The sequence below is a fragment of the Streptomyces sp. NPDC001401 genome, from assembly GCF_042895385.1.
Taxonomy (GTDB): Bacteria; Actinomycetota; Actinomycetes; order Streptomycetales; family Streptomycetaceae; genus Streptomyces.
The window spans coordinates 547,514-604,303 of the sequence record NZ_JBIAWI010000002.1 but is presented as its reverse complement, the minus strand read 5'-3'; the positions used below and the strand labels follow the sequence as shown (position 1 = coordinate 604,303).

Here is a 56,790-nt window from a genome sequence, read left to right as displayed (position 1 = left end):
CGCTGCCGCTGACGGAGAAGATCCAGGCGGAGAAGTTCGACGCGGTCTTCGGCGGCGGACGCCGGGACGAGGAGAAGGCACGGGCCAAGGAGCGGGTGTTCTCCCTGCGGGACGAGTTCTCGCAGTGGGACCCGCGCAGGCAGCGGCCCGAGCTGTGGAACCTGTACAACGGGCGGCACGCGCCCGGCGAGCACGTCCGCGTCTTCCCGCTGTCCAACTGGACCGAGCTGGATGTCTGGCAGTACATCGCCCGCGAGGGCATCGAACTGCCGGAGATCTACTTCGCGCACGAGCGTGAGGTGTTCCGGCGGGCCGGGATGTGGCTGACCGCCGGCGAGTGGGGCGGGCCGAAGGACACGGAGACCGTCGAGAAGCGGCTCATCCGGTACCGGACCGTCGGTGACATGTCCTGCACGGGCGCCGTGGATTCGGAAGCTGTGACGTTGGAGCAGGTCATCGCCGAGATCGCCGCCTCCCGGCTGACCGAGCGCGGTGCGACGCGCGCCGACGACAAGATGTCCGAGGCCGCGATGGAAGACCGTAAGCGCGAGGGGTACTTCTAAGCATGACCACGACCACGACCGAGGTCCTCTCGGACACGACCCTCCTGCGGTTCGCCACCGCCGGCTCCGTCGACGACGGCAAGTCCACCCTCGTCGGGCGGCTGCTGCACGACTCCAAGTCGGTCCTCACCGACCAGCTGGAGGCCGTCGAGCACGCCTCTCGCAACCGCGGCCAGGAGGCGCCCGACCTCGCGCTGCTCACGGACGGTCTGCGCGCCGAGCGCGAGCAGGGCATCACGATCGACGTGGCGTACCGCTACTTCGCCACGCCCAAGCGCCGGTTCATCCTCGCCGACACGCCCGGGCACGTGCAGTACACCCGCAACATGGTGACGGGTGCCTCCACGGCCGAGCTGACGGTGATCCTGGTCGACGCGCGCAACGGCGTCGTCGAGCAGACCCGCCGCCACGCGGCGATCGCGGCCCTGCTCCGGGTCCCGCACGTGGTCCTCGCGGTCAACAAGATGGACCTGGTCGACTACCAGGAGTCCGTCTTCGCCGCGATCGCCGAGGAGTTCACGGCGTACGCGCTCGAACTGGGCGTCCCGGAGATCACCGCGATCCCGATCTCCGCGCTGGCCGGCGACAACGTGGTGGACCCCTCCGCGAACATGGACTGGTACGGCGGCCCGACCTTCCTGGAGCACCTGGAGACGGTCCCGGTCACCCACGACCTGAGCCACTGCCACGCCCGCCTTCCCGTGCAGTACGTGATCCGGCCGCAGACCGCCGAGCACCCGGACTACCGGGGTTACGCGGGCCAGATCGCGGCCGGTTCGTTCCGGGTCGGCGAGGCGGTGACCGTGCTGCCCTCGGGCCGTGCCTCCCGTATCTCCGGCATCGACCTGCTCGGCGAGCCGGTCGACGTCGCCTGGACCACCCAGTCGGTGACGATCCTCCTGGAGGACGACATCGACATCTCGCGCGGCGACCTGATCGTGCCCAGCAAGGACGCCCCGGCGACCACGCAGGACATCGAGGCGACCGTCTGCCATGTCGCCGACGCGCCGCTCACCGTCGGCCACCGGGTGCTGCTCAAGCACGGCACCCGCACGGTCAAGGCGATCGTCAAGGACATCCCGTCCCGTCTCACACTCGACGACCTGTCCCTGCACCCGCACCCGGGACAGCTCGTCGCCAACGACATCGGCCGCGTGAAGATCCGTACTGCGGAGCCGCTGCCGGTGGACTCCTACGCCGACTCCCGGCGTACGGGCTCGTTCATCCTGATCGACCCCAGCGACGGCACCACGCTCACCGCGGGCATGGTCGGCGAGTCGTTCGCGTCCCCGGAGCCCGTCAAGGACGAGTCCGAAGACGACGGGTGGGACTTCTGACATGAACTCCCCCGACTACTACTCCACGTTCGCGAAGGAGGGCGGCCGCATCGGCAGCGGCGACCTCGGCAGCGGGCAGGGCGGAGTGGCGCGATGTGTGCGTTGACGTACGCGCACTGCCTGCGCGCCCTCACCCCCCACCGCCGTAGACGAAAACCTGCCGACCTCCCGGCCACGACCTGAGAGACCGTGACCGCCGGGCCTCCGAGAGGAACACCTCCCGTGCCTGTCAACCGCTCAACGCTCCTTCGCCGCGGCATCGCCGTGGTGGCCGCACTTCCGCTCCTCACGCTCGCCGCTTGCGGCTACGGGTCCAAGTCCACGAGCGACAACTCCAAGGAGAAGGTCGCCGCGGGGTCGTCGAAGATCGACGGTCTCGGCTCCGTCAAGATCGGCTACTTCGGCAACCTGACCCACGCGACCGCACTGGTCGGCCGTGAGCAGGGCCTCTTCCAGAAGGAGCTCGGCGCCACCAAGGCCGACTACGCCACCTTCAATGCGGGCCCGTCCGAGATCGAGGCGCTCAACTCGGGCTCCATCGACATCGGGTGGATCGGCCCCTCCCCGTCGATCAACGGCTACGTCAAGTCCAACGGCAAGAGCCTGAAGATCATCGGCGGTTCGGCGTCCGGCGGCGTCAAGCTGGTCGTCAACCCGAAGAAGATCAAGTCCCTGAAGGACGTCAAGGGCAAGAAGATCGCCACCCCGCAGCTCGGCAACACGCAGGACGTGGCGTTCCTCAACTGGGCCGCCGACCAGGGCTGGAAGGTCGACGCGGAGAGCGGCAAGGGTGACGTCACGGTCGTCCGTACGGACAACAAGATCACCCCGGACGCCTACAAGTCCGGTTCCATCGACGGCGCCTGGGTGCCGGAGCCGACCGCGTCCAAGCTGGTCGCCGAGGGCGGCAAGGTGCTGCTCGACGAGGCGTCGCTGTGGCCGGACAAGAAGTTCGTGATCACGAACATCATCGTGCGGGCCGGCTTCCTCAAGGACCACCCGAAGGCCGTCGAAGCCGTGCTGAAGGCCTCCGTCGAGGCCAACAAGTGGATCAACGCCAACCCGACCGAGGCCAAGGCGGCGGCGAACAAGCAGTTGGAGGCCGACTCCGGCAAGGCGCTCAAGGCGAACGTCCTGGACCCGGCCTGGAAGTCGATCCAGTTCACCAACGACCCGTTGGCCGCCACCCTCAACACCGAGGCGGAGCACGCGGTCAAGGCCGGCCTGCTTCAGAAGCCGAACCTGAAGGGCATCTACGACCTCACGATCCTCAACAAGGTCCTCAAGGCCGAGGGCGAGAGCACGGTCGACGACGCCGGTCTCGGCGCCAGCTGACGTAGATCCCGACGAGTTCCCAGGAGGTGACGACCATGGCCACGACCACGACGCTAGCCAAGGCCGACGAGTCGGTCGAATACGCGGCACGCCTTGAGCACGTCTCGAAGTCCTTCGCGGGACCGGGCGGGCAGCAGCTCGTCCTGGACGACATCAGCATCGATGTCGCGCCGGGCGAGTTCGTCACCCTCCTGGGGGCCTCGGGCTGCGGCAAGTCCACGCTGCTGAACCTGGTGGCGGGGCTCGACCAGCCCACCGCGGGTTCCATCACGACGGACGGGCGCCCAGCCCTGATGTTCCAGGAGCACGCCCTGTTCCCGTGGCTGACCGCGGGCAAGAACATCGAACTCGCCCTGAAACTCAGGGGAGTTCCCAAGCCCGAGCGGCGCGAAAAGGCTGAGCAGCTGCTCGAGCTGGTCCGGCTGAAGGGCGCGTACGGCAAGCGCGTCCACGAACTGTCCGGCGGTATGCGCCAGCGCGCGGCGCTGGCCCGCGCGCTCGCCCAGGAGAGCAACCTCCTGCTGATGGACGAGCCGTTCTCGGCGCTCGACGCCATCACCCGGGACGTGCTGCACGACGAGCTGACCCGCATCTGGGAGGAGACCGGGCTCTCCGTCCTGTTCGTCACCCACAACGTGCGCGAGGCGGTGCGGCTCGCCCAGCGGGTGATCCTGCTGTCCTCGCGTCCGGGCCGGATCGCTCGCGAGTGGGCGGTCGACATTCCGCAGCCACGCCGTATCGAGGACGCCCCCGTGGCCGAACTGTCCCTTGAGATCACCGATGTACTGCGTGGGGAGATCCGCCGTCATGGCCAGCACTGAGACGACACCGGTCCAGGACTCCGGGAGCGTCGAGGCGGGCCTGGACGCACTGGAGACCACGGCCACCGGCCGTCCGACCCTCCGGCAGACCTTCGTCAACAAGATCCTGCCGCCGATCATCGCGATCGCGGTGGTCATCGTGGTCTGGTACATCCTCTACCCGATCGTCGACGACCCGACCAAGCTGCCCGCCCCGGGCGCCGTGGGTGGCGCGTTCAAGGATGCCTGGCTGAAGGGCGATCTGCTCGGTTACATCTGGACCAGCGTCTCGCGTGGTCTGCTCGGCTTCGCCTTCGCGCTGCTCATCGGCACCCCGCTGGGTCTACTGGTGGCGCGGGTGAAGTTCGTGCGCGCGGCCATCGGCCCGATCCTGTCCGGCCTGCAGTCGCTGCCGTCGGTGGCGTGGGTGCCTCCGGCCGTGATCTGGCTGGGTCTGAACAACTCGATGATGTACGCGGTGATCCTGCTCGGCGCGGTCCCGTCCATCGCCAACGGCCTGGTGTCCGGCGTCGACCAGGTGCCGCCACTGTTCCTGCGCGCAGGCCGCACGATGGGGGCGACGGGTCTGAAGGGCATCTGGCACGTCACCCTGCCGGCCGCCCTGCCCGGCTATGTGGCCGGCATGAAGCAGGGCTGGGCGTTCTCGTGGCGCTCGCTGATGGCCGCGGAGATCATCGCCCAGTTCCCCGACCTGGGCGTGGGCCTCGGCCAGCTGCTGGAGAACGGGCGCACGGCCGGCGACATGGCCATGGTGTTCGAGGCCATCCTGCTCATCCTGTTCGTCGGCATAGCCATCGACCTGCTGATCTTCAGCCCCTTGGAGCGCTGGGTGCTGCGCAGCCGCGGTCTGCTGGTGAAGAGCTGAGTCCCATGCACAAGAAGCCCGTCCTCCTCGTCATCGCCCACGGCAGCCGCGACCCGCGGCACGCCGCGACGGTGCACGCCCTCGTACGCCGGGTGCGCTCGATGCGCCCGGGCGTACGGGTGGAGACCGGCTTTTTGGACTTCAACATCCCGTCCGTACACGGGGTGCTGGAGTCCCTGGCGGCGGAGGGCGTCCGTGACGTCGTGGCGCTGCCGTTGTTGTTGACCCGCGCGTTCCACGCCAAGGCGGACATCCCCGCCGTCCTGCGGGACGCGCCGCCGCAGCTGCGCATCCACCAGGCCGAGGTGCTCGGCCCGTCGCCGCTGCTCCTGTCCGCCCTCGAACGGCGTTTGTACGAGGCCGGGCTGACGCCCGGCGACAAGTCCTCGACCGGGGTCGTACTGGCCTCGGCGGGGTCCACCGACCCGGAGGCGATCGCAGTGATCGCAGCAATCGCGCGGGAGTGGCGGCACACCGGTTGGTGCGCCGTGCGGCCTGCGTTCGCCTCCGCTGCTCTCCCCCGCACCGAGGACGCGGTACGCGAACTCCGGGCACTGGGCTGCAAACGCGTCGCCGTCGCCCCGTACGTCCTGGCCCCCGGCTTCCTGCCGGACCGCATCACGCAGGGCGCGGCCGAGGCGGACGTACTCGCCGACGTGCTCGGCCCGGCGCCGGAGGTGGCGCGGCTGCTGCTGGAGCGGTACGACGCGGCACGGACACCGGTGCCGGCGGCTGTCGGCGCCTAGTCCGCCGTTTCGAGAAGCGCCAGCACGTATTCCTCCAGGCGCCGTGTGAGCAGCGCCGGTGTCAGATCGGTTCGCCCGAGCTCCCGCCAGGGGACGGCGACCTTCTCGGCGTCCGGTGCGAAGGCCAGGGCGTCCAGGAGACGCCAGTACAGGTGGGCGTCCGGATCGTCGATGAGGGTTCCGCCGGCCGCGCGGTAGTGGTCGGTGAACCGCAGTCCGACCGGCACCCCGTGCAGCAGGGCGAGCGCTGTCGAGCAGTGGGCCACGTCCAGGTCGGCCGGTCCCCAGGACGTCTCCACCCAGTCCACGACACCTGTGACGGCCAGATCGGGGCCCTCTCCCGTGAAGAGGACGTTGCCGGGGTGGAAGTCACGGTGCAGGAAGACGGGCCGGTGGGCAGGGGGCGGTTGCCGGATCACGTCCACGGCCCGCCGCCACAGCTCGGGCCGCTCGGTGTCCTGCGGGATCCGCACCCGCTCGGGACTGGTCCACGCCTGGTATGTGCGCGGCCGGTCCGCCTCGGCCACGCGCAGCCCGTGAATGGCGGCCAACTGCCGGGCGAGCAGCTCAGCTCTCCGTTCCACGTCCGTCTCGTCCACCCGCACGCTCCCCGGCAGCAGCGACATCACCAGCGACGGATGGTCGCAGTGCTCTGCCGCCGCGTCGACGGCGTGCAGCCGGGGGGCCGGCACGTCCGTCCGCGCGAGCAGGCGGAGGATGTCGGCCTCTCGCGTGAGCAGTCCCGACGCGGCCTTCAGGTAGAAGGGGCGGACGAAGGACCGCAGCACGAGCGTGTACGACCCCCCGGTGCCCTCGATGTCGAGGCGCCGCATCCGCGAGGTCCAGCCGCCCCGCAGGGCGCTGACCGCCCGGATGCGATCGTCGGGACGCAGGCTCTTCTCCACCCACAGGCGGGTGTTGGACCAGTCCTCGCTCATACGAGGAAGCCTACTGATCCACTGATCACGGCATCTGCCCCTCCCGTGGGATGTCCGATCAGTCGAAGCGGAGCGTCCCCGTGCGGGTCCGCTTCAGCTCGAAGAAGTCCGGGTACGTCGCCAAGACCCGGAAGCTGTCGAAGAGTTCGGCCGCCCGGGCGCCCCGCGGAATCGCCCGCAGTACCGGCCCGAACCACACCGTTCCGTCGACGTGGATCGTGGGCGTGCCCACGTAGCCCCCCGATTCCGGCTCGACACCCGCCTCGTGGCTGCGGCGTACGGCCTCGTCGTACGCCGGGTCGTGCGCTGCGGCGGCGAGGTCGGGCGCCAGGCCCAGTTCGGCGAGGGAGTCGGCGATCACCGCATCGAAGTCGTCCGCCTTGCGCTCGTGGATGCGGGTGCCGAACGCCGTGTACAGGTCGCGCAGCACCTTCTCCCCGTGCCGCTCGGCGGCGGCCACCGCGACCCGCACCGGGCCGATCGACTTGTCGACCAACTCCCGGTACCAGTCGGGGAGTTCATTGCCGAGGTTGTGAAGGTAGAGGCTCATCGCGTGGAAGCGGAGGTCGAGCGGGCGCTCGCGCTCGACCTCCAGGAGCCAACGGGAGGTGATCCAGGCGAAGGGGCAGGCGGGGTCGAACCAGAAGTCGACTCGGGTGGGTGCGCTGTTCGTCATGCCATCGACGTTAGCCGCTAATTGGTGCAGTTTCCTGACCCAATTCTGCAGTACTTTCCTGGCCCAATCATGTCTGGGCGAGCTGTGGGTCCCGTCCGCTGGCGGCCAGGGCCCGGTCGAACACGGGCGCGTCCTCCCGCACCGGCACCGGGTCGGCGAAGCCGTCGTACTGGCGGTAGAGCTCGCCGTGCTCGTCGACCACATGGAGGACGAAGCGGGCCGCGTCGTCCGAGATGCGGAACTGCTGGCCGGTGGCAGCGGCGACGTCCCAGCCGTGTACGGCCGTCTCCTTGATGACCATCGAGGCGATCTGGACGGCGGGCATCTTCGCCGTGCCGAGGTCGATCTCACCGTCCCACACCGCGGGGTCGGCCCAGGCAGCGACGGCGCGGTCCAGCTGGGCGGCGTAGGCCGCGGGCCAGTCGGGGTCGGTGGTGAAGTCGCGGGCGGTCAGCTCCTCGGGGAGCTGTTTGCGCAGGGCGCGGTGCTCCAGGCCGTGGGAGGTGTAGAGGACCCAGTGGTTGACCAGGGCGCGGACGTCCCAGTCGGGGCAGTGGGTGGCGTCGCCGAGCCGGTCCGCCGGGACGCCGCGCGCAACGCGCGCCGCCTCGGCGGCACACTCGGTCATGTAGGTGTGCAGGAGCTTCGGGTCGTCGTACGTCATGCACCCCACGCTAGGAAGGGCCGGCTCAGGTCTCTTGAACAAACGCGACAGCCTCGTCGGCGAGGCGGATCAGCTCCTCGATCGGCATCGAGCCCGGCGCCCGGTGTTCGCGGGCGAAGGTGTTCGAGAGGTGCTGCAGCAGGTCGTTGAGCGGGGTCGGCACGCCGTGCAGGCGGCCGAGCAGCGCGATCTCGCCGTTGAGGTAGTCGGCCTCGATGGTGCCGGTGGCGCGGGTGAGGGACTGCCAGGAGGAGCCGCCGCCGCGCGGGGCGCCGTCGAGGGGCACCAGGTCGACCTTGTGGCCGCGCAGCGCCTGCTGCTCCTCGAGGCTCGCGTACGGGATCCCGGCGGCGTCGAGCACGGCCTCGCCCTCGGCCCGCACGCGTGCGCGCAGCGCGGCCCGGCCTTCCTGTCCCTCGTCCTGCCCGGCCAGTGACTGGAGGGCGTTGGTGAGGTTGGTCAGCAGCTTGGCGTACTGCCAGCGCGCCACGTCCTCGACGACCGGCGCCTCGAAGAACCTCGTCTTCTCCAGGTCGGCGGCGACCAGCCGCGCGGTCTCGTCGATGCCGTGCGGGTACCGGCCCACGTGCAGGATGCCGGTGAGCGGGGCGCCGCCGGCGGAGACCTCACCCGGCTGGAGGTGGGTCGCCGGAAGCCAGACGCAGACTCCGTACACGTGCCGGAAGACGCGCAGGGCCAGGCGCTGGCCCTCCACCCCGTTCTGGGCGCAGAACAGGGGCAGCCGCTCGGCCGCCGTGCCGCCGCCCGCGACCGGCGCCGGGCCCCAGGCCTGCAGCGCGCCCACGGTGTCCTGCGTCTTCACGGCGAGGACGAGCACGTCGTCGGCCCTCAACTCGCCCAGCCCGTCTGGTCCTTCGACCGTCGGCAGCCGGTACGTGAACGCGCCGTCCGGCACCTTCAGCCGAAGCCCGCCGTCCCGCAGCGCCGCTTGGTGCGCGCCCCGCGCGACCAGAACCACCTCGTGCCCCGAACCCGCGAGACGCCCGCCGATCGAACCGCCGACGGCTCCCGCTCCGATGATGATGTAGCGCATGGGACGAGCCTCGCACAGCCCCTGCCCCGGCCCCGTCCCGGGCCTCCGGTCGGTCACTCCGCCGTGAGCTCCACCAGTTTCACGACGGTGTTCCAGTTGCGGGTCGTGGCGATCAGGCCTTTGTTGATACGGGGTTTGGCGAGGTGGACGGCGAGCTGGGAGCGGCCGAGGCCGTCCGGCGCGTACAGGTACAGCGCGCGGTCGCCGAGCCGGAACTCCTCCGGGAGATAGGCCTCCCGGTCGATCTCCGCGAACCGCTCCGCGTCGACCGGGGCGGAGAAGTAGGTGACGTGGAGCTGCTTGGCCTCCAGCTCGGCGGCCGGGAAGGGGCAGGCGTCGGCGACCGCCTCGAGGTAGGCGTGGTCGCGCACGATCACGTCGACGGCGAAGCCGAAGTGCTTCTGGATCGCCTGCGCGAGTTCGGCGGCCAGGGACTCCTCGTCGCCGTGGCCGGATGCGAAGACGGCCTGGCCGCTCTGCAGATGGGTGCGTACGCCGTCGTAGCCGAGGCCGTCCATCAGCTGCCGGAGTTCGGCCATCGGGAGCTTCTTCTTGCCGCCCACGTTGATCCCGCGCAGCAGTGCCGCATACGTCGTCGTCATGGCGCACACCATAAAGCGGCCGTCGTGCCCCGTGGGGGTGGGCACGACGGCCGCCGCGTCCGCGTGGGCGGACTGCCCGAAACTCTGTCCGAATCGCGGGCCCGGATCAACAGATACACGCACCTGTGACTTGTTCAACAAGCTTTCGTAATAACAAAGAGGAGCGATGCCGACGGACCGGACACCCCGATCTTCATCCCCGAGAAGTCCCGATAGATGTAAGGGGCCGTCGTCCTCCCCAGCGGTGAGGCGCCGGGGTCCGAGGGGAGGACCCGCGCCCGCCGCACTTCACCGGGCAGCACGACGAGATGGCCTTATCCCGGCCATACCTTCGAAGCGAAAGGTGGCGGCAGGGGGCTGTCACCGGACTCAAGGGGGCAAGCCCGTCATGGGGAACGGAGATTCACGGGTGCGGGGCATAGCCGCCCGGGCCGGCGGCTGGAGCGCCCGGCACCGATGGGCTGCCGTCGGCATCTGGGTGCTGTTCGTCGTCCTGGCGATGGGGATCGGTTCGGCCGCGGGCCGGGTCGACCTCAAGGACAGCGACCAGCTCAAGGGCGAGACGCACACCGCCGCCAAGATCATCGATGACGCGGGGATCAAGGAGCCGGCGAGCGAGACGGTCCTGATCCAGGCGAAGGACGGTCAACTCAAGGCCACGGACGCCGAGTTCAAGGCTGCGGTAGGGGCGGTCGTCAAGGCGGTCGACGGGACCGGCAAGGTCACGGACGTGAAGTCGCCGTACACCACGGACACGATTTCCAAGGACGGGCGCAGCGCGCTGGTGCAGTTCGACATGCGCGGCGATGCGGAGACCGCGGGCGACCGCGTGGAGCCCGTGCTGAAGGCCGTCGACGAGGTGCAGAAGGACCACGGGACGCTGCGGATCGAGGAGATCGGCAGCGCCAGCATGCAGAAGACGTTCGACGACGCGTTCGGTGACGACTTCAAGAAGGCCGAGCTCTCCGCGGTGCCGGTGGCCCTCGGCATTCTGCTCATCGCCTTCGGTGCGCTGGTGGCCGCGCTGCTGCCGGTCGCGCTGGCGATCACCGCGATCATGGCGACGATGGGCCTGATCGGCATCGTCAGCCACGTCCAGCCGATGACCGACACCGCCAACTCCGTGATGCTGCTGGTCGGTCTGGCCGTGGGCGTCGACTACTGCCTGTTCTATCTGCGCCGTGAGCGCGAGGAGCGGGCCGCGGGCCGGGATGCCCAGACAGCGCTGCGGGTCGCCGCCGCCACCAGTGGCCGGGCGATCATCGTCTCGGGCATCACGGTGTGCGTGGCGATGGCAGGCATGCTGTTCACCGGGCTCGCCACGTTCGAGGGGATGGGCCTGGCCTCGCTGATGGTCGTCGCCGTCGCGATGGTCGGCTCGGTGACCGTGCTGCCCGCACTCCTTTCGCTGCTGGGCGAGCGGGTCGAGAAGGGGCGGATTCCGTTCCTGGCAAAGGCCATGGAGCGCCGCGCCGCCCGCACGGGCGGGGAGAGCCGGTTCTGGACGGCCGTGCTGCGCGGGGTGCTCGCCAAGCCGCTGGTCTCCGTCCTGGTGGCGGCCGGTGCGCTGCTCGCGATCGCGGCTCCCGCGGTCGGCATGAAGACCCAGAACCTCACGCTGGACCAGGAGTTCGGGAACTCGCTGCCGATCGTGCAGACGTACAACCGGGTCAACGACGCCTTCCCGGGCGGCTCCGAGCCGGCCGAGGTCGTCGTCAAGGCGAAGGACATCAACGCCCCGGAGGTGAAGAGCGCCCTCGCCGCCTTCAAGGAGCAGGCGATCAGTTCGGGCGCCTCGCGCGGCCCGGTCCAGATCACGCTCCACGACGCGCAGAACATCGCCTACGTGTACGTCCCGCTGGTCGGCGGCTCCGACCTGGACAAGGCGGGCGCCAGCCTGGAGAAGCTGCGGGACGAGGTGCGGCCCGCCACGCTCGGCAAGGTGGACGGCGTCCAGGCGCCGATCACCGGACAGGTCGCCGGCTCGCACGACTTCAACGCCCAGCTCGGCGGCGCGGTCGTCCCGGTCTTCGCGTTCGTCGTGGTCTTCGCCTTCGTGCTGATGCTGCTGTCGTTCCGCTCGCTGACGGTCGCGATCACGTCGATCCTGCTCAACCTGCTGTCGGTGGGCGCGGCCTACGGCATTCTCGTCGCCGTCTTCCAGCACGGCTGGGGCGCCTCGCTGGTGGGCGCGGAGGGCGTCGGCGCGATCATCACCTGGCTGCCGCTGTTCCTGTTCGTGATCCTGTTCGGGCTGAGCATGGACTACCACGTGTTCGTGGTCTCGCGGATCCGCGAGGCACGGATGCGGGGCCGCACGACCAGGGACGCGATCCAGCACGGCGTGGTCACCACGGCCGGTGTCGTCACCAGCGCCGCGGTCATCATGGTCGCCGTGTTCGCGATCTTCGGCACGCTGTCCATGCAGTCCATGAAGCAGATGGGCGTCGGCCTCGCGGCCGCCGTGCTCATCGACGCGACGATCATCCGGGGCGTCCTGCTCCCGGCGGTGATGGCGCTGCTGGGCGAGCGCAACTGGTATCTGCCGAAGTGGCTGAACCGGCTGCCGGACCTGACGCACGACGAGTCTGCGGAGGTCATCACGCACTCGGTGCGGCGCGACGAGGGTGAACGACTGGGCGTCTGAAGGGGGTGACCCCTCACCTACCGAGGGCCCGCCGGCCACAGGGGAGCCGGCGGGCCCTCGTCATGTCCGGAACTACCGTGATCCTGCGGGAAGTTCGGCCTCGATCAGATCGGCCGCCCGCCGAGTGCCTCCCTCCTTCGCCATGCCGGCCCGAATCTCCTCAAGGCGGCGGGCGACCTCGGGGTCGTCGACGAGGGCGAGGGCGGTCCTGCGCAGGGTCTCGGCGGTGGCCTCCGCCGTGGGGACGTGGCGGGCGACGCCGAGGGCCTGGAGCATGTCCGCGTTGCCGAACTGGTCGACGGCCTGCGGTACGGCGATCATCGGCGTGGCGGTGGCCAGACCCTCCTGGCTGCCACCCGCCCCGGCGTGCGTGACGAACAGGTCTGCCTGCCGGAGCACCGCCAACTGCGGGACCCAGGACCGCACTTCCACATGCGCCGGTACGTCCCCGAGCGCCGCCGGGTCCACGTGCTTGCCGATCTGCAGGACGAGGTGCCAGCCGGGCAGGTCGCCGAACGCCTCGACACACTCCCGGTAGAAGCCGGGCTGGTTGGTGAACGCCGAGCCCAACGACACCAGCACCACTTTCTCGGCTCCGGCCGGCCGTCGCCACTCGCCCTGCGCGGCGCGGTCGCCCTGGCAGGCGCCGACGAACGTGTACACGGTCTCGTCGACCCGATCGGCGTTGGGCTGAAGCGCCTTGGGGATCAGGACGAGCGAGCGGTCGGGGCGGCCCGCGAAGGGGTCCGGGTGCTGCGTGATCCCGTTCTCCTCCAGCCAGGCCTGGAAGCGCGCGTAGTACGCCCGGCCGCGCTCGGTCCGCTTCGGCTCCGCCCACATCGGCTCGGCCACCTCCTCCTCGTACCCCTCCCAGGCGACGAGGTTCGGCGAGAGCGAGAGCGCGGGAACACCCCAGCGGTGGGCGAGGACGCGGGCCGGGTACGCCGTGATGTCGTGCAGGACGAGGTCCGGTACGTCCCCCTCGTAGGCCTCGGCGAGTTGTGGCAGCGCCTGGATCGCGTCGGCCAGGAACAGTTCGACGTGGTCGAGGAGGACGGACCCCCACGCCGACGGGTCCGCGTCGGGCCCCGGCAGCGTGGAGTTCCACAGTTTCGGCTCGGCGCCCGTCTCGGCGACCTTCTCCGCGAACGCCGGCGGGATCGCATACGTCACCCGATGGCCACGCGCCACCAGCTCACGGATGACCTCGAGACTGGGGTTCACATGGCCGTGGGCGGCGATGGAGAACATGGCGATGTGGGCAGGGGCGGTACGAGAGCGACTGGTCATGCGAGCGAACGTAGACGAGACGAGACGTCTCGTGCAATGTGTTTACGACAGCACCGCATGCAGCCGCAGCCACCTCCCCGGCGGCACCTCGCCCACCAGGGCGTGCGGGTCCAACCCCGCCGCCCGGAACGCCGCGTCCACACGCCGCCTCGGGTGGACCCGCCGCAGCGAGGCGTGCAGCGAGCCGCCGACCCCCGAGAAGCCGAGCTCGACCAGGTGACGCCAGCTGTCCTGGGCGGCGGGTGCGAGCAGCGGGGTGCGGCGGCGCTCGATGCGGATGACCCCGGCGTCCACGCCCGGTACCGGCCGGAAACGGGTCCGGGCGACCCGCCCGACCAGCCGCCAGTCGTAGCGGGGCCAGCTGAGGACCGTGAGCAGGGTCCAACTGCCGTAGTCCCCGGTGCGTTTGCGGGCGTACTCGAGCTGGGTGAGGAGCGTGGCGTCGGTGAGGGCGGGGGCCCGCAGACACCAGTCGACGATGGCGGCGGTGCGGGAGAAGGGCACGTTCCCGGCGACGGAGAAGGGGGTGCGCGGGGGCTTTGCGGCGAGGAAGTCGCCGCCGATGACGGTGACTTGGGGTGCGGCGGAGAAGCGGTCGCGCAGTACGGGTACGAGGCGGCGGTCGATCTCGTACGCGCGCAGCTCCCGGCAGAGGGGAGCGAGCCGCTCGGTCAACGCGCCTTTTCCTGCCCCTACTTCGAGCAGAAGGGGCGGCTGATCGCCGTGTAGGACGGCGAGGCGGGCGAGGTGTTCGGCCGTGGCGCGGTCGGCGAGGAAGTTCTGCGAGAGCGCGCGGGAGTTTCGGGTGGGGCGGGCCATGGCCTGCGGTCCTTGTCTTCCGGAAGGAGGGAGAAGGGCAGCCGAAGGCCCTGACCGGAAGACATGGAGAGAGAAGGGTGGCGCAGCGCTCTATGGGCGCGGCTCAGCGGATGCGACTCCCCGGACCGGTCAGGGCACCGGGGCCACGACGCATCCGGATGGAGTGCGTGACGCCCCGGCCGAGACCGGAGTCGATGATCGCGTTGAAAGCTGCCACGGACGGCACGCTAGGCGGACGGCCGCCCGCCGGGCAACGGAATTTCAGCGCTGGGCAAGGGACTTTCAGCGCTGGTAACGGGCGAGGACCAGGTTGCCGTCCCTCTCCAGGCGGTGGCGCAGTTCGTCGAGGCCGATGGCCCCGCTGTAGTACTCCTGGAATGCGGGGGTGGCGACCTTGTCCTTCCACTCGGGGTAGCCGCGGACGGACTGCGCGGGTGCCGAGCGCAGATCGGCGGCGAGGGCGGTGCCGGTCGCCCAGCCGTTCTTGGCCGTGTGCAGGGCCGGGTTCTCAAGGGCCTGGGTGCCGGTGGGCAGCATCCAGTCGCCGAGCGCCAGCCGCACCATGTTCCTGGGCCGCAGCAGGAAGTCGATGAACTCGGCGGCCTCCTTCTTGTGCTTGCTGCCCTGGGCGATGGAGAGCGTCTGCGGGCTGACGCCCTGGGTCGGTCCGTCGGCGCCGGCGGGCGCGGGCAGCACCTGCCAGTCGAAGCCCTTCGGGGACTGCTGCACGATCTGCTGACGGTAGGAGAAGCCGAGCGGCACCATCGCGTACTTGCCGCCGAAGAAGCCGGGCAGGGTGTCCGAGCCGCCGCTGCCGAGGGTGGTGGGCGAGGCGCTGTGGTCGGTGTTCGCCTGGTCGTGGATGGTACGGGGCACCACCTGGTCGGCCGCCTCGAAGCGGACCTTCACCTTGCCGTCGGCGCCGCGGTGGAAGAGTTCGCCGCCGGTGGAGAGGGAGAGGTTGAGGGTCGCGGAGACGGGTTCCTTGAGGGGCCAGGCGACGCCGTACTTGCCGTTGCCGCTGAGCTGCTCGGTGATCTTCCTGAACTCGGGCCAGCTCCAAGGGCGTTGGGCCGTCGGGATGCGTACCCCGGCCCGCTTCAGCCAGGTCGCGTTGGCGATGAGGACGCGTGGCTCCTGGAGGAAGGGCACGCCGTAGACGCCGTCGCCGAAGGTCGTCGTATCCCAACTGTGCTGCGGGACGTCGGACTTGAGGCGGGCGGGCAGCAGGTCGCGCAGGTCGGCGAGGTAGCCGCCGTAGGCGAAGTCCGCGAGGTCGTCGGAGGCGTCGTGGATGATGTCGGGGGCCTCACCGCCCTCGAAGGAGGTGAGGAGCTGGTCGTGGACGCTGTCCCAACTGCCCTGTATGTACTGGACGTTGACGTTCGGATGACTGGCGTTCCACTCCTTCACCAGCTCCTTGTTGGCCTGGACGGACTCCTCCTGCCAGGCCAGGGACTGGAAACGGAGGGTGATCCGGCCGTCTCTCGCGGAGCCACCGCTCGTGCAGCCGGCGAGCAGCAGGGTCAGGACGAGGAGGCCGATCAGTCTGCCGCGCATCAGTTCTTCACCGCCCCGGTGAGCATGCCGCCGGTGATCCGCCGCTGGACGATCGCGAAGACGACGAGTGAGGGCAGGGTCGCGAGGAAGGCCGCCGCCGCAAGCGGGCCGAGGTCGGCGACGCCCTCCGCGCCGATGAAGTGGGTGAGGACCACGGGCAGGGTCTGTTTCTCGGGGGTCTTCAGCAGGACGAGCGCGAAGAAGAACTCGTTCCACGCGGTGACGAACGCGAACAGCCCTGTCGCCACGATCCCCGGCGCGAGCAGTGGCGCCACGACCGAGACGAGCGTCCGCACCCGCCCGGCCCCGTCGACGGCCGCCGCCTCCTCGACTTCGGTCGGCACCGCGCGTACGTAACCGGCGAGCATCCACAGCGCGAACGGCAGCGCCCAGACGACGTACACAAGTGTCAGCCCCGCAAGGGAGTTGATCAGCCGCAGGTTCTTCAGCACCAGGAACAGCGGGATGATCACCAGAACCAGCGGGAACGCCTGGCTGACGATCACCCAGCCGGTGGCGGCCCGGGTCAGCGCGGTGCGGCGGCGGGCCATGACGTAGGCGAGCGGGGTCGCGACGAGCACGGCGACGATCGCCGCCCCGGCCGCCGCGAGCAGGGAGTTGAGGGCCGCGTGCAGCAGGGGCTGTTCGTCGAAGGCCTGGCGGAAGTTGTCGAGGGTGGGGTGCCGGGGTATCCAGGTGGGGTGCAGACTGCCCAGCTCGCGGGGGGACTTGAAGGCGGTGGAGAGCAGCCAGAGGAACGGGAAGGCGATGAAGACGAGATACGCGAGCAGGGCCGCGTACTGGCCGATCCGGGTGGTCGTCCGGGTCCTCATGCGTCGTCGCCTCCCCTGAGCCGTCCCACCAGGAACAGGGCCAGGAGCACCGAGATCACGGCGACCATCACACAGCCCATCGCCGCCGCGTACCCGAACTGGCCGTAGCGGAAGGCCTCTTCGTAGGCGAAGAGCATGGGCAGCCGGGTACGCCCGCCGGGGCCGCCGTTGGTCAACACGTAGACCAGGGCGAAGGAGTTGAAGTTCCAGATGAGGTTGAGGGCGGTGATGGCGAGGGCGACGGGGCGCAGGGCGGGCCAGGTCACCGTGCGGAAGCGGCTCCAGGCTCCGGCGCCGTCCACCGCGGCGGCCTCGTGGAGTTCGCGCGGGGTGCTCTGCAGCCCGGCGAGCAGGGCGACCGTGGTCTGGGGCATGCCGGCCCAGACGCCTACGACGACCACGGCGGGCAGAGCGGTGCCGAGACCGCTGAGCCAGTCGTGGCCGCTGCCGAGACCGAGATCGTGCAGGGTCTCGTTGAGGACGCCCGCGTCCGGGTTGTAGACCAGCCGCCACATGATGCCCACGACGACCTCGGGCATCGCCCACGGAATGATCGCGAGGGCACGGGCCAGCCAGCGCAGGCGCAGCTCCTGGTTCAGCAGGAGGGCAAGGCCGAGGGCGAGCAGGAACTGCGGCACGGTGACGCCGACCGCCCACACCAGGCCGATCCGGAACGACTCCCAGAACAGTGTGTCGTGCAGCAGATCCTGGAAGTTGAGGCCGCCGATCCACTGGGTGGGCTGGGTGCGGCCCGACTGGGAGTCGGTGAAGGCCAGCAGGATGCCGTAGAGGAGGGGGCCGACGCTCAGGACGAGGATCGGAATCAGGGCGGGCAGGACCAGGAACCAGGCCCCGCGGTCGGGAAGCGCGGGGTCCCGGGCGCCGGTGGTGCGTGGCGAGCGTTGCGTCGACCGTCCTGTCGCGCTCACCAGTGCCACGTCATCGGCTCCTTCGCGCGGGTCGGGACGGTGCCGGGCCGGTGCCGGGTCGGTGCCGGGTCGGTCGGCCTCCGTCATGGTCGTGAAGGAGGTATGCACCGTCAAGGCAGCGCGCACACGGTCCGACCTGTGCGAATGCGAGACTGGCCGAGGAGTGGCGCGAACTCGACGCCGTTCACCGGGGCAACCGAGGCACACACGGACAGCGGACATGGGAGGCGGACGATGGACGAGGCACGGGCGCGGGACGTACTGGCCGCGGCGGGGGTGCTGCCGGGGTCTGCCTGGGACGCGTCGCTCCTCGCCCTCGGCGAGAACGCGGTGTTCGCCGCCGGTGACCTGGTCGTCAAGGTGGGCCGTGATGCCGAGCTGCTGGATCGAGCACGGCGGGAGCTGACCATCGCCGTGTGGCTCGCGGAGGAGGGCGTGCCGGCGGTGCGGGCGGCCGAGGCGAAGCCGTTGCTGGTCGAGGGGCATCCGGTGACGGTGTGGCTCCGCATGCCGGAGGCCGTGCGGCAGGCCGAGCCGCGGGATTTGGCCGAACTGTTGCGGGTCGTGCACGCGTTGCCCGCGCCTGACTTCGCCTTGCCGCCGCGGGAGTTGCTGGGTGGGGTGGAGCGGTGGTTGCGGCTGGCGGGGGATGCGATCGATCCCGCCGACGCGGCGTATCTGCGGGAGCGGCGGGACGGTTTCGCGGAGGCCGCGGCTGCGCTGAAGCCGCGTCTCGCTCCGGGACCGATCCATGGGGACGCCCTTCCCCGGAATGTGCACGTCGGTCCTGACGGGCCGGTGCTGGTGGATCTGGAGACCTTTTCCTCGGATCTGCGGGAGCACGATCTGGTGGTCATGGCGCTGTCCCACGACCGGTATGGGATGCCCGATGACGCCTACGACTCGTTTACCGAGGTGTACGGCTGGGATGTGCGCGAGTGGGAGGGGTGCTCGGTGTTGCGGGGTGCCCGGGAGACGGCGAGTTGTGCGTGGGTGGCTCAGCATGCGCCGAGTAATCCGAAGGCGTTGGTTGAATTCGAGCGGCGGGTGGCGTCTCTGCGGAGCGGGGACGAGACGGTGCGGTGGTATCCGTTCTGAGCGCCCAAGGGGTGGGGACTTGTTGTCTGTGGGCGGCCGCGGGTTCGTTGTGGCTGGTCGCGCAGTTCCCCGCGCCCCTAAAAGCGGTTCTCCTCGCCCTCTTGGACAGAGCTTGCCGCCCGCCTCAATTCGGTGAGAACCGTGCGGACCGCCCGCCGAGCCGTGCGCTCCGGGCGGTACAGGGCGTCGATGTGGCGTCTTGCCTGGACTCCGCTGAGGGGTCTCAAGGCCAGTGCGGGGTGGGGGCGCATCGTCCAGCGGGGCATCAGGGCGAGGCCGCCGCCTGCTGCTACGAGTTCTGCCACCACCGCGAACTCGTTGACGCGGTGGGCCAGGTGGAGGTGGTGGCCCGCTGCGGCGGCGATGGCCTCGATGGTGGCCATGACCGGGTAGCCGTCGTGGACGGTGATCCAGGGTTCGTCGGCGACGTCTCTCGGGGTCACGCGGCGCTTGGCGGCGAGGGGGTGGGTCGCCGGCATGGCCACGTCGAGCGGTTCGCGTAGGAGCGTCGTCGCCGTGACCGTGGTCGGCCAGGGCGGGGCGTGGTCCAGGCGGTGGGCCAGGACCAGGTCGTACTCGCGGGTCAGGCGGGGGAAATCGTCCTGGGCCACGTCCTCGTCGGCGAGGGCGAGGGTGGGGGCGTCCGGTGCGGCGAGCGCCCTGAGGAGGGGTGGGAAGAAGGTCGCGGCCGCGCTGTGGAACGCCGCCACCGACACCTCGCCGTCGCGGCGGTCCAGGAACTCCCCCACCGTGTACCGGGCCCGCTCCAGCGCCGTCTCGACCTCGATGGCCGCGCCCGCCAGTGCCTGCCCTGCGTCCGTGAGCACCAGCCGTCGACCGACACGCTCCGTGAGCGGTACGGGGATCGAGCGCTGCAGCAGCCTCAGCTGCTGGGAGATCGCCGACGGCGTCACCAGCAGCGCCTCGGCGACCGCCGTGACACTGCCCAGTTCGCCGAGTTCCCGCAGGATGCGCAGCTGTCGTTCGTCCATGCCCTCAGTGTAGGAGCGCTAAAGGGTTGGTTAAGAAGTTGGTTCTGGGCTTCAAGGTAGTGGTCGGTGCACCGTAGGTCCATGTCCGAACTGCGCCGTACCGATCTGATACTCCTCCTTGTCGCCGTCGTCTGGGGTTCGAGCTATCTGTCCGCCCAGACTGCCACCTCCGCCCTGCCTGTGCTGCTGGTGCTCTTCGCGCGGTACGCACTCTCCGCGCTCGCCTGTCTCGGGCTCGTCGCCGTCGGGCGTGGGCCGCGTCGGTGGACCCGGGACGAGCTGCGAGTCGGTGTGCCGCTGGGGGTGACCCAGGCGGCCGTTCTCGTCGTGGAGACGTACGGCGTCGCCCACACCAGCGCCGCCAACGCGGGGCTGATCATCAGCCTCACCATCGTGCTCACCCCGCTCCTCGACCGAGGCGGCAGGCGTGCCGGGCAGGGCGGGCTGCCTCCCGTGTTCTTCGCGGCCGCCGGCGTTTGCGTCCTGGCCGTGGGCCTGCTGATGTCCGGCAACGGCTTTCACGCCCCGCGCCTCGGTGACCTGCTGATGCTCGGCGCCGCTCTGGTGCGGGCGGTGCATGTCGTGCTCGTCGGACGGCTCACGGAGCGACGGGCCGTCCGGCCACTGCATCTGACGACCGTGCAGACCCTCGTCGGTACGGTCCTGTTCCTGCCGGCCGGTGCGCTCGGCCTGCCGACGCTCGCCCGCGCCGACGGCGGGACCTGGACGCAGCTGCTCTATCTCGCCCTGTTCTGCAGTGTGTTCGCCTTTCTCGTCCAGACGTGGGCCGTGCAGCGGACCTCCGCCAGCCGGGCCAGCCTGCTGCTGGGCACGGAGCCGGTCTGGGCCGTCGCCGTCGGCATCGCCCTCGGCGGCGAGCACCTCACCCCGCTCACCGGACTCGGCGCGGCTCTGATGGTCGCCGGCACGTACTGGGGGCAGGCCGTGGAACGGGCCCACCGTGCGGGAGCGCGGCACGAGACCGGCCTGGAGGGCGAATCGGATGTCCGAGGTCGGGCCACGGCATCCACCGGCGTTTGAAGGAACTCGTCACCGCGCCGGAGCCGTACTTGAAACGCGGCCCACCCCGATTGTCCGCCGGCGTGGCCACCGGCCGTCCCCCTCAGACCGGCTCGTCCGTCAACTCCCGTAGTGGCCAGGTGCCGTCCACCACGGCGGTCGCGTCTCCCTTGCGGCGCAGGAAGCTCTGGAAGTCCGCCGCCCATTCCGCGTACCACTCGATCTGGCGGCGGTGCAGTTCCGCCGGGCCGAGGGCCGCGATCTTGGGGTGGCGGGCGGCTATCGCGCAGGCCAGGCCGGCCGCGGCCAGGGCGTCGGCGGAGGCGTTGTGGGCGGCGTCGAGTGTGACGCCGTATTCGGTGCAGACCGCTTCGAGGTTGCGCTTGCCGCGGCGGTAGCGGTCGACCCAGCGGTCGATGGTGTACGGGTCGATGACCGGGGCGGGGTCGATGCCGCCCAGGCGCTCGCGCAGGGATGGCAGCCCGTACCTGCGCAGTTCCGCGGAGAGCAGGCTCAGGTCGAAGGCCGCGTTGTAGGCGACGACCGGGACGCCCGTCTTCCAGTACGTCGCGAGGACGTCCGCGATGGCGTCCGCCACCTCGTCGGCGGGGCGGCCCTCCGCAGCCGCGCGTTCGTTGCTGATCCCGTGCACCGCCACGGCGTCCGCCGGGATCTCCACGCCCGGATCCGCCAGCCACTCCCGGCGCCCTATGGGCTGCCCGCCCCTGACCTCGATCACGGCTCCCGTGACGATGCGCGCCTCTCGCGGATCGGTCCCGGTCGTCTCCAGGTCGAAGCCGATCAGCAGCTCCCGGTGCCAGCCCATGGGCGGCCCCCCTTCTTGGTGGTGCTTTCCCCCAGTGGTCTCCACCTTCCCATGTGCCACTGACAATCCGAGGACCGCATTCCGCTTCGCCCCGGCGACAGTTCAGGACACAGGGCGCGAATCCGCCCAGGACGTTTCGAACTCCTCGCGGTATGTCGGGAAGAGCCCGCTCTCGACACCCTTGTCCATGTCATCCGGTTTCACCACCCGGCTTCCGTGACGCAGGACCAGCACCGGAGCCTCCATGCCGCGCGAGCGCCGCAGATAGGACTGCACGACGGCGACGCCGTCCGAGCCGTCGCCGTCGACGAGGTAGGCCGTGAAGCGCGGCGTCTCGTCGTAGACCTGGATCTCGAAGGCGCCCTGGTCGCGCAGCCTGGACCGGACGCGGCGCATGTGCAGGATGTTCATCTCGACGGCGCGGCTCAACTCCCCGCGCTTCATGCCGAGTTCACGCTCACGCCGCTTGACGGCACTGGAGGCCGGGTTGAGGAACAGCAGCCGGACGCGGCAGCCCGCCTCGGCCAGGCGCACCAGCCGGCGTCCGGAGAAGTTCTGCACGAGCAGGTTGAGGCCGATGCCGACGGCGTCGAGGCGGCGGGCACCGCCGAAAATGTCCTCGGCCGGGAAGTGGCGCAGCAGCCGCACCCGGTCGGGGTGCACGGCGACCACGTCCGCGTACCGGTCGCCGACCAGTTCCTCCATCGCGTCCACGGGCAGCCGGCGGGCCGACGGCACGTCCCCGGCGGCGCCGAGAATGTCCAGCAGCTTCGCCGAGGCCCGCTCGGCCTGGCTCAGGACGGCCTCGGACAGGGCCCGGTTGCGGGAGACGACGTTGCGGGTGACCTCGAGCTCGTCCAGGGCGAGTTCAACGTCGCGGCGGTCGTCGACGTACGGCTCGAAGCACGGCCAGTGCTGCACCATGAGCTCGCGCAGCTGGGGCAGGGTGAGGAAGCTGAGGACGTTGTCGTCGGCCGGGTCGAGCAAGTAGCCCTTGCGGCGGCTGACTTCGCGTACGGCGACCGCGCGCTGCACCCATTCCTGACCGGCCGGTCCGGCCGCGGCGACCACCCAGTCGTCGCCGTGGACGGGTTCGTAGATGGGCCGCAGAACAGCGGCCACGACCGCGCGCAGCCGCTGTTCGACGAGGTTCAGCCAGATGTAGGCCCGGCCGGCTCGCTGGGCGCGCGTACGCACCTCGCGCCAGGCGTCGGCATCCCAGTCCAGCTCCGGCCCGATGGAACTCGTCGTCATCGGCCGGGCCAGGGACACCGTGCCGGGCGGGACGTCTGCGGAGTTCCCCTCGTGACCCTCGTCACCAGGGGGCAACTCCAGCCCTCCCGACCCCACCCGCGCACCGCCTTCCGCTCCCCCGAGCTTCCCCGTGTCAACGATCAAGGAAGGGTACTCCGGGAGCAGTCAGCGGTGCAGCCGGATGGACAGGTCGATTCTCAACTGCCCTAGTGCCAGTGCCCGTTCTGACCGGCCAGGGCGGCCGGAGTGAGCGGATTCATAGCCGTGACGTCACGCGGGGCGATGGAGAAGCCCTGCCAGTGGACCGGCATCGGCTGCTGGTCCTCGTCCCGGGCTATGTGGTGGAAGCCCACGTTCACCCAGACAATGGGGTGGCTGAGGGTCTGCCCGTTGACCCACGTGTCGACGGACTTGCCGTGGCCGGCACCGCAGTTGAGCGGATTGCCGCTGGCGTACTGCTCGCACTTGTTGTACTCGGTGAAGTACACGTCGTGCTTGGTGAAGCTGCGGCCCAGGTACTTCGCGGTGGGGCCCTGGACGATCTCGTACGAGCGCGGGTGGTCGTCCTTGTTCTTGCCGGCCGTGCTGACCACGCGCCACCAGCGCATGTCCTTGGCGTCGCCCGCGAGTTCCTTGGTGACCTTGGTGAGGGTCGTCTTGTTGGTCGGCGCCTGCTGGCCGGGGGCCGGAGCGCTGACGGTCGAGTCGTACTGCTCGACGTTGGTCTTGGAGGAACCGTCGAGGCCGAAGTCGAGCCGCCAGAAGACGTTGTGGCTGTGGCTGGTGGCATAGGCCTTGGCGCCCTTGCCGATGGGCCAGCCGCGGCCGTCGCCCGCGTCGTAGTCGTCGGGCGAGAGGCTGCCGGTCGCGCCGGCGTTCATGCTCATCGTGCCGTCGTCCTGGAATCGCCACTCGGTGATGTACTCGTACCAGCCGACCTTGTTGACCGTGTAGAGGAGCAGGTCCTTGCCCTGCGCCTGGTAGGTCTTGTTCGCGTCGGACAGCATGTGGTACGCGTGGCCGCGGGAACGGGTCGTGGCGCACAGGCCCTTGACGTTCTGCGAGTCCGAGTAGAACGGTTCGGCGACCTTCACCGACTTGATGGTGCCGCCCGGGCACTCGGCGGGCGTCAGGTTCAGCAGGCCGTTGCCGAAGTTGTAGTCCGTCACGTCGTTGTACTCGACGCTGCCGTCGTCGTACGGCACGTCGATCTGGGCGAGTTTGGCGCTGTTGAGGACCTTGATCGGCTGGGACTCGCCGGGCGGCTGGTAGGAGATGTCGTCCAGGATGACCCCGGACCTGCTCTCGAAGCGCCAGCACATCCGCCAGGTGGTGCCGGAGGAGAGCTTCTGCTCGATCTGGTAGGCCGCGCTGCACTGGGGGGCCGCGGCGGCGGCCGCCTCCTTGTGGTCGGCGAAGGCCGGTGCCGCTGCCGTGCCGCTGAGGGCGAGCCCGACCGCGAGCGGGCCCACCAGGGTCCGCCGGCGCAGTGCTCTGCCGCGGGCACGGCTGTCTCTGTTGACGCGCATGACGAAGTGGCTCCCTTACAGGAGATACGAGTACAAGAGATGCGAGTTTGAAAAGTGAATGGAGCCCGGTTCAGCCGAGCTTGACGACCTTGCGGGCGCTCAGGTCGATCACGAACTCCCGGGTGTCGATCCAGGCGCCGTTCTTGACCTTCGGGAACAGCCGGGTGCAGCGGTGCTCGCCGCACTTGCCGAGTGCGGCCGGCTGCACGCCCGGGGTGGCCCGGAACACCATGCTGGTGAGCGTCAGCTGGTCCGGGGAGGTGAGCTCCTTGCCCGTGGCGTCCTTGTAGTCCGCCTTCAGGCCCGCGCCCAGCGGGTCGGCGATCAGCAGCCGTGCCGCCTCGGTCTGCTCGGCGATGCTGAGCGGCGGCTGGACGTCGTGCTGGGTGCTCGTCTCCTCGACCTTGCCGGTGTCCAGGTTGACGGTCTTGGTGACGACGCTGTCGTTCCGGTAGTCGTAGAACGTCACGTCCGCGCGCCGGGGCGCGTTCGAATTGTCCGGCTTGCCGGTATCCGGCTCGGCCAGCTCCACGGTGAGGCGCTGCGGGCCGCGGGCGCCCTTGACGTTCTCACCGGAGTCGAGCAGCTGCCGGTTCAGCGCGATCCGCTCGACCTGCTTCGTCTCGTCGTCGGTCAGCGGATCGAGGCCCTTGCCCTTATCGCCCTCGGCCGGGGCCTGCTCGACGACACCCGGAGCGGGCGTGCCGTTCGCCTGGGCCGCCTGCTGGGCCGTCTGCCCTCCCCCGGTCCCTGCCGAATCGTCGGCCCCCGCCGTCCCCGGCAGCGTGATCCCGACCATCACCGCAGTTCCGGCCACCGCGATGGCCGCACCTGCCACCACCTTCCCCAGGTGGCGGTGCACTATCTTGCGCACATTTACCCCCCACTCCCCCTTCATCCCCGGGAGTACGTTTCTGCCCCACTGATTGGCATACCGCGTATGCACTGGTCGATCGGTAAGAGGGACGTAAGTCATAGGTGGTTCCATCACTTTCGGGGACACTCGACGCCAAGGCGCCCCCCGGGGCGCGCTCCACCTGAAAGAGTCGTGTCCATGCAGGTCTGGCCTGGCGAGGCGTATCCGCTCGGTGCCACGTACGACGGCGCCGGCACCAATTTCGCGGTCTTCACGGAGGCCGCGGACCGAGTAGAGCTGTGTCTGCTGCACGACGACGGCTCGGAGACGGCGGTGGAACTGCGCGAGAGCGACGCTTTCGTGCGGCACGCGTACGTGCCCGGCATCATGCCGGGACAGCGGTACGGCTTCCGGGTGCACGGCCCGTACGACCCCGGGCGCGGCCTGCGCTGCAACTCGGCGAAGCTGCTGCTCGACCCGTACGCGAAGGCGATCAGCGGCAAGGTCCACTGGGGCGAGGAGGTCTACGGCTACCACTTCGACGCGCCCGACGAGCGCAACGACCTGGACTCGGCGCCGCACACGATGACGTCGGTCGTGGTCAACCCGTACTTCGACTGGGGCGACGACCGGCGGCCGCGGCGCGGATACCACGAGACGGTGATCTACGAGGCCCATGTGAAGGGCCTCACGATGCGACACCCGGGGCTGCCGGAGGAGCTGCGCGGCACCTACGCGGCGCTCGCCCACCCGGTGATCATCGAGCATCTGGTGGAGCTGGGCGTGACGACGCTGGAGCTGATGCCGGTGCACCAGTTCGTCAACGACCACCGGCTGGTCGACATGGGCCTGAACAACTACTGGGGCTACAACACGATCGGCTTCTTCGCCCCGCACAACGCGTACGCCTCCTGGGGCGACCGCGGCCAGCAGGTCCTGGAGTTCAAGTCGGCGGTCAGGGCGCTGCACGAGGCCGGCATAGAGGTCATCCTCGACGTCGTCTACAACCACACGGCCGAGGGCAACCACCTGGGTCCGACGCTGTCCTTCAAGGGCATCGACAACGCGCAGTACTACCGCCTCACCGACGACCCGCGCTACTACATGGACACCACGGGCACCGGGAACTCGCTGCTCATGCGGTCCCCGCACGTCCTGCAGCTGATCATGGACTCGCTGCGGTACTGGGTCACCGAGATGCACGTAGACGGATTCCGCTTCGACCTCGCGGCCACGCTGGCCCGGCAGTTCCACGAGGTGGACCGGCTGTCGTCGTTCTTCGACCTGGTGCAGCAGGACCCGGTGGTCTCCCAGGTGAAGCTGATCGCCGAGCCGTGGGACGTCGGCGAGGGCGGCTACCAGGTGGGCAACTTCCCGCCGCTGTGGACCGAGTGGAACGGCAAGTACCGCGACACCGTGCGGGACATGTGGCGCGGCGAGCAGCGCGCCCTCGCGGAGTTCGCGTCCCGGCTGACCGGCTCCTCGGACCTCTACCAGGACGACGGCCGCCGCCCGCTCGCCTCGATCAACTTCGTGACCTGCCACGACGGTTTCACCCTGCACGACCTCGTCTCGTACAACCAGAAGCGCAACAAGGCCAACGGCGAGGACAACCGGGACGGCGAGAGCCACAACCGGTCCTGGAACTGCGGTGCGGAGGGCGAGACCGAGGACCCCGAGGTGCTGAAGCTGCGGGCGCGCCAGATGCGGAACTTCGTCGCCACGCTGATGCTCTCCCAGGGCGTGCCGATGATCAGCCACGGCGACGAGTTCGCGCGCACCCAGCGCGGCAACAACAACGCCTACTGCCAGGACAACGAGCTGGCCTGGGTGAAATGGCTCGACCCCGACGCGGCGGAAGACGCAGCCGACAGCGAGCTGCTGGCCTTCACGCGCGCGATGGTGTGGCTGCGCAAGGACCATCCGGTCTTCCGCAGGCGCCGCTTCTTCCACGGGCGGCCCGTGGAGGGCACCCATGACGAGCTGTCGGACATCGCCTGGTTCACGCCGGAGGGCAAGGAGATGACCCAGCGGGACTGGGACTCGGCGCCGGCCTCGGCGCTGAGCGTGTTCCTCAACGGCAACGCGATCTCCGAACCGGGTACGCGCGGGGAGCGGATCACCGACGACTCGTTCCTGCTGATGTTCAACGCCTCACCCAGGACGCTGGACTTCGTGGTGCCCGTCAACCACGGCCGCCAGTGGCAGGTCGTGGTCGACACCGCCCGCTCGGACGGGGTACCGCCGGACACGGGCCCGAAGGTGCAGGCCGGCGACCGGCTGACACTGGTGGACCGGAGCCTGACGGTGTTGCAGCGGCCGGTCTAGGTCGGTCCAGGTCCTGTCCTACGTCGGTGTGGGCGGCTGCCTGCCGGGTACGCGCGCAGGGAGGGTCGGTTCGGTGGTGGGCCCGGTGTACGAGGACGGGCGCGCCGTCAGGGCGATCGCGCAGGCGAGTGCGGCCGCCGTGCTCGCCGCGGCGAAGGCGGCCGCGGGACGGTACGACTCGGCGAGGCGGCCGGTGACGGCGACCGCGAGGGCCTGGCCGCCGACGATCGCACTCGTCGCGAACGCCATCGCCTCGGCCAGCCGCGTGGGCGGCACCGCGCGCTCGGTGAGCCCGAACACCGTGACCAGGTGCGGGGCGTAGGCGACCCCGAGGACCGTGACGACCGCATAGAGGCCGCCCATGCTCTGCGTCCACACAAGGGGCAGGGAGAGCACGAACGCGGCCGCGGTCGCCGCCCGCCAGCGCGCCGTGAGGGCGATGCGCGCCGGCACAGCGGCCATGGAAAGGCCCGCCACTGCACTCATCACCCCCATGGCGGCGTACACGAGACCGGCCTGCTCCGGATGTCCGAGCCGCTCGGTGAGCGCGGTGATACCGGCCTGACATGCCCCGAACATGGCTCCTTGGAGGGCCAGGGCGGCTCGGAGGGGGTGGACGGAGCGGGGGATGCGGGGGCGAGGGTGGAGGTGGGGGTGGGTGGTACGCGCGGGTGGGGCGTCGGGGAGGGCGGTCGCGGGCGTCGGGGAGGCGTCGGGGCGTCCAGTTGCGGGCGTCGGGACGGGACCGGATCGTCCGGTCGCGGGCGTCGGGACGGGACCGGATCGTCCGGTCGCGGGCGTCGGGACGGGACCGGATCGTCCGGTCGCGGGCGTCGCAACGGGACCGGACCGTCCGCCCGCCGGCGTCACGACGGCACCGGATCGTCCCGTCGTCGGCGTCGCAACGGGACCGGACCGTCCGCCCGCCCGCGTCGCAACGGACCCGGACCGTGTCGCCCCCGCCGTCGGGTGCAGTGCGAAGCCGCTGCCGCACAGGGCCACCAGGAGGGCGGCCGCGCCCAGGGCGTACGCGGGGTGGGCGAGTACGGCGGCCAGGCCGACCAGGGCCGGGCCCAGGACGAAGGAGATCTCGTCGAGGGTGCTCTCGAAGGAGAGGGCCGCGCCGACCGTGGATTCGGGGGCCGCGGACCGGCGGGCCAGAGCCACGAGACGGGCGCGGCCCAGGGGGCCGATCAGCGGCACGGTCGCGCCCGCAACGGCCCCGAGGAGGGACAGAAACGGAACGGACAGGCCGGCGAGCGCCCCTGCAACGAGCGCGGCGATCGCGGCGGCGTTGGCGAGGGAGAAGGCGAGCACGACCGTCCGCTGGCCGTGCCGGTCGGCGAGCCGGCCCACCAGCGGGCCACAGGCCACCTGCCCGATCGCCAGCGCCCCGCCGGTCAGCCCCGCAGCGGCCAGCGAACCGCTGGTGCGGGCGACGAGCAGCACGCTGCCGAACTGGATCGTGGCCGTCGGCAGCCGACCCAGGAAGGACACCACCGGCAGCAGCGGCCCGGTCAGGCCGATGACGTCTCTGTACGTTCGCCCCGTGGTCGTCATCGCTCGAAGCTAGCCACGCGTGCGTGCACCCGTGGAGGGGACGATGACACGAAGGGCGGCAGGGCGGGTACGTAGGTTTGCATGACACCTGAGCGACCCGCCCCCGTGGTGCCCACGGCCACCTACCGACTGCAGCTGCAGCCCGAGTTCCCGTTCGCGGCCGCGGCGGCCGCCGTGCCGTACCTGGCCTCGCTCGGCGTCTCGCACCTGCACCTGTCCCCCGTCCTGGAGTCCGTACCGGGCTCGGCGCACGGCTACGACGTCGTGGACCACGCGCGCGTGCGCGATGAACTGGGCGGCGAGGAGGGGCTGCGCGCGCTGGCGCGCACCGCGCGGGAGCACGGTCTCGGGCTGGTGGTGGACATCGTGCCGAACCACATGGCCATGGCTCCGCGCCACAACCACCCCCTGTGGGAGGTGCTCCGGGAGGGCCCCAAGTCGCCGTACGCGCGCTGGTTCGACATCGACTGGGAGGCGCAGGGCGGCCAGGTGCTGCTGCCGGTGCTGGGAGGCCCGCTGGGCTCGGTCATCGGTGAGCTGCGGGTCGACGCGGACGTTCTGCGTTACTACGACCACGTGTTCCCGCTGCGCGAGGGCACCGAGGAGTTGCCGCTGCCGCAGCTCCTGGACGCCCAGTGGTACCGCCCGGTGTGGTGGCGGCTGGCCCGCACCGAGCTCAACTACCGGCGTTTCTTCAGCATTTCGGAGCTCATCGGGGTGCGGGTCGAGGACCCGGAGGTGTTCGAGGCCACGCACACGAAGATCCTGCAGCTGCTGCACGAGGGCGTGATCGACGGGCTGCGCATCGACCATCCCGACGGGCTCGCCGACCCCGACACATATCTGCGGCGGCTGCACGAGGCGACCGGCGGCCGTTGGACGGTCGTCGAGAAGATCCTGTCGGACGGGGAACCCCTGGCGGCCTCCTGGCCCGTCGCGGGCACCACCGGCTACGACGCCCTGCGGCACATCGACGGCCTCTTCACGGACCCGGCCGGGTTCGGGGAACTCCTCGGCCAGTACCGGAGGTTCGCGGCCCCGCAGACGGACCGCGGCGGCGACTGGGCGGCGACGGTACGGCGGGCGGCGTACAAGGTGCTCACGCACGAGCTGGCCACCGAGATCGACCGGCTGACCCGGGTGGCGAGCAGACTGTGCGCCGCCGCACCGGACCCCGCGCTGCGCGACCGCGCTCCCTGGGCGCTGCGCACGGCGCTGCAGGAGCTGCTGGTCCGACTGGAGGTCTACCGGCCGTACGCCTCCGGTGACGCGGCTTCCGTGGTCACCGAGGAGGCCGCGGCGGAGGCCAGGCTCGCCTTCGTCGTCCCGGAGGAGTCCGGCGCTGTCGACGTCGTACGGAATCTGATTCTCGGGCGTCATGGCGACGGGCCCGACCACGTGGAGTTCCGGGCGCGTTTCGCACAGACCGCCTCCGCCCTGCGAGCCAAGTCCGTGGAGGACACGGCGTTCTACCGCTATGTGCCGCTGCTGTCGGCGACCGAGGTGGGCGGCAACCCGGGGAGCCCGGCGGTGTCCCCGGAGAACTTTCACGCCTACTGCGCGCGCGTGCAGCGCGACTGGCCCGCGACCGGGACCGTCGCCTCGACACACGACACCAAGCGCAGTGCCGACGTACGGGCGGCGCTGGCCGTTCTCACCGAGTGCCCGCAGCGCTGGGCGGACGTACTGGCGGAGGTGACGCGCACGGGCGAGGGCGTGCCGGACGCACAGCTGGCGTGGGCGGCGTGGCAGACGGTGTTCGGGCTCGGTGCGGCGGCCGAAGAACGGGTTCAGCAGGCCCTGTTGAAGCATGTACGCGAGGCGGGGCTGCTGACGAGCTGGACGGAGCAGGAGCCTGCCTACGAGGAGGCGGTGGCGGCGTTCGTCTCGGCGGGTCCGTGCGGGGCTCCGGGTGAGCACGTGGTGGCCCTCCGGGGTGCGCTGGAGCCCCACATCCGGGCGAACGTGCTGGGCACCGCCCTGGTCCACCTGACGATGCCGGGCGTACCGGACGTCTACCAGGGCACCGAGGGCCAGTACTTGGCGCTGGTGGACCCGGACAACCGGCGTCCGGTGCGGTTCCCGCCCTCGGCGGACCTCGGCGAGAAGGGCGAGGTGACCGCGGCGGCCCTGCGGCTGCGCGCGCGGCGCGCCGGCGCCTTCGGGGACGCGGCGACGTACGCGCCCCTGACCGCAGAGGGCCCGGCGGCGGCCCACTGCGTGGCGTTCGCACGGTCCGGCGAGGTCGTCACGGCCGTGACACGGCTGTCGCTGCGGCTGGCGGAGGCGGGCGGCTGGCAGGACACCCGGCTGCCGCTGCCGCCCGGGCGCTGGTCCGATGTGCTGTCTCCGGAGCGGGAGTTCACGGGGCACGCGCGCGTGGAGGAGCTCTTCGAACGGCTGCCGGTGGTACTGCTGGAGCGGGCCGACCCGCACTGAGCTGGCGGGAGCGAGGCCTTGGGGCTACTACGCCCCTACGGGTGAGGCGGGCGTCCCCGGCTGCGGCCATGCCTCTGTCAGGAGGTCCGCGAAGGCCTCCGCGGCGGCGGCCTGCGGCACGCGCGCGAGGCCGGTCATGGGGCGCCTCCAGGACGGGGCGTGCGAGAGGACCGCAGCGCGAGCGCTGGGGGGTGAAGGCCAGCCCGGACGCCGTCGACCGGCCGGAGCTGGTCGCCACGCGCGACGGCATCGTGACGCGCAACCACCGTGGCGTTCGGGCGCACCTCGCGCAGGCCGGCCGGCGGGTCGTGCGGGGCAGCGCCCGGGTGACGCGGCCGCGCGCGGTGCGTGCGCAAGGCCCGGACGATGAACTCGCGCCGGGCGTACGGGACTTCGCCGCGCGCCGTGGGATCGTCCTGGCCACCGGCTCGCGGCCGCGCACGCTCCCGGGGCTCGAGCCGGACGGCCGGCGCGTGGTGACGAGCGACGACTCGCTCTTCGCGCCCGGTCTGCCGGGGTCCGTCCTGGTGCTCGGCGGTGGCGCGATCGGCGTGGAGTACTCCTCGTTCCACGGCTCGATGGCTGCACAGGTCGCCCTCGGGGAGGCCGCCGACCGCACCGGGCCGCTCGAGGATGCGGACGTGAGCCGTCACCTGACGCGCGGTCTGAAAAGGCGCGGCATCGACGTTCAGGCAGGCGCCCGGCTGCCGGACGCCGAGCTGCTCGAGGACGGCGTACGCACGCGCGTGCGCACCGCCCACGGCGAGCCCCGTACCGTCGAGGCGGAACGGCTCCTGGTCGCGGTAGGACGCATACCGGTCACGGCGGCCTGAACCTGGCCGTCGCAGCCCTTGCGACGGCCGCCCGCGGCTTCGTCGGACCGGCCGACCGGGGTGGCTGGAGACGGCGGTGGACGGCGTCCACGGCGTGGGTGACCTGCTGCCGCCGCCGTCACTCGGCCTGGCGCATGCGTCGTGCGCAGAGGGCCTGCTGGTGGCCGAGACGCCGGCCAGCGTACCGTCCCCGGTCGACCACGCGGCCGTCCCCCGGGTGACCGACTCGTCGCCGCAGACCGCGGCCGTGGGCCTGAGCCAGGCGGAGGCACGCGCGCGTGGGGACGAGGTGGAAGTCACCACCCGAGATGATCGCGGAGAGCCGGCTGATCGTCGGCTGGGACGCGTGCCCCCTCGGACGTGGCCCGCCACATCCACCCGCACCCGCCCCTGTCGGAGGCGGCCGGCCGCGGGCTGCACCGGCAGTGAGCGCCGGTGTCCGCGCCCCCGCTGGCAGGAATCCTCGTTGCAGCTGGCGGTAAATGCATCTGGGCGCCCCCTGGAGCCTCCCCCATGGTGTCCTTGACACTTCACCTAGAGCGTGGGGTACTGCGGATTGCGAAGCCGGGCGGACGTGACGGGGGTGAGTCTCCTGCCGCAGCTGCGCTACCCCACCCTGACCCAACTCGTCGCGTCCGCACGCGCGCTGGCCGCTCACCGACCCGGCCTCTGCGTACTGAGGCAGGTGGGCGTCTCCCGGGCGGGCAGACCCCTGCACCTGCTGTCCGTGGGCCATGCGCGGCGTGCCGTGCTCATCGTCGCGGGCGCCCACGCCAATGAGCCGACCGGCGGCCCCACGCTCCTCGCGCTCGCCGAACGGGTGCTGTCCGAGCGGGAGTTGCGTGCGGACACGTCCTGGCACTTCCTGCTGTGCGCGGACCCCGACGGGGCGAGCCTGCACCGCACCCCGGCACCGCGCAGCCTGTTCGACTACCACCTCGGGTTCTTCCGGCCGGCGGCCGAGGAGCAGCCGGAGTGGTCGCCGTCGGTGCTGCCGCCGCACCGGCTGCCGCCCGAGACGCGCGCGCTGACCCGGGTCATCGACGAGCTGCGCCCCTACCTCCAGGCGACCCTGCACGGGACCGATCTGGGCGGCAGCTGGGTCCAGTTGACCAAGGACATTCCGGGTCTCGCCGAGCCGTTCGCCAAGTCCGCGGCGCAGCTGCACATCCCGGTGGAGACGGGCGCCTCGGACGCCGCGGGCTGGGCCGCGTCCGGGCCCGGGGTGCATGTGATGCCCTCCCCCGGTGCGGGCGCCGCATATCCGAGCATGCCGGACGACGCACGCCACAGCACCTGGTACGACACCCACCGCTACGGCGGCCTGACGGCGGTGGTCGAGGTGCCGATGTGGGCGAGCGACCTGGTGGACGACCCGGCTCCGCATCCCGCTCCGGCAGCGGCGATACGCCGGCTGGCGCGCCGGCTGCTGCGGGACGCGCTGGAGGTGGAACGGGTGCTCGCCGAGGCGCTGCCGCGTCTGGAGGGCCTCGACGGGCCGCTGCTGCGGGCCGCCAAGTGGGCGCTGGAGCTGGTTCCGGGCCTGGCCGCGGACTGGATGCACACGCCGCCCGCCGACAACACGATGGCGTACGTCGGCAGTGTGGACGCGTTCGGCCGCCGCCTGCCGCTGCGGGCGGCGGCCATGCTGCTGCGCGTCCTGCAGGATGCCGACGACCGAGCGGCACCGGGTCTGGAACGGCTCGTGGCGACCTGGAGCGACGCCTTCGCGGAGCGCTTCCGCGCGCGCTGGGTGCCTTTGGAGCACCAGGTCGAGCACCAGTCCCGGACGGTCGTCGCGGCGGCGCTGTACGCGCGCGACCGGGCGGCCTGACCGGCGCTGAGCGCTCCGCGAGAAGTGCCGCAATAGGCCGTCGATCGTGTGCGGCACCGTCGTGGCTGGTCGCGCCCGCGCGGCGGAGCCGCATGTCGACACGGCCCCGCGCCCCTTTCGGGGCGCGGCAGGCCGCCGCGGTGCCGGTGTCAGGCGTCCAGTGCGAACACCGACCCCGTACGCCCGGCCATGACGCACGCGCTGGAGAAGGTCTGGGTGTACTCGACCTGCCGCCCGCTCCACTCCCCGCGCGCGTGGACGGTCACCGGCGCGTAGATCATCGGGCAGAAGGCGTTCTTCTTCGACGGGATGCGGGCGATGTCGCCGTCCGCCGCCGCCAGCTCCGAACACGCGTCGGCCGCTCGCGCGTGGCCCTGGGGCGGGTCGCACAGCAGCAGGGTGTCGCGCGTGTGCGGGGAGCGGGCGTCGCCCTTGGTGACCGTGAGGTAGAGCCAGTCGCTCGGCGGGAAGCCCGAGGACGCCGCCTGTGCCGGGGCCGCGCCGGTGGCGAGGAGGGCGGCCGCCAGCAGCGAGCCCCGTACCGCTTTCACTGTGGTGCTGATCGTCATTCCCGATGCATCGGCACGGCGGCCTGGGAACCCCAGCCCGACTCACCCGAACGGGAGCACGCGGGCGCGTACCGCACGGCGAGTTCGAACGCGGCGAGCACCACGCGCGACTGGTACTCCACCTGGCGGTTGACCGGGATCCAGCGCGCCCCCATGCCGTCGCGGTAGTCGGCGCACCACTCCTCGATGAGGCGGTCCAGGTCGGGGAGCACGCCGGACGGGTCGCGGCCCGCGCGTGTCACGAGCTGGTGCAGCAGCCCCGCCGTGCGCAGTGCCAGCCGCCGTCCGGCGATGCGCAGGGCGGCCAGGTGGGCGGTGCTGAGCGGCGGGAGGGGGCGCGCCCCGTCGGCGACGTCGGGGTCCCATGCGTCGGCGAGCCCGGGGCAGACCAGTAAATAGTCGTCCACCGGGGCGAGCAGGCGGGCCGCGTCCGGCGTGCCTGCGAGATGGGGCCGCAGCCGCGCGAGGAGGACCTCGAGGAGCCGTGTGTCGTGGCGCAGCGTGTGGCTGACGGTGCGCAGCACGGCGGCCCCGTCGGCGGGCGGGGAGCCGTCCTCCACGGCCGCCACGCCCCACATGGGCGCCTCGACGACCGCCGTCACCGTGCCGTGCCGGTACGGGTGGAACCAGGTGGACTCGACGGCCGCCTCGGTGATGGCCGCGGCCAGGTCGCCGATGCGGGGCGGCGGGATGCGGTACACGGCGGGGCCGAGGCTCGGCCAGTACAGGGTGTCGTAGGGCCCGAGTTCGCGCGGGATGCCGAGGCGGGCGGCGGTGTGCGCGACGCGTCCCGCGAGGCCCGGCAGGTCGTGGGTGAGCTCGACGAAGCCGCCGCCCACGTCGACGCCGTGCAGCGAGCACTGCAGGAAGGGCCGCAGTTCGTCCTGGAGGTCGAGCAGGGTGCGGGTCTCCGGCAGTGCGGCGCCGTCGGCGCCGTCGGGCAGCCATTCGGGCTGCTCCAGGAAGCCGGGCCGGAAGAAGTTCCTGAAGTACCGGCCGAGGGTGTACGGGCCCGGCAGCCAGCCCTCGTTGCGGCGCAGGCCGTCGGGGTCGAGGCTCAGCAGCAGGTTCCAGGTGGCGTCGGCGCCCTCCGTGAACCTGGGGTCGGCGAGGGCACGTTCGGCCAGGCGCAGCACGGTGGCGCCGCCGACGGGTTCGTTGGCGTGGGGTCCTGCGACAACGAGGGCCTGACGGCTGCCGTGACCGACGGAAAGCAGCCACATGGGGGTGCCCGCGCGCGAGGTGCCGACGCGGCGCAGACGGGCGTCGTTCGGACGCCTGGAGACGAGTGTTGCCGCCCGCGCGCCGAGTTCGTCGACGGTCGGGTAGCGGAGGAGGGGCGGCAGGGCACACCTCCACAATGTGGCGCCGTCGGTTCACCTGATGTACATGGCGTACGCACAGTCAGTCACGACTTGAGGGGTACGTCAACACCATCGCAGCGAAAGCGATTTGCCCCATCACTGCACGTCAACACGGTGTCATGCTCAGGCCAAAGCTAAGGCGTGGCTCAGTCGGGGCTCAGTCGACAGCGAGCCGGAACGACATCCGTCCGAAGCCGACCTGATCGCCTTCGCGGACCACGGCGGCTCCGATGACCCGCCGCCCGTTCACCGTCGTGCCGTTGGTCGAGCCGAGGTCGCGCAGCACCCACATGCCGCCCTGGCGGCTGAGTTCGGCGTGCACGCGGGAAACGGTTTCATGTGTGAGGCGCAGCCCGTTGGCCGGATCGCGTCCTATGCGCAGCGGGAAGCCGCCCGCCGGGTGGGGCAGCAGCAGCTTGGGGAGGCGCTCGGCCTGCCAGGCCCTGCGCAGCCGTACGGTGAAGCCGGAGACCGCCTCCACGGTGCCGAACACCAGGCGCGCGACGCGGCTTTCCTGGGGGAGGTCCGCGGTGAGTGCGGCGAGTTCGTCGGAGCGTCGGGCGGCGAGGGCCAGCTCCATGCGGCGGATGAACGTGTCGTGCGACAGCCGTCCCATGGCGACGCCGTCACGCAGCACCTTCAGCGCCTTGTCGCGCTCCACGTCGGACAGCCGCGCGGGGTACGTGTTGAACTCGAAAGACGACGTCACGTTCGTGATTGTCGGTCAGCGAACCCCGGGTGTCCAGAAAACGAGAAAACGGCCGCCACGCGCGCGTACCTGACGACACCCGCCGTAAAAGGGGTGATTCAAAAGCGGATTGATCTCGTTTGAAGCACCATGGACGGGCTACATCACGGTGAGCAGACGAAGGGGAACCGTCCGTGCAGTTCGAGGTGTGGGCACCGCAGGCCGGCCGAGTGACGCTCCAGTGCGACGGCGCCACGCGCGCGTTGGAACCCGATCCGGAGCGGAAGGGCTGGTGGCGGACGGAAGCCGGGGCGCGGGACGGCTCGCGGTACGGATTCGCGGTGGACGACGGCCCCGTGCTGCCCGACCCGCGTTCGCGCCGCCAGCCGGACGGCCCGGACGGGCCGAGCGCGGTCGTCGAGCACGAGCGGTACGCATGGCGCACCGAGTGGGCCGGGCGCCCGCTGCCCGGTGCGGTCCTGTACGAGCTCCATGTGGGCACGTACACGCGTGAGGGCACCCTGGACGCGGCCGCCGAGCGGCTCGGGCATCTGGTCGAACTGGGCGTCACCCACGTCGAGTTGATGCCGCTGTGCCCCTTCCCTGGGCAGCACGGCTGGGGTTACGAGGGCGTCTCGCTGTGGGCCGTGCACGAGCCGTACGGCGGCCCCGAGGCGCTGAAACGGTTCGTCGACCGGGCGCACGAACTCGGCCTTGGCGTGGTCCTGGACGTCGTGCACAACCACCTCGGTCCGTCGGGCAACTACCTGCCGGCGTTCGGCCCGTACTTCACGGACACGCACCACACGCCCTGGGGTTCCGCGGTCAACCTGGACGCCCCCGGCTCGGACGAGGTGCGGGCCTTTCTGCTGGGCAGCGCGCTGGCGTGGCTGCGTGACTACCGGATCGACGGGCTGCGCCTGGACGCGGTGCACGCGCTGGCGGACACGCGCGCGTGCCACTTCCTGGAGGAGCTGTCGACGGCGGTGGACGCCCTCGCGGCCGACCTGGGCCGACCGCTGTTCCTGATCGCCGAGTCCGACCTCAACGACCCGCGGCTCATCACGCCCCGCGAGCAGGGCGGGTTGGGGCTGCAGGCGCAGTGGAACGACGACTTCCATCATGCCCTGCACACCGCGCTGACCGGCGAGTCCCAGGGCTACTACGCGGATTTCGCGCGCGCTCCCCTCGCCGCGGTGGCCCGGACCCTGACGCGCGGCTACTTCCACGACGGCACGTACTCCAGCTTCCGCGGCCGGCACCACGGGCGCCCCCTGGACAGTACGCGGGTGGCCGCGCACCGGCTGCTGGGCTACAGCCAGACGCACGACCAGGTGGGCAACCGCGCCCAGGGCGACCGTCTTTCGGCGTCGCTCTCCCCCGGCCTGCTCGCCTGCGCGGCCGCCCTCACGCTCACCGCGCCCTCCACTCCGATGCTGTTCATGGGCGAGGAGTGGGCGGCCGGTACGCCCTGGCAGTTCTTCACCGACCACACCGATCCGGAGCTCGCCGAGGCCGTACGACGCGGCAGGCGGCGGGAGTTCGCGGCGCACGGCTGGGCCGAGGAGGACGTCCCGGATCCGCAGGACCCGGCGACCCGTGACCGCTCCTGCCTCGACTGGGCGGAGCTCGCGGACGAGCCGCACGCGCGCGTGCTGGACTGGTACCGCAGGCTCATCGCGCTCCGGCACGAGCAGGCCGACCTGACCGATCCCGACCTCGCCGACACCAAGGTGGCGTACGACGAGCGGGAGCGCTGGCTGGCCTTCCGGCGCGGGGACGTCCGCGTGGCCGTGAACCTCGCGAAGGAGCCCGCGGCGATCCCGCTGGGCCCCCGCCACGCGCGCGTGCTCGCCGCGTGGGAGCCCGTCGAGGCGCCGGGTGCGGACGGGGTGCTGCAGGTGCCCGGGGAGTCGGCCGTGGTGCTGCTGCAGGGGTGAACGGCTCTAGAACTCCTCGTCCGCGTCCTCGTCCCGGAACTCCGTCACCCGCTCCAGGAGGATCGCCTCCCAGGCGCGTCGGAGCTGGAGCCTGAGGAGGGGCAGGGGGCCTGCGTCGTGGCCTTGGATGCGTTCGGCGAAGCGTACGACGGTGTCGCAGCGGGCCAGCCAGAGGCCGCGGAGGCAGGGGCGCGCGGCGTACCCGGCGAGGGTGGCGGCGCGGACGGCCGCGGGTGAGCCGACGGCGACGGCCAGTCCGGCGATGTCCTCGGCGGGGTCGCCGACGGCCGCGTCGGTCCAGTCGAGGATGCCGCGCACCCGGCCGTCGGCGCTGACCACGAGGTGCTCCCCCTTGAGGGCGTGGTGGACGAGGACCGCGGTGCCGGGCTGCGCAGCGAGCTGGACGGCGGCCTGCGGGGTGAGCTGGTGGAGGCGGGCGGGGTCGAACTCGTCGGCCTTGACGAGGCGTTCGGCGGCGCGCCCGGCGGCGCGGCGCAGCGCCTCAAGGGAGCGCGGGGCGGTGCGCGGAACGCCGAGCGTCTCGGCCTGCCGCGCGGGCACCTCGCGCAGCCCGGTGAGCAGCCCCGCGAGGTCGGCCTCGCCGACGGCGGACACGTCGTGCTCCTCCGCCGTCCCGCCGGGCACCTTAATGTCGAGCGTGTACGTCAGCCCGGGCGCCCACTCCCCGTGCGCCACGCTCGTCGGCACGGCGACCGGCAGGTGCGGGCGTACGAGGTCGCGCAGGCGCAGTTCGCGGCGCTGGCGCAGGGCGGCCTCGCGGTCGGGGGCGAGGCGCAGCACATGGCGGGCGCCGACCCACCAGGTGGAGTGCTCACGGCCCTCGGTGACGGGCCGCACCTCGAGGCCGGAGGCGGTGACCCCGCCCTTTGTGCCGTCCTTGAGCAGGGAACTGACCAGCCGGCGGACGGTGTCCGCGGTGGGTGTCGGTGCCTGGGTCATGGTCGCGCCGTAGTCACTCGAAGGTGTGCTGGGGCTCCTGGGGTCGCTCAGTCCACTATGACCATCTCGCGGTCGGTGTTGTTGAGACGGCGGCCGCCGTCCTCGGTGACCGTGACGATGTCCTCGATGCGCACGCCGAAACGGCCGGGCAGATAGATCCCCGGCTCCACGGAGAAACACATGCCGGGCACGAGGGCCTGCCGTTCGCCCTCGATCATGTAGGGCGGCTCGTGCGTGGTGACGCCGATGCCGTGCCCCGTGCGGTGGATGAAGTACTCGCCGTACCCGGCCCCGGCGATCACCGCGCGGGCGGCGCGGTCGACCTCCTGACAGGCGACGCCGGGCTCGACCGCCCGGAAGCCCGCCTCCTGGGCCTCGCGCACCAGGTCGTGCACCCGGCGCTCCTCGTCGGTGGGCTCGCCGACGTGGACGGTGCGGGAGGTGTCGGAGCCGTAGCCGTCCTTGAGGCCGCCGAAGTCGAGGACGACCATGTCGCCGTGTTCGATGACCCGCCTGCCCACCTCGTGGTGCGGGTTCGCGGCGTTCGGGCCCGAGGCGACGATGGTGAAGTCGACCTGGGAGTGGCCGAACTGCCTCAGCAGGTCGGCGAGGTCACCGCCGACGTCGGACTCCTTGCGCCCGGCGAAGGGAACCTTGCGGATCTCCTCGAACGTTGCATCTGCGGCCGCGCCCGCGGCCGCCATCAGTTCCAGTTCCGCCGCGTCCTTGACGGCGCGAAGCATCGGCAGGGCGTCGGTGAGGGAAGCGTAGTCGGTGCCGGGCAGCACCCGCTGCAGTCCGAGGAGGTGCATCGCCCAGGCGTTGTCACTGATGCCGAAGCGGCCGGTGCCGGCGAGGAGAGCGGCGGTCGCGGCGTAGGGGTCCTTGCCGTCGGTCCAGTCGCGCAGGGCCAGGGCGGGCGCGCCGACGGCCTCCGCGGCGTCCGGGGCCTCCAGGGTGGGGACGACCAGGACGGGGGTCCGCCCCTGCACGAGGACCAGCAGGGTGAGCCGCTCGGTGACCGCGGTGGGCGCATAGCCGGTCAGCCACACCAGGTCCGGCCCCGGGGCCACCAGGAGCCCGGCGAGACCGGCGTCGGCGGCGGCCCGCGCGGCGCGGTCCATCCGGGCCCGGTAGTCGTCGGCGGTGAAGGGCGCGCGCGTGCTGCCGGTCATCCGGGCCTCCCTGGGCAGGCGAAGGAACCACAAGGGACTACGGGCAGCATCCTGCCCGTACCGCGGGGGCAGCGCGACCGGTCTGCGGGTCTTTCGGACGCTCCGTCGGCCATGTCGTCAGCTCTCCAGTGCGAGGCGGACACCGAGGAGCAGCAGCACGCCCCCGGAGACCTGCTCCAGGCGCCGGCGCACCCCGGCGCGGGACAGGACGGTCCGCATCCGGCCGACGAACCACACATACAGGCTGTAGTAGCCGACCTCGTAGACCGCCCAGAGCGCGGCGAGACCCACCATCGCGGGCAGGTGCGGGGCTCCCTCCGGCACGAACTGCGGCAGGAAGGACATGGCGAAGATCGCCGCCTTGGGGTTGGCGAGATTGAGCAGCAGGCCGCCTCGGTAGGCGGCCCAGCCGCTCTTCTCGGCGCCCTCCCAGCCGTCCGGGGCCTCCTTGGTGCGCCGCGCCTGCCGCAGCGCCTGGACGCCGAAGCCGACGAGGACGACCGCGCCGACGATCCGCATCACGTCGTACGCCACCTCGGAGGCCGCGAGCAGCGCGGTCAGGCCGAACGCGGCGACCACGCCCCAGACGAAGACGCCGGTCTCGTTGCCGAGCACGGTCAGGACACCGGAACGCCGACTGCGCAGCGACTGCTTGATGATCAGCACCGTGCTGGGGCCGGGTGAGGCGGCGATCAGGGTGCAGGCGCCGAGGAAGGCGAGAAGGGTGCTCAGCATGCGGCTCATCGTGGCCCACGCCGCCGAGGAGGACCAGTGATTTCCGCGGCGGGGCCGCGCGGGCGACGGTGATTCTCACGACCCGCTTCCGGGTGGTCAGGTGACGACTCCGGGTACCGCCGTCAACTGCTGGTAGCCGCCGCTTCGGTGACGGACCGTCAGACATGCCGGGGCGCCGGGGCGGGCGTGCGCGACGGCGCGCGCGAGGTCGGCGGCCGAGTCGATGCGGGTCCTGTCGAACGCGAGGAGTACGTCTCCGCGCACCAGGCCCGCCGCATAGCCCGGCCCGGGCACATGGACACCGACCACCAGGGCGCCCGCCTTCTCGGCGTCCACGGCCTCCAGGCCCAGGGTGGCGACCGCGGGTGCCGGCGCCGAGGGCGCGGCCGGGGCTGACGACGGGGACGAGGGACCGGAGTGCGCCGTGGCCGACGGGCTCCCCGGGGCCTGTGCCTGGCGTTGCAGGTCGGCGAGCCTGCTCATGCCGATCACCGTGGCACCGACCGTGCCGAGACCGACCCCGCACAGCACCAGGACCGTCCCGACGAACAGGCCGAACAGCACGGCCCTGATCCGCCGCCCACGCCGCCGCACGGCGTGCGGGCGCCGGGCGGTGCCGGGCTCGGTGTCGGGCTCGGTGCCGCCGCCGGGCTCCCCACCGGGCATCGGCTTGGGACGCAACGCTGTCTGTTCCATGGATCGCCTCCGGCTGGAGCTCTACCCGGAGCCCCGGCGCACGACGAGCCACGAATGAGTGAGACTGACCGGCTCACGACCGGTCCTCCATCGCCCCCGCCAGCGTCGCCGCCGCTCCGGCGAGTGAGCCCCTGTGCAGCAGTTCCGTGCGATGCACTACGCGCGGGTGGGTGAGGGGGACGGCGACCGTGCCCGGCACGTCCGCCGCCGAGCCGGGCAGCAGGGTCAGGCCGTGGCCCGCGGCCGCGAGGGCAGTGAGGGTGCGGACGTCGGTGCCCTCGTAGCGCAGGGCGGGACGGAAGCCGTGGCCACCGTTCGCGGCGCGGAGGTGGGCCAGCGGCAGACCCGCGTCGGGAGCGTCCAGCCAGCGGGCGTCGGCCAGGTCGCCGAGGCGCAGGCCGTGGCGGCGGGCCAGCGGGTGCGCGGCCGGCAGCAGGACGCACACGGGCTCCTCTCCGACGCCGTGCGTGACCAGGGGCGCCACGTCGGGCAGCCGCAGGGGGTCACTGGGCGCGGCCAGGCCGTCGACCAGGCCGAGATCCGCCGTGCCGGTGGCGACGGCGGCCGGGATCTCGTCACGGGGCAGCACCCGCAGGGTCACGCCCGCGGCGGGCAACGCGGCGACGGCACGCGGGACGAGCGCGGTGGGGGCTGCGGCGAGCGTCAGGCCGTGTGCGGGCGCGGCCGCCATCCGTACGACGTCCGCGCGGGCCGCGTCCAGGCGCAGCAGCAGCGGACCCGCGTGTTCGAGGAGCCGCTCGCCCGCCGGGGTCGGTGCGACGGGGCGGCGGGTGAGGAGCGGCGCACCGAGGTCCTGTTCCAGCGCGGCGATGTGCTGGGACACCGCCGACTGGGTGTAGCCCAGTTCGCGCGCGGCCTCGGAGAACGAGGCGAGGCGGGCGACGGTCACGTAGGTGCGCAGGAGGTGCGGGTCCATGCACACCAGGGTCGCATCAGAAGTCCTTATCGAGGGTGCAGAAATCATCGTTGGACGCGATCCGGCACCCGCGCCCAGGATGAGGACATGACGAACACCGCAGGCCGGACCGCCCGGGTCGCCCTCGTCGGCGACCGCTCTCCCAACGTCGTGGCGCACACGCGCATCCCTCGTCTGCTTGACGCCCTCGCCGAGCGCGAGCGGCTCGTCCTCGACGCCTACTGGATCCCTTCCGAGGACGCCGAGGCCGCGGACGCCGTGCACGGATTCGACGCGGTGTGGGTGGTGCCGGGCAGCCCGTACCGCAGCCAGGAGGGCGTGCTCTCGGCCATCCGCACCGCGCGCGAGGAAGGCATCCCCTTCCTCGGCACGTGCGGCGGATTCCAGCACGCCCTGCTGGAGTTCGCCCGCAACGTGTGCGGGCTGACCCGGGTGGCCCACGCGGAGAGCGACCCGGAGGCCGAGGACCTCCTGATCGAACCGCTGGCCTGTTCGCTCGTGGGCCATCAGGGCACGGTCACGCTCGAGGCGGGCTCCCTCGCCCAGTCCGTACTCGGCTCCGAGCGGACGGTCGAGCGCTACTTCTGCAAGTACGGGCCCGCCCGCCACCTCGACACGCTGCGCGCGCACGGCATGCGTTTCCCCGGCCTGGACGAGGACGGCCACGTCCGCATGGCCGAACTCCCCGGACACCCCTTCTTCCTGGCCTCGCTCTTCCAGCCGGAGCTGGCCGGCGACGGCTCGCGCCCGCACCCGATGATCCGGGCGCTGGCGCGAGCCGCGGTGGCACACGCGGCGCAGGCCGAGGGTCAGCCCGTGTGACCCTCGCCGTGACCGCCGTGTCCGCCGTGCGCGCCGCCGTGGTCGAACTTCATCGCCTCCTCGGGCATGACGACGAAGGGCCGCATCATGCCCATGTCCTCGTGCTCGAGAAGGTGGCAGTGGTACATGAACCGGCCGTACGCGCCGTCGAACTTCCCCATGACGCGCAGTATTTGGCCACCGGGCACCCGGAAGACGTCCTTGTAGCCGAGTTCGTTGGGCGCCAGCGGAATCTGCGTGTTCGCGTCGTACGCGATCGGCGCACGCGTGCCGCCCACCGCCGGGTCGAAGCCCGAGACGTCGTACGCGTCCCGGCCCAGCAGCTGGAAGTCGGCCAGGTGGATGTGCATCGGGTGGACGATCGGCGCGAGGTTGAGGAAGCTCCACTGCTCGTAGGAGCCCTCGGCGATGGTGAAGCCGAGGCCGTCGTTGAACGTCCGGGACGTGCGCCGGTACGTCTTCGTCGTGCCGTCCGCGCCCTTGAGCTGGATGATGCCGTCGGTAGGGACCTGGACGTCGCCGGGGTCGGTGACCTCGGTCATCTCCCAGATCTCCGGATGTCCGCCGGCGCCCTTGGTGGCGGGCGGCGTGAGCACGATCAGCCGGTGGCCGTGCTGGATGTCGTGGGTGAGCCGACGGAAGGAGCCGGAGAGCACCTCGGGCAGTTCGAAGGTGTCCGCCTCGCCGCTCGCGCCCACCCGGAACTCCAGGACCGCCGGGTAGCGCACGTCGTTCACCGGGTCGGGCACGCCCGGTGCCTGTCCGCGGCCCTTGTTGACCAGGCGCAGCTTCTTGCCCGCGAGACCCCGGAAGTCGACGAGCAGGTCGAAGCGCTCGGCCGGGGCCGCGGTCAGCGTCGGCAGCGCGTCGTCGAAGTCGACCGGGACCGGGCGGGGCAGCAGTCCGCCGTCGCTGCCGATCTGGTGGACGACGCCCGGGACCGGGTTGTCGTCCTCGTCGACGAGGACGAGGCTGTAGATGCGCGCGTTGGACGCGTTGACGAGCCGGAAGCGGTACCAGGCGTCGTCCACCTCGGCGTACGGCCAGATGCGGCCGTTGACCGTGGTGTACGGGCCGCTGAACGGGATCGAGACCGGCTTGCCCGTCTCCGGGTTCTGCTGCTGGACGATCACCGTCTTGTGCAGCAGCCGCCCGTTGAGCCGGCCGTCCTCGTCGGTGTCGAGGTTCCGGTCGGCGAGCAGCAGCGGGATCTCCCGCTCCCCGGACGGGAGCCCGAGCGCGTCCTCCTCCTCGTCACGGACGAGGTAGGTGCCGTACAGGCCCGTGTGCACGTTCCACCGGGTGATGTTCATGGCGTGGTCGTGGTACCACCACTGCACCGCCTGGTGCTCGTTCGGATACTCCGACAGCTGGGCGTCGCCGTAACCGACAGCGTTGTCGGCCCAGCCGTCGTTGCCGCCGCCGGTCTGCGCTCCGTGCAGGTGCGTCACCGACCAGGCGGGCAGGGCGGCGACGTCCTTGTCGGGTTCGACGCCCTCCCGGCCGGGCTCGGTGGTGGCCGGCGGGGTGCCGGGCGCGCGGACCGGCACCTCCACCGAAGTGACCGGATATTCGCTGCCCTTGGGAATGCGGTTGGTCCAGGCGATACGGACGCGCTGCCCACGGCGCACCTCGATGGTCGGGCCCGGTACCTGCCCTTCGTACCCCCACATCAGGGTCGGCGGCAGCTGCGGGTGCAGGCGGACCCAGGTCGGGCGCAGGGCGATCTCCGTCTCGCGCGTGACGTCACCGGATCCGGGACGCAGGACGGGCGGGACGGGTAACGGCGCCACGTACGGCGCCAGTTCCTCCGGAGCCGGCGCCGCTTCCCCCGTGCCGCCCTCGGTGGTCCTGTCGATGATTTCGGTCAAGGCTTGAACACCCCCGTGTTCTGTGGTCTGTTCCCCTTGCCTCAGAAGACTCCCGACGCCTCGCCCAAGTTGCCTGAATATCCCGTTCCGTACGAGAAGGTTCGGAAACCGCAAGTGGAGGGGGAAAGTCCGTTGTCGGGGGACTTCCCCACGGCAGGCGCCGGGGCGAAGCCATGGGTGCGGCGGGCCAGGTATGCGGGCTTGTAGCGGTCCACGGTCCGGTGCCAGTTGAGGATGCCTGCCATCCAGTTCTGCAGGTCCTTCACATAGCCCTCCATCACCTCGCGTGCCTCGTCGGAGAGGTCGAAGTCGTCGTAGACAACGGGTAGTTCGTGCGCGGCGACGTGTTCGAACTGCTGCATGCGCTGGGTCATCAGGTCGTGGATGACGGAGAGTGCGGTCGGGTAGTCGACGCCGAAGAAGTTCTGCACGACGAGGATCGCATTGTGGATCTCGCCCTCGTACTCGATCTCCTTCTGGTAGGAGAAGACGTCGTTGATGAGCATGCCGTAGTCGATGGCCGCGTTCTCCAGCGAGCGCACGGGGCCGCTGCGGTAGACCTCCGGCTGGACGGCGGGGCCGTGGCCCATCCGGCACATGCTCAGGGTGAGGTCGGAGCCGAAGGTGGCGCGGCGCATCTCCAGGTAGTCGACCGGGTCGGGGATGCGGTTCTGCAGCTGGTTGGACAGCTCCCACACCCAGCTCTCGGTCATGACGTTCACCGAGTCCTTGAGGGTGCGCCGCTGGTCGGGGGTCATCTCCGCCGTCGTGCGCGCCCACAGGTCGGTGAGGCCGCGCTCCATGCCGTTGAGCGGGGCGGGGACCTCCTCGCCCTCGACGGGCATGCAGTCCGACAGGCGCTGGGTGGTCAGCCGCGCGGCGGCCAGGTCGCGGCGGTGGCCGTAGACGAGCGGGTAGTAGTCGTCGCCGTACGTCCCCCAGGCGAGCCACTGCGAACTCAGGTCGAGTGCCTCGGGTGTCGCGTCGGGGTCGAGGCCCGCGGAGCACAGCGGAAGATCGGCCGCAGCGAGCCTGTCCTCGTCCCAGACGCCCTCCTGGAGCATGCCCATGGCGTGCATCCAGTCGGTGAGGCGGTGCCGGGCGCCCTCCAGGTGGGGGCTCAGTGCGACGTCGAAGGGCATGTGGAAGTCGGGGAGCAGGGACGGCCCGACCTTCTGGTACGGCACGTGCGTGTACGCGCGCAGGCGCTCGGCGCCGGCCGCCGCGAGCAGGGCACCGACGTCGGCGGCGGAGGTTCCGGGGCCGGTCAGGCCGTGCCACGGATTCGTGGACTGGGCGCGGGCGTTCATGTAGCGGCTGGAGCGCATGTGCCATTCGTGGCCGCCGGACTGCCAGTCCTGCAGGCCCTGTGCGTACTTGGCGACGGCGGCGACCTCGTCCGGGGTGAGGCCCTTCTCCAGGGCGAGTGCGGGCACTTCGGTGAGGGCGGTGTGCTCGAACTGGTGGAGGCGGGAGGTGAGGATGTCGTTGACGGTGTCGGCGGCCTCCTGGGTGGTGCAGCCGAAGAAGGTCTCCAGGACGAGCACGCCGTTGCTGTTCTCGCCCTCGTCCTCGACCTCGCGCTGGTAGGAGAACAGGTCGTTGCGCAGGTGGACGGCGTCGGAGAACGTCTCCATCAGCACCCTGAGCGGCCGCGAGCCGGCCACGGCGGCGGGGACTTCTGCGGTCGCGTACTCCACGAGCCCCGCCGACCAGGGTGCGCCGCCCACCTTGCGGCGCATCTCGATGTACTCGACGGGGTTGGCGATCCGCCCCTCGTTGATGTTGGACAGCTCCCACAGCGACTCGTTGAGGAGATGCTCGGTGGCCACGGCGAAGCGGCGGCGCCAGTCCACCGACATCGACGGCACGGTGCGTGCCCACAGGTCGGCGAGGCCCGCCTCGACCGGGTTCTGCGGCTCCGGTACGGGAGTTGAGAGGTCCAGGGGCATGAACAGGGGCAGCCGGTCCAGGTAGGCCTTGCCGCCGACGCGGTCCTGGCTGCGTTTGAAGGTCTCCAGGAAGTGGTCGTCGAAGAAGAAGACCCACACATACCAGTCGGTGATCAGGGAGAGGGCGGGGCCGTCGCACTCGGGGTGGGTGTAGGCGCAGAGGAGTCCGTAGTCGTGCGCGTCGAGGTCGGACTGCTCCCAGATCCCGGACCCCTCCAGCATGCCCATCCCGCGTGCCCACTCGACCGAGTGGGCACGCGCCTCGTCGAGATGCGGGTTCAGCCGCGCGGGATACGGCATGTAGAAGTGCGGGAGTTCGAAGGGCTGCTGCGTCATGGCCGGGGCCCTACCCGTGGTCCTCCGGCACCATCCGCGAGCCCGGACATGATCACACCATCGCGTGAATCAGGAGTGGATCTCGGGACGTGCACGCGGCCTCATCCGCCCCGGACCGCCCGCCCCACCTCCGCCCGCAGCGCCACGAACTCGGGCAGGCCCCGGGTGGTGATCTGGTCGCGCTTGCCGGGGAGTTCGACGGGCAGGTCGAGGACGATGTGGGAGGCGGGGGCCGGGGACAGGACGACGACGCGGTCGCCGACGTAGACGCTCTCGTCGATGTCGTGGGTGACGAAGACGATGGTCGCGCCGTCGGTGCGGTGCACCTCGAGGAGGAGGTCCTCCAGGTCCTCGCGGGTCTGGGCGTCCAGGGAGCCGAAGGGTTCGTCCATGAGCAGCAGGGTGGGGCGGCAGACCAGGGCGCGGGCGATGGCGACGCGTTGCTGCATGCCGCCGGACAGCTGCCAGGGGTGGCGGCGGCCGGCGCCGTCGAGGCCGACGCGTTCCAGGATGTGTTCGGCCTGGGCGCGGCGCTCGGACCGGGGAAGACCCCGGCGGCGCAGCGGGAGTGCGACGTTGTCGCGGGCGGTCAGCCAGGGGAAGAGGGAGCGGCCGTAGTCCTGGAAGACGACGGCCAGTCGGTCGGGTACGCCGGTGACCGGAGTGCCGTCGACGGTGACGGTGCCCTCGCGCGCGGGCTGCAGTCCCGCGACGGTGCGCAGGAGCGTGGACTTGCCGCACCCGGACGGGCCCACGACGCACAGGAGTTGGCCGTCGGGGACGGTCAGGGTGATGTCGTGCAGGACGCGCTGGTCGCCGTAGCGCTGGCCGAGGGAGTCGAGGCGGAGCGTCATGCCGTGCTCCTTCCCCGTCCGGTTCCCCGTCCGACGATCCGCCGCTCGACCGCCAGCAGGGCGGTGTTGAGGAGGTACCCGAGGACGCCGAGGAGGAGCAGTGCCGCCCATACGGTGAGCAGGTCGGAGCGGGACTGGGCGTCGGTGAGCGTGTAGCCGATGCCGTTGGCGGTGCCCGGCAGCAGTTCGGAGAACACCATGAGGATGAGGGAGAGCGAGAGGCTGAGGCGCAGGCCCGCGAAGATACGGGGCAGTGCGGAGGGCAGGAGCAGGAAGCGGAGCCGTTCGACGGGGTTCAGGTGCAGCACGGCGGCGACGTCGAGCCGCAGCGGGTCGGTGTTGCGTACGCCTTCCGCCGTGTTGACCAGTACCGGCCAGACGGCGCTGAAGGCGATCGACGCGATCTGCATCGGCGTACCGAAGTCGAGGACGACGACGAAGACGGGCACCAGCGCGGGCGGCGGCACGGCCCGTGCGAACTGCAGGACGGGATTGCAGAGCGCGTACGCCCGGCGCGACCGTCCGACCGCGACACCGAGCCCGATCCCGGCGACGGCGGCGATCCCGAACCCGGCTGCCATCCGCCCGAGGCTCGGCAGTACGTCCCCCACGGCGGCCTCGGTGAGAAACGCGCGGCGGACGGGCCCGGAGAACCACAACTCGTGGGCGCGGTGGGCGATGCGGCCCGGGGGCGGGAAGTAGACGCTGCCGCGGGCCTGGGCGGCCGCCTGCCACAGCGCGAGGGCGAGGAGGAGGACCAGAAGGCGGAGGAGGAGGTGGTGGGGTGTTCTCCGGGCGGGTTTCACGGATCCCCGGCGTGCTGCGTTTCCGTCCCGACGGATCGCCTGCTTCACGACCGCACCCCACGCCCGCCCGCGCGCCGCTCCGGTGTCCACGGGAACAACCGGCGTTCGCCCCAGACCAGGACGCCGTTGACGACCAGCCCGAGGGCGCCTGCCCACACCACGCCGGCCAGGACGTCCCGGGTGCCGTCGGTCGCCAGGCCGGCCTGGGCGATGAAGATGCCGAGGCCCTCGCCGAAGCCGGAGAGGAGTTCGGTGGCCACGGCGAGGATGAGGGCGACGGCCGCCGAGATACGGATGCCGGCGGCGATGAAGGGAGCCGTGCCGGGCAGTTCGACACGCAGCAGGACGGAGAGCCGGCCGAAGCCGAAGGCGCGCAGGGTGTCCTTGGCTAGCGGGTCGGTCTCGCCGAGGCCGTAGACCGAGTTGAAGAGGACGGGCCAGACCGACGCGTACGTGATCAGCGCGACCTCGGTCTCGGTGCCGGTGCCGAGGAGCAGGGAGACCAGGGGGATCAGCGCGACCGAGGGCAGTGGCCGCAGGAACTCCACGATCGCGCGTACGGCGGAGTCGACGACGGGCACGCTGCCGAGCAGCAGACCGAGCGGGACGGCGATCGCGACGGCGAGGCCGAGCCCCAGCGCCCAGGCTTTCAGGGTGGCACCGACCCCGTCCAGGAAGGCGCCGTCGCCCGCCAACTCGACGGCGCGGAGCAGGACTTCGGAGGCGGGCGGAAGGTAGCTGCGCCGGACGATGCCCGCCCTGCCGACCACCTCGCAGACTCCGAAGGCCAGCAGCACCCCGAGCAGACCGAGCCACAGCTCCTGATGCCGTCCCGGCCACTTCAGCCGTGTCTGCCGTGTCAGCCGCTTCACCTGGGCGTCACTTGACCAGCAGCGTCGCCGGGTCGATGGCCTTCTTCAACAGCCCCTGTTTCTTCATGAGTTCGGTCAGCCGCCGCAGCTGTGCCACATCGGTGGAGGACGGATACGTCGGCAGCCCGATCGACTTGGCCTGGTCCGCGGTCACCTTGGTGTACTTGGGGAGTTCTTCGCGCACGGCGCCCGGGTCCTGCGCCGCGATCTTCGAGGCGGCCTCGACGGCACGCTGGAAGGCGGCGGCCTCCTCGGGGTGCCCGGCGGCGAACTTCTGCGTGGTGACGTACCCGCTGATGGGGAGCGACTGGACGGGCGCCGAGCCGCCGTCCAGCAGCACCTTCGCCTTCAACTCCCCCTGGATCGCGCTGTCGAACGGCTCCACCGCGTGCACGGCGTCCACCTGCCCCCGCTCCAGGGCGGGCCCCATCAGCGGGAAGGCGATCTGCCGGTACACCGGCCGGCCGACGCCCCGCGCGTCGAGGATCGCGTTGAGGGTCAGCGACTGGATGTTGTTGAGGATGTTGACGGCGACCTTCTTGCCCGCGAGGTCGGCGACGCTCTTGATGCCCGAATCCTTCGGCACCAGTACGTCCATCATGTGCGGCGCGACCCGTACGCCTTCGGCGAGGATGCGGAGGTCGAGGGTGCCCTTCTCGTCGGCCTGCAGGAACGTCACGTAGTTCGCGCTCGCGATCACGTCGACCTGTCCCTTGGCCAGGGCGGGCAGCGCCTGGATGCTCTGCTGGACGGGCTGGATCGTGACATCCAGCCCCTCCTTCTTGAACAGCCTGCGGTCGCGGGCAATGTAGAGCGCTGCGGAGTCGGTCAACGGCAGTGCGGCGACGGTGACTTTCGTTCCTCCGCCGCTGCCCGCCGACGTGGAGCCCCCGTCGTCTCCGCAGCCGGCGAGGAGCAGCGTCAGGGCGGCCAGACCGGCCGTACATCTCGAGATTCCAGCCGCCCGGGGCCCACGCCCCGCTCGCACCCGGCTTCCCACCTGCAATCGACGTAACGCCATGTGGGCATGACTACCAGGGAATTGTCATGATCACCACAGATTGATCGGCCGAACCGTGTTCTTTGGAGAAATACGAAAGCGCTTCCCGGTCACCGCTTCGCGCGCCGGGGAGTCCCGGGTCCGCGCATCGCCGCCTTGTGGAGCCGCTCCACCTCCCGCAGACCGGCACGCTCCGGCTCGTTGCCCTGGAACACGACGACCACGCGGCCGTCCCCCGCCACGACGGTGAGCCTGGTTCCGTAGTCGACATTCTCCCCGCTCCCGGACCGCCACTCCTGGAGGTGAATGGTGAGCTCGGTCCAGCGGTAGGCCCGCAGGGCGTCACCGCGGGCCACCACGACGCCGAGCCGGAAGCAGTACAGCCGAGGGGTGGGGCCGCCCGCGCGCCGCTCGTATCGAGACGTGAAGGTACCGACGAGCAGCGCCTTCTCACGCTCCCGCTTGCGCCTGCGCACAACGCCTCCCCCGGCTCCTGAGGGGCGTTGCCCCCGCTGGGCTCTGGCCGATGAATGCCCGCCGGGACGGACACTCAGCCCTGTCCCCTGAGCGCGTTCCCTTGCCGGAGCCCCGCCCGTCACGTCACCGTGGTCGCATGAATGTGCGTGCGGCCCCGCCGGTCCCGGATGTCTTCGATCCGCGGCAGTACGCCGCCGGGGTGCCCCACGCCGCCTACCGCGTGCTGCGCGACCACCACCCCGTGGCCTGGCAGGACGAGCCGGAGGTGCTGGGCTGGCCGGCCGGGCCCGGGTTCTGGGCGGTGACCCGGCACGCGGACGTCGTACGCGTCCTCAAGGACTCGGCGACGTACTCCTCGCACCTCGGCGCGACCCAGATCCGCGATCCCGACCCCGACGACCTCCCCTTCATCCGGCGCATGATGCTCAATCAGGATCCGCCGGAGCACGGGCGCTTGAGGCGGCTGGTCAGCCGCGCCTTCACCCCGGGCCGCATCGACCGCTTCACGACGGTCGCTCAGGAGCGGGCCCGGACGCTGTTCGCTCAGGCGCTGCGGGCGGCCCGCGCGGCCGACGGCACCATCGACCTCGTCACCGCCGTGACCGACGACTACGCCCTGCTCAACCTCGCCGACCTGCTCGGCGTCCCGGACGGCGACCGCGGCCTGCTGCTGCACTGGACGCAGCGGGTCATCGGCTACCAGGACCCGGACGAGGCCGGCGCCCCCGTGCTCGACGCGGCGGGCAAACCGGTCAACCCCCGCTCCCCCGCGATGCTCCGGGACATGTTCGCCTACGCCCAGCAGCTCGCCGCGCGCAAACGCCGCCACCCAGCCGACGACGTGATGACGACCCTCGCCCACGACCCCGAACTCGCCGACGCCGAACTGGAGATGTTCTTCTTCCTGCTCACGGTCGCAGGAAACGACACCGTCCGCAGCGCCGCCCCCGGCGGACTGCTCGCCCTGGCCGAGCACCCGGAGGCGTACGAACTGCTCCGGGCCGGGAAGGCCGAACTACCCACGGCTGTGGACGAGTTGCTCCGTTGGCACCCGCCCGTCCTCACCTTCCGCCGCACCGCCGCCCTCGACACCGAGCTGGCGGGGCGGCACATCCGCGCGGGCGACAAGGTGGTCGTCTTCCACGCCTCCGCGAACCGCGACGAACGGGCCTTCACCGAACCGGACCGACTCGACCTGTTCCGTACGCCGAACCCGCACGTCTCCTTCGGCGACGGTCCGCACGTCTGCCTGGGCGCCCACTTCGCCCGGTTGCAGCTGCGGATGCTGTACGGGGAGGCACTGCGCGCCCTGCCGGTCCTGCGCACGGCGGGGCCGGCCAGGCGGCTGACGTCCAACTTCATCAACGGACTCAAGTCGCTTCCGGTGCAGGTGACTTGAGGTTCAGGCGCCGGTTCTCACGTCCGCACCTGGATCAGCGCGTGCGTGCCGCCGGTCCGCCACCGCTGCCCCTCGGCCGCCACCAGCGCGGCCTCCGTGTCGGGGTCCAGGCCGGTGATCACGTCGGACTTCAGGGTGCGCAGGGCGGCGACCGGACCGGGGAAGTATGCGGTGAGCTCGCTGAAGGGTGTGGTCGGGGCCCACAGCCGGTCGCCCACCAGGCGGCGGTAGTTGAGGTCGCCCTTCACCAGGGTCAGCGTGGCCGTGGCGAGTTCCGCGCGGAGGTCGCCCGGCATGTCCGCGTACGGCAGCGGTGCGGCTGAGAAGGGGTGGGCGCGCAGGGCCAGGCGGCCGTCGGTCATCGCCGACCACAGGATGTGGCCGTACTCGACGGCGGCGCCCTGCGCCCCGGCCAGCCTCCGGAGCGCGTCCAGCACGTCGGCCGTCGTCGCGTCGGAGACGTAGTACGGGTACGGCTTGACGTGCAGGACGGCACGCCCGATGCGCCCGCGCTCGAGGAGGTGGGCGATGAGGAGCAGGTCGGGGATGAGTTCGCGGCCCGCGTTGTCCGCGATGAGGCAGAGAGTGCCCGCGCCGGCCGGCGGGAACAGCGACCAGAGGGTCTCGCTGTCGTCGGCGACCAGGCTCGGAGCGGTCTCCGCGGTGCCGGTGTCGGCGGCGGAGAGGCGGAAGCCGAGGTCGGCGCGGTTGCCCCAGAGGGAGCCGTGCAGCAGGGCCCGGTCCTGGTCCCCGGCGGACAGGGCGTCGAGGGCGGCCAGCTCCTCGTCCGTCTCCGGGGAGTCGAGCTCGGCCAGCTTGAACGGGCGGAACGGGTCGATGCCCTGCCAGGGCCCGGAGCCGAAGTGGCCGACCGCGTCCAGGAGTTGGCGGTAGAAGTAGCTCTCCGACCAGAGCCAGGGGACGTCGTACCAGGAGCGGCCGGCGTACTCGGCCATGCCCCACGCCTCCCAGCGGGCCCGGTCGTGCGCATCGGCCGGGAGCGGTTCGACGACGCCCTTGGTGCAGCTCGCGAGGAGCGCGTCGAGAGCGCGGTGCTGTGCGGGGCCGTACGGGAAGGCCTCCCGTACCTGCCGGATGATCGCGGGGTGCCGCTCGGCGAGCACGCTGTGGGGGAACGACCCCGGCTCGTTGCCGAGGATCACGGGCGCGGACGGGGTGTGGGACATGCGCCCCACGATAGATCCGCCCCGCGGCAGATCCTCCGATCCTCCGTCAGATGGTTCTGATCTCCCGCTCCAGCCGGGCGGCGAGGCTCACATAGCGGGCGCGGCGGGTCACCGGCACCAGGCCGCGGATCATGAGGTGCCACATCTCGGCCAGCCTGCGGGGCTGGTGGGCGACGGGTTCGAGGGAGCGGCCCACGACGCGGGTGCCGACGAAGAAGCTGACGAGGGAGTGGGCGACGGCGTCGACGTCGATGTCCGGGTGGACGTCGGACTCCTTGACGGCGCCGAGGAGTTTGCGGGAGGCGAGGTCCCGCCACTCGGTGAAGGGGTGCTGGAGCGGCGGTCGCACGACGACGTCCCCGGCGGCGAGCCGGAGCCCGGCCCGTGGGATCGGGCCCTCGACGGAGAGGCGGGCGATGCCGAAGGTGATGCGCATCAGGGTTTCGAGCGAGGAGTAGCCCCGGCCGTCCAGGTCGTTCGCCACCTCGCGCGAGGCCTTGGACTGGAGCTCCATGATGGCGTGGGCGAGGTCCTCCTTGGCCGCGAAGTGGAAGTAGAGGGCGCCCTTGGTGACTTGGGCGTGCTCGACGATGTCGCTCAGACTGGTCGATTCATAGCCGTGGCGGTCGAACAGGTCTGCTGCGGCCGTGATGATCGTCGCGCGGGTCTGCTCGGCGCGTAACTGCCTCGCCATCGACTGAACACTCCTGGGGGTGGAAAGAACGGGCCGTGCTGTTTGTTTTCTTAACTCCCCGTGAACGATATCTCACCGTGCGGCGGCGCCGACGGTGCACTCGAAGACCGTGGATTCGCCCTGGAATCCCCGGACCTCCAGACCCGCCCCGTTCCCGTCGGTCACCTCGATCCAGGTGGGTCTGTCCAGCTCAGCATACTGATGGAAGGCTGCACGGAAGGACACACCCCCGCCATGACCGGCCGTCCGGGCACGGGCGGCCTGGCGGGCCGCCTCCAGGAGCAGCATGCCGGGGACGTGATCGAGCGGATGGTCGAAGAAAACGGGATGGGCGGTATCTACTCGCAGTTGCCAGCAGCCGGGGCGGTCGGCCGGGGCCAGGACGACGTCCGCGGGCAGGGCCCGGTCAACGGCGGCGGCCGGCAGGGCGGGCGGGAGCGGCAGCGCGGACACGGTGGCCGGGGTGCGGCCGCCACGGAGCCTGCGGTAGACGGACTCGCTGGTCCAGCTGACGGCGATGTGCGCGGTCGCGACGCGCTCGCCGCCGAGGCGTACGTCGGTGTCGTAGCGCAGCGCGGTCGGGCGGCCGGCGCGGTGGCGGACGTCGAAGACGGTGACGTCCAGGACGGGTTCGGCGGGTACGGCGGCGACGGCGAGGTGCTCGGGATGCGTGGTGAGGTGCAGCTCCTTCAGCACGAAGCAGTGGTCGAGCGGGGCGTCGTACTCGGTGTGCGCGAGGAGTGCTCCGCACTGGCGGACGGTCTCCGCGACGAGCAGCGGCTCGTAGGCCGACCGGTCCGCAGACACGTGTAACTGATGTGCTCGCGGCCATTGTGCGAGCAATGTGAACCGGTCGGGGCCGGTCCGCTCCCAGCCGGTGAGAAACGTTTCGGCTACGGCGGCGCGGTGGACGAGCTGACGAGGCACGGTGGCCGTCAAGGTCGGTTGAGGCATGTCTCTCCCTCGGCCCCCGAAAACGGATGACAGACCAGACGGCGAGGTGCGCGTGCCGGCGACCGCCAGAGTACGAGGCGACCGGTTGGTTTTCAATGAGACGTGGGTGGCCCCGAGATGCGTACGGCGCAGGTGAACGCAGGGCGGGGGGGGGGGGGGGGGGGCGCCGCCCGCGGGCCGCCCCCCCCCCCCCCGGCCGGCGGGGGGGGGGGGCGGGGCCAGACGCAAGAGGAAGAGAGGAGCAGATGTGGGGT

The 56,790-nt window shown here is 71.3% G+C and carries 48 protein-coding genes and 2 pseudogenes (1 of these 50 running past the window's edge); 16 read left to right on the top strand and 34 right to left on the bottom strand.

Translation table 11 applies throughout. The features are described 5' to 3' along the window. From cysD to ACFY10_RS10290, 6 genes are all read left to right on the top strand, one after another. On the top strand, positions 1-563 hold the 3' portion of the coding sequence (gene cysD / locus ACFY10_RS10315; protein ID WP_390664622.1) for a sulfate adenylyltransferase subunit CysD. 376 nt of this gene lie to the left of the window's left edge; 563 of the gene's 939 nt are visible here — the last part of the coding sequence; its start codon lies beyond the left edge, outside the window; it ends in the stop codon at positions 561-563. Positions 564-565: 2 nt separating this feature from the next. Continuing rightward, entirely contained in the window at positions 566-1,900 is a 1,335-nt protein-coding gene (locus ACFY10_RS10310; protein WP_390664621.1) for a sulfate adenylyltransferase subunit 1, read from the top strand. 222 nt (positions 1,901-2,122) lie between these two features. Then, the gene (locus ACFY10_RS10305) at positions 2,123-3,235 is read left to right on the top strand and encodes an aliphatic sulfonate ABC transporter substrate-binding protein (protein ID WP_390664620.1); all 1,113 of its coding nucleotides are present in this window, start codon (positions 2,123-2,125) and stop codon (positions 3,233-3,235) included. A gap of 35 nt (positions 3,236-3,270) precedes the next feature. After that, the gene (locus tag ACFY10_RS10300; protein WP_390664619.1) at positions 3,271-4,056 is read left to right on the top strand and encodes an ABC transporter ATP-binding protein; all 786 of its coding nucleotides are present in this window, start codon (positions 3,271-3,273) and stop codon (positions 4,054-4,056) included. Further along, on the top strand, positions 4,043-4,921 hold the full coding sequence (locus ACFY10_RS10295) for an ABC transporter permease (protein WP_390664618.1): 879 nt from the start codon (positions 4,043-4,045) through the stop codon (positions 4,919-4,921). Before ACFY10_RS10300 ends, ACFY10_RS10295 begins: the two co-directional genes overlap by 14 nt. Before the next feature lie 5 nt (positions 4,922-4,926). Next, positions 4,927-5,667 carry a sirohydrochlorin chelatase gene (locus ACFY10_RS10290; RefSeq protein WP_390664617.1) on the top strand — a complete coding sequence of 247 codons (741 nt, stop codon included), beginning with the start codon at positions 4,927-4,929 and terminating at the stop codon, positions 5,665-5,667. On the opposite strand, the gene ACFY10_RS10285 is transcribed toward ACFY10_RS10290, so the two are convergent. The 5 genes from ACFY10_RS10285 to ACFY10_RS10265 form a co-directional block, all read right to left on the bottom strand. Further along, positions 5,664-6,605: a phosphotransferase family protein gene (locus ACFY10_RS10285; protein WP_390664616.1), complete on the bottom strand. Its 942-nt coding sequence runs from the start codon at positions 6,603-6,605 to the stop codon at positions 5,664-5,666. The two genes, ACFY10_RS10290 and ACFY10_RS10285, sit on opposite strands and share 4 nt — an antisense overlap. A gap of 58 nt (positions 6,606-6,663) precedes the next feature. Further along, entirely contained in the window at positions 6,664-7,281 is a 618-nt protein-coding gene (locus tag ACFY10_RS10280; RefSeq protein WP_390664615.1) for a DsbA family protein, read from the bottom strand. Positions 7,282-7,348: 67 nt separating this feature from the next. After that, positions 7,349-7,945 (bottom strand): TIGR03086 family metal-binding protein, encoded by a 597-nt coding sequence (locus ACFY10_RS10275; RefSeq protein ID WP_390664614.1) that lies wholly within the window; start codon positions 7,943-7,945, stop codon positions 7,349-7,351. 25 nt (positions 7,946-7,970) lie between these two features. Beyond that, positions 7,971-8,999: a ketopantoate reductase family protein gene (locus tag ACFY10_RS10270; RefSeq protein ID WP_390664613.1), complete on the bottom strand. Its 1,029-nt coding sequence runs from the start codon at positions 8,997-8,999 to the stop codon at positions 7,971-7,973. Between the two features lie 53 nt (positions 9,000-9,052). After that, positions 9,053-9,601 (bottom strand): DUF1697 domain-containing protein, encoded by a 549-nt coding sequence (locus tag ACFY10_RS10265; RefSeq protein ID WP_390664612.1) that lies wholly within the window; start codon positions 9,599-9,601, stop codon positions 9,053-9,055. A 388-nt stretch (positions 9,602-9,989) separates the two neighbouring features. Between ACFY10_RS10265 and ACFY10_RS10260 the strand changes: the two genes are divergently transcribed. Further along, a complete protein-coding gene (locus ACFY10_RS10260) occupies positions 9,990-12,248 on the top strand; it encodes an MMPL family transporter (protein WP_390664611.1) in 2,259 nt (752 codons plus the stop codon). 72 nt (positions 12,249-12,320) lie between these two features. Here ACFY10_RS10260 and mgt read toward each other — a convergent pair. The 5 genes and pseudogenes from mgt to ACFY10_RS10235 form a co-directional block, all read right to left on the bottom strand. After that, a pseudogene (mgt, locus tag ACFY10_RS10255) lies at positions 12,321-13,575 on the bottom strand (macrolide-inactivating glycosyltransferase). A 5-nt stretch (positions 13,576-13,580) separates the two neighbouring features. Beyond that, entirely contained in the window at positions 13,581-14,357 is a 777-nt protein-coding gene (gene erm / locus ACFY10_RS10250) for an ErmE/ErmH/ErmO/ErmR family 23S rRNA (adenine(2058)-N(6))-methyltransferase (protein ID WP_390664610.1), read from the bottom strand. Between the two features lie 282 nt (positions 14,358-14,639). Beyond that, positions 14,640-15,917 carry an ABC transporter substrate-binding protein gene (locus ACFY10_RS10245; protein WP_390664609.1) on the bottom strand — a complete coding sequence of 426 codons (1,278 nt, stop codon included), beginning with the start codon at positions 15,915-15,917 and terminating at the stop codon, positions 14,640-14,642. Continuing rightward, on the bottom strand, positions 15,917-16,750 hold the full coding sequence (locus tag ACFY10_RS10240) for a carbohydrate ABC transporter permease (RefSeq protein ID WP_390664608.1): 834 nt from the start codon (positions 16,748-16,750) through the stop codon (positions 15,917-15,919). The genes ACFY10_RS10245 and ACFY10_RS10240 overlap by 1 nt, the downstream gene beginning before the upstream one ends. Further along, positions 16,747-17,688 (bottom strand): carbohydrate ABC transporter permease, encoded by a 942-nt coding sequence (locus ACFY10_RS10235; RefSeq protein WP_390664927.1) that lies wholly within the window; start codon positions 17,686-17,688, stop codon positions 16,747-16,749. Before ACFY10_RS10235 ends, ACFY10_RS10240 begins: the two co-directional genes overlap by 4 nt. A gap of 225 nt (positions 17,689-17,913) precedes the next feature. Here ACFY10_RS10235 and ACFY10_RS10230 point away from each other — a divergent pair, with 225 nt between their 5' ends. Continuing rightward, positions 17,914-18,777 carry a phosphotransferase enzyme family protein gene (locus tag ACFY10_RS10230; RefSeq protein WP_390664607.1) on the top strand — a complete coding sequence of 288 codons (864 nt, stop codon included), beginning with the start codon at positions 17,914-17,916 and terminating at the stop codon, positions 18,775-18,777. A 77-nt stretch (positions 18,778-18,854) separates the two neighbouring features. Here the strand turns inward: ACFY10_RS10230 and ACFY10_RS10225 are convergent, their stop codons facing one another. Then, positions 18,855-19,769, bottom strand: a complete 915-nt coding sequence (locus ACFY10_RS10225) for a LysR family transcriptional regulator (protein WP_390664606.1) — start codon at positions 19,767-19,769, stop codon at positions 18,855-18,857. 81 nt (positions 19,770-19,850) lie between these two features. Between ACFY10_RS10225 and ACFY10_RS10220 the strand changes: the two genes are divergently transcribed. Next, positions 19,851-20,810, top strand: coding sequence for a DMT family transporter (locus ACFY10_RS10220; RefSeq protein WP_390664605.1), 960 nt, complete (start codon positions 19,851-19,853; stop codon positions 20,808-20,810). A gap of 82 nt (positions 20,811-20,892) precedes the next feature. Here ACFY10_RS10220 and ACFY10_RS10215 read toward each other — a convergent pair whose 3' ends face one another. From ACFY10_RS10215 to ACFY10_RS10200, 4 genes are all read right to left on the bottom strand, one after another. Continuing rightward, complete coding sequence (locus ACFY10_RS10215; protein WP_390664604.1) at positions 20,893-21,615, bottom strand: 3'-5' exonuclease; 723 nt, start codon at positions 21,613-21,615, stop codon at positions 20,893-20,895. 102 nt (positions 21,616-21,717) lie between these two features. Beyond that, entirely contained in the window at positions 21,718-22,965 is a 1,248-nt protein-coding gene (locus ACFY10_RS10210) for an SAV2148 family HEPN domain-containing protein (RefSeq protein WP_390664926.1), read from the bottom strand. 110 nt (positions 22,966-23,075) lie between these two features. Continuing rightward, on the bottom strand, positions 23,076-24,398 hold the full coding sequence (locus ACFY10_RS10205; RefSeq protein WP_390664603.1) for a copper amine oxidase: 1,323 nt from the start codon (positions 24,396-24,398) through the stop codon (positions 23,076-23,078). A 70-nt stretch (positions 24,399-24,468) separates the two neighbouring features. Continuing rightward, positions 24,469-25,272: a Tat pathway signal sequence domain protein gene (locus ACFY10_RS10200; RefSeq protein WP_390664602.1), complete on the bottom strand. Its 804-nt coding sequence runs from the start codon at positions 25,270-25,272 to the stop codon at positions 24,469-24,471. A gap of 180 nt (positions 25,273-25,452) precedes the next feature. Between ACFY10_RS10200 and glgX the strand changes: the two genes are divergently transcribed. After that, entirely contained in the window at positions 25,453-27,582 is a 2,130-nt protein-coding gene (gene glgX, locus ACFY10_RS10195) for a glycogen debranching protein GlgX (RefSeq protein WP_390664601.1), read from the top strand. Positions 27,583-27,600: 18 nt separating this feature from the next. Here the strand turns inward: glgX and ACFY10_RS10190 are convergent, their stop codons facing one another. After that, the gene (locus tag ACFY10_RS10190) at positions 27,601-29,142 is read right to left on the bottom strand and encodes an MFS transporter (protein ID WP_390664600.1); all 1,542 of its coding nucleotides are present in this window, start codon (positions 29,140-29,142) and stop codon (positions 27,601-27,603) included. 81 nt (positions 29,143-29,223) lie between these two features. Between ACFY10_RS10190 and treY the strand changes: the two genes are divergently transcribed. The 3 genes and pseudogenes from treY to ACFY10_RS10175 all read left to right on the top strand — a co-directional run bounded on the left by treY (position 29,224) and on the right by ACFY10_RS10175 (position 34,248). After that, positions 29,224-31,581 (top strand): malto-oligosyltrehalose synthase, encoded by a 2,358-nt coding sequence (gene treY, locus ACFY10_RS10185; protein WP_390664599.1) that lies wholly within the window; start codon positions 29,224-29,226, stop codon positions 31,579-31,581. A gap of 176 nt (positions 31,582-31,757) precedes the next feature. Continuing rightward, positions 31,758-32,843, top strand: a pseudogene (locus ACFY10_RS10180) (FAD-dependent oxidoreductase); the annotation flags it as partial. A gap of 154 nt (positions 32,844-32,997) precedes the next feature. Continuing rightward, on the top strand, positions 32,998-34,248 hold the full coding sequence (locus ACFY10_RS10175; protein WP_390664598.1) for a M14 family zinc carboxypeptidase: 1,251 nt from the start codon (positions 32,998-33,000) through the stop codon (positions 34,246-34,248). Positions 34,249-34,397: 149 nt separating this feature from the next. Here ACFY10_RS10175 and ACFY10_RS10170 read toward each other — a convergent pair whose 3' ends face one another. The 3 genes from ACFY10_RS10170 to ACFY10_RS10160 all read right to left on the bottom strand — a co-directional run bounded on the left by ACFY10_RS10170 (position 34,398) and on the right by ACFY10_RS10160 (position 36,890). Then, a complete protein-coding gene (locus tag ACFY10_RS10170; RefSeq protein WP_390664597.1) occupies positions 34,398-34,817 on the bottom strand; it encodes an SSI family serine proteinase inhibitor in 420 nt (139 codons plus the stop codon). Then, entirely contained in the window at positions 34,814-36,178 is a 1,365-nt protein-coding gene (locus ACFY10_RS10165; RefSeq protein WP_390664596.1) for a M14 family zinc carboxypeptidase, read from the bottom strand. The genes ACFY10_RS10170 and ACFY10_RS10165 overlap by 4 nt, the downstream gene beginning before the upstream one ends. A gap of 160 nt (positions 36,179-36,338) precedes the next feature. Then, on the bottom strand, positions 36,339-36,890 hold the full coding sequence (locus ACFY10_RS10160) for an FHA domain-containing protein (RefSeq protein ID WP_390664595.1): 552 nt from the start codon (positions 36,888-36,890) through the stop codon (positions 36,339-36,341). A 173-nt stretch (positions 36,891-37,063) separates the two neighbouring features. Here ACFY10_RS10160 and treZ point away from each other — a divergent pair, with 173 nt between their 5' ends. Further along, positions 37,064-38,809, top strand: a complete 1,746-nt coding sequence (gene treZ, locus ACFY10_RS10155; protein ID WP_390664594.1) for a malto-oligosyltrehalose trehalohydrolase — start codon at positions 37,064-37,066, stop codon at positions 38,807-38,809. A 6-nt stretch (positions 38,810-38,815) separates the two neighbouring features. On the opposite strand, the gene ACFY10_RS10150 is transcribed toward treZ, so the two are convergent. The 5 genes from ACFY10_RS10150 to ACFY10_RS10130 form a co-directional block, all read right to left on the bottom strand. Then, positions 38,816-39,769: an aminoglycoside phosphotransferase family protein gene (locus ACFY10_RS10150; protein WP_390664593.1), complete on the bottom strand. Its 954-nt coding sequence runs from the start codon at positions 39,767-39,769 to the stop codon at positions 38,816-38,818. A gap of 47 nt (positions 39,770-39,816) precedes the next feature. Further along, on the bottom strand, positions 39,817-40,944 hold the full coding sequence (locus ACFY10_RS10145) for a M24 family metallopeptidase (RefSeq protein ID WP_390664592.1): 1,128 nt from the start codon (positions 40,942-40,944) through the stop codon (positions 39,817-39,819). 117 nt (positions 40,945-41,061) lie between these two features. Beyond that, on the bottom strand, positions 41,062-41,679 hold the full coding sequence (locus ACFY10_RS10140) for a LysE family translocator (protein WP_390664591.1): 618 nt from the start codon (positions 41,677-41,679) through the stop codon (positions 41,062-41,064). Between the two features lie 96 nt (positions 41,680-41,775). Continuing rightward, positions 41,776-42,375, bottom strand: a complete 600-nt coding sequence (locus tag ACFY10_RS10135; RefSeq protein ID WP_390664590.1) for a PDZ domain-containing protein — start codon at positions 42,373-42,375, stop codon at positions 41,776-41,778. A gap of 73 nt (positions 42,376-42,448) precedes the next feature. Further along, positions 42,449-43,312, bottom strand: a complete 864-nt coding sequence (locus ACFY10_RS10130) for a LysR family transcriptional regulator (protein ID WP_390664589.1) — start codon at positions 43,310-43,312, stop codon at positions 42,449-42,451. An 87-nt stretch (positions 43,313-43,399) separates the two neighbouring features. Here ACFY10_RS10130 and ACFY10_RS10125 point away from each other — a divergent pair, with 87 nt between their 5' ends. Further along, positions 43,400-44,134 (top strand): hypothetical protein, encoded by a 735-nt coding sequence (locus tag ACFY10_RS10125; RefSeq protein ID WP_390664588.1) that lies wholly within the window; start codon positions 43,400-43,402, stop codon positions 44,132-44,134. Here the strand turns inward: ACFY10_RS10125 and phsA are convergent. The 7 genes from phsA to ACFY10_RS10090 form a co-directional block, all read right to left on the bottom strand. Continuing rightward, the gene (gene phsA, locus ACFY10_RS10120) at positions 44,122-46,005 is read right to left on the bottom strand and encodes an O-aminophenol oxidase PhsA (RefSeq protein ID WP_390664587.1); all 1,884 of its coding nucleotides are present in this window, start codon (positions 46,003-46,005) and stop codon (positions 44,122-44,124) included. The genes ACFY10_RS10125 and phsA overlap by 13 nt on opposite strands. Positions 46,006-46,046: 41 nt before the next feature. Then, positions 46,047-48,293 (bottom strand): germacradienol/geosmin synthase Cyc2, encoded by a 2,247-nt coding sequence (cyc2, locus tag ACFY10_RS10115; protein WP_390664586.1) that lies wholly within the window; start codon positions 48,291-48,293, stop codon positions 46,047-46,049. 101 nt (positions 48,294-48,394) lie between these two features. Further along, a complete protein-coding gene (locus ACFY10_RS10110) occupies positions 48,395-49,147 on the bottom strand; it encodes an ABC transporter ATP-binding protein (RefSeq protein ID WP_390664585.1) in 753 nt (250 codons plus the stop codon). After that, positions 49,144-49,953: an ABC transporter permease gene (locus tag ACFY10_RS10105; protein ID WP_390664584.1), complete on the bottom strand. Its 810-nt coding sequence runs from the start codon at positions 49,951-49,953 to the stop codon at positions 49,144-49,146. Before ACFY10_RS10105 ends, ACFY10_RS10110 begins: the two co-directional genes overlap by 4 nt. Positions 49,954-49,997: 44 nt before the next feature. After that, positions 49,998-50,825 carry an ABC transporter permease gene (locus ACFY10_RS10100; protein WP_390664583.1) on the bottom strand — a complete coding sequence of 276 codons (828 nt, stop codon included), beginning with the start codon at positions 50,823-50,825 and terminating at the stop codon, positions 49,998-50,000. Between the two features lie 7 nt (positions 50,826-50,832). Next, entirely contained in the window at positions 50,833-51,813 is a 981-nt protein-coding gene (locus ACFY10_RS10095) for an ABC transporter substrate-binding protein (RefSeq protein WP_390664582.1), read from the bottom strand. A 122-nt stretch (positions 51,814-51,935) separates the two neighbouring features. Beyond that, positions 51,936-52,301, bottom strand: a complete 366-nt coding sequence (locus ACFY10_RS10090) for a hypothetical protein (protein WP_390664581.1) — start codon at positions 52,299-52,301, stop codon at positions 51,936-51,938. 137 nt (positions 52,302-52,438) lie between these two features. On the opposite strand from ACFY10_RS10090, the gene ACFY10_RS10085 reads away from it, so the two are divergent. Continuing rightward, positions 52,439-53,701, top strand: a complete 1,263-nt coding sequence (locus tag ACFY10_RS10085) for a cytochrome P450 (RefSeq protein ID WP_390664580.1) — start codon at positions 52,439-52,441, stop codon at positions 53,699-53,701. Positions 53,702-53,718: 17 nt separating this feature from the next. Here the strand turns inward: ACFY10_RS10085 and ACFY10_RS10080 are convergent, their stop codons facing one another. The 3 genes from ACFY10_RS10080 to ACFY10_RS10070 all read right to left on the bottom strand — a co-directional run bounded on the left by ACFY10_RS10080 (position 53,719) and on the right by ACFY10_RS10070 (position 56,536). Further along, positions 53,719-54,888, bottom strand: coding sequence for a damage-control phosphatase ARMT1 family protein (locus ACFY10_RS10080; RefSeq protein WP_390664579.1), 1,170 nt, complete (start codon positions 54,886-54,888; stop codon positions 53,719-53,721). A gap of 46 nt (positions 54,889-54,934) precedes the next feature. After that, positions 54,935-55,582, bottom strand: coding sequence for a ScbR family autoregulator-binding transcription factor (locus ACFY10_RS10075; protein WP_390664578.1), 648 nt, complete (start codon positions 55,580-55,582; stop codon positions 54,935-54,937). 72 nt (positions 55,583-55,654) lie between these two features. Beyond that, positions 55,655-56,536, bottom strand: coding sequence for a ScbA/BarX family gamma-butyrolactone biosynthesis protein (locus ACFY10_RS10070; RefSeq protein WP_390664577.1), 882 nt, complete (start codon positions 56,534-56,536; stop codon positions 55,655-55,657). Positions 56,537-56,790: the final 254 nt, after the last annotated feature.

What these genes read in the sequence shown, in the direction of transcription:
- ACFY10_RS10310 (WP_390664621.1), top strand. Translation starts at nt 566, where the DNA reads ATGACCACGACCACGACCGAGGTCCTCTCGGACACGACCCTCCTGCGG.
- ACFY10_RS10300 (WP_390664619.1), top strand. Translation starts at nt 3,271, where the DNA reads ATGGCCACGACCACGACGCTAGCCAAGGCCGACGAGTCGGTCGAATAC.
- ACFY10_RS10295 (WP_390664618.1), top strand. Translation starts at nt 4,043, where the DNA reads ATGGCCAGCACTGAGACGACACCGGTCCAGGACTCCGGGAGCGTCGAG.
- ACFY10_RS10290 (WP_390664617.1), top strand. Translation starts at nt 4,927, where the DNA reads ATGCACAAGAAGCCCGTCCTCCTCGTCATCGCCCACGGCAGCCGCGAC.
- ACFY10_RS10285 (WP_390664616.1), bottom strand. Translation starts at nt 6,605, where the DNA reads ATGAGCGAGGACTGGTCCAACACCCGCCTGTGGGTGGAGAAGAGCCTG.
- ACFY10_RS10280 (WP_390664615.1), bottom strand. Translation starts at nt 7,281, where the DNA reads ATGACGAACAGCGCACCCACCCGAGTCGACTTCTGGTTCGACCCCGCC.
- ACFY10_RS10275 (WP_390664614.1), bottom strand. Translation starts at nt 7,945, where the DNA reads ATGACGTACGACGACCCGAAGCTCCTGCACACCTACATGACCGAGTGT.
- ACFY10_RS10270 (WP_390664613.1), bottom strand. Translation starts at nt 8,999, where the DNA reads ATGCGCTACATCATCATCGGAGCGGGAGCCGTCGGCGGTTCGATCGGC.
- ACFY10_RS10265 (WP_390664612.1), bottom strand. Translation starts at nt 9,601, where the DNA reads ATGACGACGACGTATGCGGCACTGCTGCGCGGGATCAACGTGGGCGGC.
- ACFY10_RS10260 (WP_390664611.1), top strand. Translation starts at nt 9,990, where the DNA reads ATGGGGAACGGAGATTCACGGGTGCGGGGCATAGCCGCCCGGGCCGGC.
- erm (WP_390664610.1), bottom strand. Translation starts at nt 14,357, where the DNA reads ATGGCCCGCCCCACCCGAAACTCCCGCGCGCTCTCGCAGAACTTCCTC.
- ACFY10_RS10245 (WP_390664609.1), bottom strand. Translation starts at nt 15,917, where the DNA reads ATGCGCGGCAGACTGATCGGCCTCCTCGTCCTGACCCTGCTGCTCGCC.
- ACFY10_RS10240 (WP_390664608.1), bottom strand. Translation starts at nt 16,750, where the DNA reads ATGAGGACCCGGACGACCACCCGGATCGGCCAGTACGCGGCCCTGCTC.
- ACFY10_RS10230 (WP_390664607.1), top strand. Translation starts at nt 17,914, where the DNA reads ATGGACGAGGCACGGGCGCGGGACGTACTGGCCGCGGCGGGGGTGCTG.
- ACFY10_RS10225 (WP_390664606.1), bottom strand. Translation starts at nt 19,769, where the DNA reads ATGGACGAACGACAGCTGCGCATCCTGCGGGAACTCGGCGAACTGGGC.
- ACFY10_RS10220 (WP_390664605.1), top strand. Translation starts at nt 19,851, where the DNA reads ATGTCCGAACTGCGCCGTACCGATCTGATACTCCTCCTTGTCGCCGTC.
- ACFY10_RS10215 (WP_390664604.1), bottom strand. Translation starts at nt 21,615, where the DNA reads ATGGGCTGGCACCGGGAGCTGCTGATCGGCTTCGACCTGGAGACGACC.
- ACFY10_RS10205 (WP_390664603.1), bottom strand. Translation starts at nt 24,398, where the DNA reads ATGCGCGTCAACAGAGACAGCCGTGCCCGCGGCAGAGCACTGCGCCGG.
- glgX (WP_390664601.1), top strand. Translation starts at nt 25,453, where the DNA reads ATGCAGGTCTGGCCTGGCGAGGCGTATCCGCTCGGTGCCACGTACGAC.
- ACFY10_RS10190 (WP_390664600.1), bottom strand. Translation starts at nt 29,142, where the DNA reads ATGACGACCACGGGGCGAACGTACAGAGACGTCATCGGCCTGACCGGG.
- treY (WP_390664599.1), top strand. Translation starts at nt 29,224, where the DNA reads ATGACACCTGAGCGACCCGCCCCCGTGGTGCCCACGGCCACCTACCGA.
- ACFY10_RS10170 (WP_390664597.1), bottom strand. Translation starts at nt 34,817, where the DNA reads ATGACGATCAGCACCACAGTGAAAGCGGTACGGGGCTCGCTGCTGGCG.
- ACFY10_RS10150 (WP_390664593.1), bottom strand. Translation starts at nt 39,769, where the DNA reads ATGACCCAGGCACCGACACCCACCGCGGACACCGTCCGCCGGCTGGTC.
- ACFY10_RS10145 (WP_390664592.1), bottom strand. Translation starts at nt 40,944, where the DNA reads ATGACCGGCAGCACGCGCGCGCCCTTCACCGCCGACGACTACCGGGCC.
- ACFY10_RS10140 (WP_390664591.1), bottom strand. Translation starts at nt 41,679, where the DNA reads ATGCTGAGCACCCTTCTCGCCTTCCTCGGCGCCTGCACCCTGATCGCC.
- ACFY10_RS10135 (WP_390664590.1), bottom strand. Translation starts at nt 42,375, where the DNA reads ATGGAACAGACAGCGTTGCGTCCCAAGCCGATGCCCGGTGGGGAGCCC.
- ACFY10_RS10130 (WP_390664589.1), bottom strand. Translation starts at nt 43,312, where the DNA reads ATGGACCCGCACCTCCTGCGCACCTACGTGACCGTCGCCCGCCTCGCC.
- ACFY10_RS10125 (WP_390664588.1), top strand. Translation starts at nt 43,400, where the DNA reads ATGACGAACACCGCAGGCCGGACCGCCCGGGTCGCCCTCGTCGGCGAC.
- cyc2 (WP_390664586.1), bottom strand. Translation starts at nt 48,293, where the DNA reads ATGACGCAGCAGCCCTTCGAACTCCCGCACTTCTACATGCCGTATCCC.
- ACFY10_RS10110 (WP_390664585.1), bottom strand. Translation starts at nt 49,147, where the DNA reads ATGACGCTCCGCCTCGACTCCCTCGGCCAGCGCTACGGCGACCAGCGC.
- ACFY10_RS10085 (WP_390664580.1), top strand. Translation starts at nt 52,439, where the DNA reads ATGAATGTGCGTGCGGCCCCGCCGGTCCCGGATGTCTTCGATCCGCGG.
- ACFY10_RS10080 (WP_390664579.1), bottom strand. Translation starts at nt 54,888, where the DNA reads ATGTCCCACACCCCGTCCGCGCCCGTGATCCTCGGCAACGAGCCGGGG.
- ACFY10_RS10075 (WP_390664578.1), bottom strand. Translation starts at nt 55,582, where the DNA reads ATGGCGAGGCAGTTACGCGCCGAGCAGACCCGCGCGACGATCATCACG.
- ACFY10_RS10070 (WP_390664577.1), bottom strand. Translation starts at nt 56,536, where the DNA reads ATGCCTCAACCGACCTTGACGGCCACCGTGCCTCGTCAGCTCGTCCAC.